Below are 55,893 nucleotides of genomic sequence, written 5' to 3'. Positions count from 1 at the left end.
ACAGCTCGGAAACCACGCCCGGCCGCGACTCATTGGCGCAGTCGTACTTACGATTGCAATAATTGCACTGCACATTACAAGCGGGCGCGACGGCTAGATGCATCCGGGCATAGCGATGGTGCGCGGTCGGAGAGTAACAAGGATGTTGAGCGACCTTATCGATGACCGAGCGGGAGAGGCCCCCGCGGGAGACGGAAGTGGTCTTGCTGCCACATCCACCGGCAGATGCATTACCACTGCCACAGCGCTGTTGAGAAGAAGATGATGTATTCATATCTGGCTATCCTTGCACGGTAAGAGCGAGTCCAGGCGACGGTATTCCTGTAGTGCAAAGAGCAAGCCGTTCTTGGCAGCCTGCATATCCAGTTGAATTTTAAAGAATTATATAAATTGAAGAGGGCGCGTCATGGCAAAGTTGTGACGCCAGAATCCGACATTGTGGCAAAACACACAGAAAAAACGGGTCGTGACATGACGACGAACCGTCTCCTCCGGCCGTGAACTGGATCAGAGCGCTTCTCGAGTATGCTCCGCCCCCCAGGATCAAGGAGCCTTCGCCGGAGAGAGGTAAACGTTTTTGCAAAGATCGAGTCTGAAGCCCCGAAAAAGTGATGTCGCTTAAATTTCTGTTGAAAAAACACCCAGCAGCGTGGCGCAGGTCGCAGCAAAATCGTTCAGATAATGAACTTTTCCGTCTTAACCCTGAGCTAGCGCAAGAAAAATGAAGAAATTACATAATGAAACGCTTTTCCTGCCTCACCACTTTTCAGCAATCCCTGTAGAATGCGCCCAAGAAAATTTTGAAATCATAAAATCACTATTAATCGGAGACCCTGTCGATGAAAAAGACCAAAATCGTCTGCACCATCGGTCCTAAGACCGAATCCAAGGAAATGCTGGCCAAGATGCTGGATGCCGGCATGAACGTCATGCGCCTGAACTTCTCCCACGGTGACTATGCCGAACACGGCAACCGCATCAAGAACGTGCGTGAAGTGTGTGCAGAAACTGGCAAGCAATGTGCCATCCTGCTGGACACCAAGGGTCCGGAAATCCGTACCATCAAGCTGGAAGGCGGCAATGATGTGGATCTGGTTGCAGGTCAAACCTTCACCTTCACCACTGACAAGAGTGTTGTCGGTAACAAGGATCGCGTAGCCGTGACCTACCCAGGTTTTGCGACCGACCTGAAAGCTGGCAACATCGTTCTGGTTGACGATGGCCTGATCGGTCTGGAAGTGACCTCTGTTACTGCTACCGAAGTCATCTGTAAGGTTCTGAACAACGGCGCCCTGGGCGAGAACAAGGGTGTGAACCTGCCGAACGTCAAGACCTCCCTGCCAGCCCTGGCTGAAAAGGACAAGGCTGACCTGATCTTCGGTTGCGAGCAAGGCGTTGATTTCGTTGCTGCTTCTTTCATCCGTAAGAAGGAAGACGTGATCTCCATGCGTGAGCATCTGAACGCTCACGGCGGTCAGAACATCCAGATCATCTCCAAGATTGAAAACCAGGAAGGCCTGGACAACTTCGACGAAATCCTCGAAGTGTCTGACGGTATCATGGTTGCCCGTGGTGACCTGGGCGTGGAAATCCCGGTTGAAGAAGTTATCTTCGCCCAGAAGATGATGATCGAGAAGTGTAACAAGGCTCGCAAGGTAGTTATCACTGCTACCCAGATGCTGGACTCCATGATCAAGAACCCGCGTCCGACCCGCGCCGAAGCCGGTGACGTTGCCAACGCCGTTCTGGATGGTACCGATGCAGTCATGCTGTCTGGCGAATCCGCCAAGGGTAAGTATCCGCTGGAAGCTGTGACCATCATGGCTACCATCTGTAACCGTACCGATGGCGTTATGTCTTCCCGTCTGGACATTGTCGAAGGCACCAAGCGCAGCATCACCGAAGCCGTATGTAAGGGTGCTGTTGAAACCACCGAGAAGCTGGACGCCCCGCTGATCGTGGTGGCTACCGAAGGCGGCAAGTCTGCCAAGGCCATTCGCAAGTACTTCCCGAAGGCTTTCATCCTGGCTCTGACCACCAACGCCAAGACTGCCCAACAGCTGATGCTGTCCAAGGGTGTGGTTCCGGTTGTGGTTGACAAGATCGCCTCTACCGATGACTTCTACCACCTGGGTAAGGAACTGGCTCTGAAGTCAGGTCTGGCTGCCAAGGGTGATACCGTGGTCATGGTTTCTGGCGCTCTGGTTCCGAGCGGCACTACCAACACCGCTTCCGTACACGTACTGTAAGCCTGCCCGCGAGCCTGGTGCTCGCCCGGGTAATCAAGAAGACGGCTCTTTTGAGTCGTCTTTTTTTATGCGCATCGTCAAATTCTGGTGCTAGAATTCCGCCAAATTGTGAGATGGCTTACATTCGTGGCCACTCTAGGTGCTAATCCACGGGATGATCCATGCTGAACCGAAACAGACCCCATAGTTCTGCAACGACAGGTTTCCGCGCTTGTCTGTTGCTACTGGCTACACTGCTGCTGCCAAGTCTGGCCGCGGCATCGATCAACAATCTGCCAGACTTGCCCAGTCGCTCGACAGTGGAGGCGCAACTCGCCACCTTGAGTAAGCGGGACACGCTGACCGTCAACGAGAAAAAACAGCAGGAAGATCTGGAAAAGACCCTGACATTGCTCGACGCCATCGATAAAGAAAACGAAAAGAGCAAAGCTCAGCAGAAGCGCCTGGCCGCAGCACCGCAAAAACTCCAGCAATACAGCAGCCAGCTGGAAAATATGAAGGCGGTGCCTGAAGATGCGAAGCTCTCCAAACAGCTGGATGCACTGAGCCTGACCCAGCTGGAAAAGCGCATGACCGAGACCATGGGCGAGCTGCAGCAGGCTCAGGAAGAGCTGGCCACCGCCAGCAGTCAGCTGACCAACCTGCAAACCCTGCCGGAGCGGGCCCAGCTGGCCATGAGCCAAGCTTATCAGCGTAGCCAGGACATCCGTAACCAGCTCAATCAGTCGGGCAGCAAGGACGAGGTCAGCAGCAGCCAGCGCCTGGCGCTGAATGCTGAGTTAAATCTATTAGCCCTGCAACTGGATCAACAGCAAAAGGATCTGGACAACAACACCAAGCTGCAAGATTTGGCGCTCAAACGCCAAACCCTGGCTGGTTCCCAGATCGCGCGTCTAGAACATCTGGTCCAACTGCTGCAAAACAGTATCAATGCCAAGCGGATGGACAACACAGAGCAGACTGCAGGCGATATCAATGCTGAATCACAGGATGTCAGTAAATTAAACCCCTTGTTGCAAAAAGAGCTCAAAACCAACCAGCAACTGAGTCAGCGTCTGGTCAGCACCACGGAACAGATCAACCAGATGGTGCAGGAAAACATCAAGATCAAGACTTGGCTGGACCGGGTCACCCAGACCGAACGCAACCTGAACGAACAGATCTCGGTGCTCAAGGGCAGTTTGCTGTTGTCACGCATCCTCTATCAACAACGCCAGATGCTGCCCGATCCCAAAATCACCATGAATCTGGACGAACAGATTGCCGATCTGCGTCTGGCACAGTTTGATCTCAACCAGCAACGTGACCAGTTGTTTCAGCGCAATCAGTATCTCGACAAGCTATTGGCTGAGGCCACCAATCCAGTGACACCGGAAGAGCGCGATCAGCTCGCCGAATTGCTCGACAGCCGTAAGAATTTACTGGATCAACTCAACACCCAGCTGGGTAGCCAGCTCAATCTGGCCATCAACATCAAGCTCAACCAGCAGCAACTAGAACGCGTCAATAAATCCCTGCAATTAACCCTGCAACAGCAGATCTTCTGGGTCAGCAGTAACAAGCCGCTGGATTGGGCCTGGTTAGTCGGTCTTCCCAGCGCCATGCTGTCGCAGCTACAAGCAGCCAGTATCAGTGTCAACATCAAAGAATGGAGTCAAAAGACCCTGCCACTGCTGCTTTTGGTGATCCCGATGATCATCCTGGGCATCGCCCTGCGCTGGAAGCGGCAACTGCTGCGGGACAAGGTCAAACAACTGAGCAAGGATATTGGCCGTCTGAATCGGGACAGTCACCTGCATACTCCCAAGGCCCTGCTGTTTACCGGACTGGAAGTACTACCCGGGGCCTTGCTCATCATGGCGCTGGGCTTTTTGTTCCTGTTCAGTGGTCTGAGCGAACCCAAGATTATCTGGTTCCTGTCGTTGCGCCTGACCGCCGCCTACATGGCGTTTGCCATGTTGCTGAAGATCCTGCGTCCGGGCGGCATGGCCGAAACGCACTTTGGCCAGAGCCCGACCGAGGTCGCCCACAAGTATCGATCCTTGAAATACGTGTGGCGTTCCCTGATCCCGCTGATCGTCATCGCCACCCTGGGTGAGCTGGACCCTTCCCGTCTGGCGGATGATGCCATCGGCCAAGTCATCGCGCTGACCATGCTGCTGGTGACGCTGTTTCTGGTCTACCCGCTGTTCCGCAACCGTGCCCACCACGGTGAGCAGGGCGACTGGTTGCACTGGTTCAATGTGGCGGCACTGACCCTGGCTCCCATCGCCCTGATCGTGCTGATGGTGCTGGGCTACTACTACACGGCGCTGAAACTGACCAACCGCTTCATCGACACCTTCTACCTGTTTATGGCCTGGAGCATAGTGCAGCAGACGGCGATCCGCGGCCTGGCCGTTGCTGCCCGCCGTCTGGCCCATCGCCGTGCCGTGGCACGACGCGAGCAGCTTAAGCAGCAGGAGGATGTCGATACCACGGAGCTCATCGAAGATAAGGTGATGGCTCTGGAGGAGATCAACCATCAGTCGCTGCGTCTGACCAAGATAGTGCTGTTCATGGTCTTTGCCGGCTGCTTCTACTGGCTGTGGTCCGATCTGGTCGCCGTGCTCTCCTATCTGGACAGTATTGCCCTCTGGCACCAGAGCGTAGGCACGGCTGGCAATGAGGTATTGCAACCGATCAGCCTGCGGGATGTGCTGATGGCCGGCACCTTCGCCGTGGTCGCCTGGGTATTGACCAAGAACTTGCCCGGCTTGCTGGAAGTGCTGGTGCTGTCGCGACTGCAACTGGGTCAGGGTACCAACTACACCATCACCACCATGCTCTCCTACGCCATCACCAGCATCGGGGTGCTGGCCACCCTGTCGACCCTGGGCATGTCCTGGGACAAGCTGCAGTGGCTGGTCGCCGCCTTGTCCTTGGGGATCGGTTTTGGCCTGCAGGAAATCTTCGCCAACTTTGTCTCCGGCCTTATCATATTGTTCGAACGTCCGGTACGGATTGGCGATGTCATCACCCTGGGCACCTTCTCGGGCTCGGTGAGCAAGATCCGCATCCGCGCCACCACGGTCACCGACTTTGACCGCAAGGAGATCATTGTTCCGAACAAGATGTTCATCACCACCCAGCTCACCAACTGGTCACTGTCCGACACCACGACCCGGGTGATCCTGCGCATCGGTGTGGCCTATGGCTCGGATCTGGACAAGACCAGAGCCCTGCTGTTGCAAGCTGCCCGCGAAAACAGCCGGGTGATGAAAGATCCGGAGCCCGTGGTCTACTTCCTCAATTTCGGCGCCAGCACCCTGGATCACGAGATGCGGATGTTTGTCAAAGAGCTCGGCGATCGCAATCCGGCCATTGACGAAATCAACCGTCGTATCGACCAGCTGTTCCGCGAGAATGGCATCGAGATCGCCTTCAACCAGGTGGATGTCTATGTCAAGAACGTGGCCACGGATCAGGAGCTCAAACTCGAGTCCAATCCGACGGTGATTGCTGCCGCCGCGGCTGCTGGTAAGCCGGCTGCACCGCTGCCGCCTGCGGTCTGATACCGCAGCGAGTGATCGAGCGACCGGCATGACCGGTTCACCATAAACCAAAGAGGACGCCAGGCGTCCTCTTTGTTTTTCTATTGCCGTGAATGAATGGCGCTCAATAACCATTCCTCATAGCCGAGACTCACCATAAGCGACCGGGTAGCGCTAAGCTGACCCTCCGCGCCAGGGACGGCGCGGTGGAGCCCCCATGGAAGGGTTTACGGCGTGTCAGCGTGCGCTTCCCTGTCGATACAGCATGATTCGGATCGACTCATTAGATACGGCGCATATTGATATTCATGATCTGGATGCGATAGGCAATTTGCCGTGGCGTCATGCCCAACATGCGGGCCGCTTTGGCCTGCACCCAGCCACATTTCTCCAACGCAGCGATCAGCCGCTGACGCTCATCCAGATCCGACTCTTCCCCTTCCGGCAGGATAGGCAGGGCCGAGGGCAATAGCCCGGGCTTCTGGTGTTCCTGATTATTGAACAGCACCACATCCCGATCGATGAGTCCGGTCTCTGACATGATGGCGGCCCGCTCCAGACAGTTTTCCAGCTCGCGGACGTTACCCGGCCAGCTATGGCCCACCAGCATGCGAATGGCACCATCGCTGATCTTCAACTCGCGCCCCTGTTTTTGCGACAGCTTCTGCAACAAGAAGCGCGCCAGATCCGGAATATCTTCCAAGCGCTCACGCAAGGCTGGCAACTGGATGGGCATCACATTCAAGCGGTAGTAGAGATCCTCGCGGAAGCTGCCTTTACGCACCTCCTCTTCCAGATTGCGGTTAGTGGCCGCCACGATCCGCACATCCACCGAGATGGTCTCACTGCCGCCGACCCGCTCCATCTCCCCCTCTTGCAGGATCCGCAGCAATTTGGCCTGGAACGAAGCGCTGACCTCGCCGATTTCATCCAGAAACAGGGTGCCACCATCGGCCAGTTCGAAACGCCCCTTGCGTAGTTTCACCGCTCCGGTGAAAGCGCCCTTCTCATGACCGAACAGTTCGCTTTCCAGCAGGGTATCCGGCAGCGCCGCACAGTTGAGTTTGACGAAGGGGCCACTGGCCCGTGGCGAGTTGTAGTGAATGGCATTGGCGATGAGCTCCTTACCGGTACCACTCTCGCCACGGACCAGTACGGTAGTATCCCACTTGGCCACCTGGCGGATCGAATCGAAGATCTGCCGCATCGAAGGAGTCTGCCCCACCATGTTGTCGAAGCCATACTGATGGCGCACCTTGCGGCGCAAACTATCCCGCTCACTGCGCAGTGCCTCGCTCTCCCGATGGGCTTGGCCGACCAGGCGTACCGTCTGGGCGATGAGGTTGGCCAGCATCTCCATGAAACGGGTGCGTGCCGGCAGACTCTCTTCATCCGGGCTCAGTGGTTGGGCCGCCAGTACACCGATCGGGCTGCTATCCACCCCGGGGATCGGCACACAGATAAAAGGCAGGCCGTATTCGAATACATTGAGCCGATCCAGAAATCGCGGGTCATCCGCCACCTTCGGGATCACGAGCGAGTGCCCCTGATGCATCACGGTACCGAGAATGCCCTCACCCATCCGGTAGCGCACGCTTTTCACATCCTTGATCACCTCCGGGTCGACGCCATGCATCGCCTGGATGAACAGGGCGCTCCGGTTGTGATCGAACAAGGAGACCAACCCATGTTGCATCTGCGCCTGCTCATGCAGGCTTTGCAACATAGCCGCCAGCGTCTGTTCCAGATCCAGCGAGCGGCTCAACACCACGCTGATCTGGTGCAGGGCATTGAGTTGCTGCTGCATGCTCAGGCCGCGTACCGGTGTCGAGGTGGAAGGATGGGTGCTCATGATGACCTCCTGTCGTCGAGCGTTAAGGGGAATTCCAACAACACCAGGCAGCCACCCAGTTCACTCGCCGTTACCGACAGCACGCCACTGTGATCATTGACGATGCCCTGCACCAGGGACAGGGCGATACCGGTGCCACTTTCTTCCTGGACCAGGCAGTTAAAAGGCAACACCCGGCCCGGGAGCAGCTCCTCCGGCAGGGAGCCGTTATCTTCCAGTTGCAGTTGTACGCTCTGCTCCGCCTGGCGAACACTCAGCCGGATGATGCCATCGCTATCCGGTAACCGCTGGCGAGCCAGGGTGATGAGTTGCTGCAACGCCATCATCAGGCGCAGCCGCTGCCCTTCCACCTGCATGGGCTGAGCCGGGACATTGATCTGACACTCGGCCTCTTCATGCTGGGAATTCAGTGCCTGCAGATCACTGAGCAACTGGCCTAATTCGAAACGGCTGGGGGTTTCCTTGAACTGACTGGGCCGAGCATCCTGCAGCCACATCAAGGCACGATCCCCTTCGGTCAAGGCCGCCGTGATGGCGCGATGACCACTCCCCTCCGGCTCCAGGCGCTGGGCGGCCTGCAGCAGATTCAGCGGCCCTTGCAGTTGCAAGGACGCAGCATCCAGCGCCTCGTGGATCGCGGCAATCAACCGCTGTTCTTCCAGCTGCAAGCGCAACTGCTCGAGCCGATCCAGCTCCTGCTGCTGATGGCGCTCGGTCTGATCCTGGATCACCAGCAAGGTATAGGAGCGCTTGCCCTGGCCAAAGTAGTTGGCAGCCTCTTCGTTCAAACTCTCCATCGGCTGACGGCTGCGGCTGAACCAGCGCGTCTGGCCGCGGATTGTCAACGCCACCAGCGGCGGCGCCATAGACTCCTGGGCCTCGGCCTGCTCCAGCACGCTCAGCGGCTCGGCACCTTGCAAATCGCTGCGCAAGGTCTTGTACGCCAGGTTATCCAGCAAGATATGGTGCTGATCATCCAGCACCGCCACCGCCATGGGCGCGGCATTGAGCACCGCTTCCAGCAGTGCCTTCTGGTTCTTCAGGCGCTGCTCGAGGGCATAGTGATCACTGATATCCCGGTGCATCCCCAGGTAATAGACCACCTGGTGCTGCTCGTTCAGCACCGGGGTCACCGTCACCTCGGCCAGATACAAGGAGCCGTCCTTGCGGCGATTGATCAACCGGCCATTCCAGTTGCGCTTGCTGCTCAATGCGCCCCACATCGCCTGATAACGGCTCTTCGGCGTTTGCTGGCTGGCCAGCAGATTGTGATTGCTGCCCTTGAGCTCGCCACGGCCATAGCCGGTCAATGCCGAGAAGGCCGGGTTGCTATAGATAATATGGGCATCCAGATCGGTGACCGAGATGGCCACCGGAGCCTGTTCGACCACTTGCAAGAACAAGGCTGGAGGCAACTGAGCCAAGACCCCCTCCAGCATCTGGCTTTCCAGTGGCAGCTCGCGTCGGGTGACGACTCCCACCTCCACCCCGATGATCGAGGGGAACGACATCCAATTCATAGGGCTCCTCCCTGTTACAGCTGTGTACGCAATGCCACAAATTGTCGGACTAGGTCGCGGCAATGGCATATCTCTGCGCGCTATGCCACGGAGAATGCAATTCCCAAGCCGAAAACGATACGTTTCGAGTCTCATGCCGCAGACTGTCATTTTTGCAACAAAACCATAGCCTTGATGGGGCTATTTTGTGGCACCTCCGCCAGCCCAGGGGGGAAAGCCGACAGTTTTCGGCCTGCGATGGTGCAGCATCATCCCTGATTTGGTGCGCATCGCGCTCATGGGTGCGAGCTGGCACAGCTTTCGCAGAACAGCCTGCAAGCAACAATTCACCACGCATGAGGCGACCAGGTATGAAGGAGCTGTTTTTGATGGTGCTGGCCAACGGGCTGGTCAATAACGTAGTGCTCTCGCGCTTTTTGGGACTCTGCTCCTTTATGGGGGTATCCAACAAGATTGAGTCGGCGATGGGGATGGCCATGGCCACCACCTTTGTACTGACCATGTCCACCTGCGTGGGCTGGTTGATTGAACATCTGATCCTGCAGCCCCTGGGGCTGGAATATCTGCGACTGCTGGCGTTCATCATGGTGATCGCCTCGCTGGTGCAGTTAACCGAACTGTTTATCGCCAAACAGAGCCCCGAGTTACATCGCACCCTGGGGATCTTCCTGCCGCTCATCACCACCAACTGTGCGGTGCTGGGGATCGCCCTGTTGACCGTGCAGGAGAAACTCACCTTTCTGGAAACCCTGGTCTACGGCCTGAGTTCGGCCCTGGGCTACTCGCTGGTGATCGTGCTGTTTGCCGGTATGCGAGTGCGCATGGAGCAAACCAGCCAACCGGCCCTGTTTCGCGGTGCACCTATCAGTTTTATCACGGCCGGTATCCTGGCCATGGCCTTTGCCGGTTTTGCCGGTCTGGCGGGTTAAGACAAGGAGTCCATGATGCTGACACTCATCTCACTGCTGGCTATTCCACTGCTAGCCGCCGCTACCGGTTACGCCCTTGGACTTGCGGCAATACGCCTGCAGGTTGAGGGCAATCCTCTGGTCGAACAGATCAGTGAATTGCTGCCTAATGGCCAATGTGGCCAATGTGGCTTTCCCGGTTGCGGACAGGCGGCGCAAGCCATCGCCGAAGGTAAGGCGGGTCCCGACTGCTGCCCGCCGGGTGGCAATAGTCTGGCGCAAAAGATCGCCGCCCTCTTGGGCGTGTCCCTGGAAGCCTCGGTGGGCAAGGGGCCACTGCTGGCCGCCATCGATATGAGCGAATGCGACGGGTGTGGCCGTTGCTTCAAGAAATGTCCGTTTGACGCCATTGTCGGTGCGCCGCGCCAGCTGCATGGCGTGATCGCCGATGCCTGTACCGGCTGTGGTCTGTGCAGCAATGTCTGTCCCCATGGCGGTATCAATCTTTATCCGGATCCGCTGTTTGCGGCGCCACTCATCAAACCCGTAAGCGGAGGGGCTCACCATGCTTAAGGCTCGCCTCAAACCCCATGGTGGCATCCATCCGGACAGCCACAAGCAGCTGACCAGCGACAAACCGATCAAGACCCTGGACACCCCTTGGCGTCTGCTTTTACCCCTCAAGCAACATGCCGGAGCCCCGGCATTGCCGGTGGTCGCCGTCGGTGAGCAGGTGCTGGCCAACCAGTTACTGGCCAAGGGCAACGGCCGCTTCTCGATGCCGATCCATAGCCCGCTGGCGGCAACCGTCACCGCCATTGATGGCCAGCAGATCACCTTGCGGGTTGCCAGCGAAGCACAACGCAGCGTACCGCCGCTGGCCCGGGATGGCGAACTATCCGAGCGGGAGCAGATGATTGCTCTGGTCGAGCAGGCCGGAATTGTCGGCATGGGCGGAGCCATGTTCCCGACCGCCGATAAACTACGCCTCTCCCTACGCCATTCCATCGATACCCTGATCATCAATGGCAGTGAATGTGAGCCCTATTTGACCTGCGATGATCGCCTGATGCAGGAGCAAGGGGTACAGATCCTGGGCGGGATCCGCTATCTGATGCAGATGACCCAAGCCAGTCGCTGCTTTATCGGCATCGAATCCAACAAGCCGGATGCCATTGAAGCCATGGAGAGTGTCTGTCGGGATGAGGCCGGGATCGATATCGTCGCCCTGCCCGCCCTCTACCCCATGGGCTCGGAAAAACAGTTGATCGAAGCGGTAACCGGCATCCAGGTCCCCAGCGGCAAACTCTCCGCCGATGTGGGAGTCCTGGTGCAGAACGTTGCCACCTGCATCGCCGTGTTCCATGCCTTGCGCTTTGGTCGGCCGCTGACCCACCGCGTCATCACCCTGAGCGGCGATGCACTGGAAGAGCCAACTAATGTCTACGCCCCCATCGGCATGCCGATCAGCGAGATCATCAGCCAGTGTGGCGGCCTGAAAAGCACCCCGGAACGCATCGTGCTCGGTGGCCCCATGATGGGCAAGGCGATCCACAATATCCATGCCCCGGTCACCAAGGGCACCAGCGGCATCCTGCTGCTGACCCGCCAGGAAGTACCCCATCCCAAGGCCAGTGCCTGCGTCCGCTGTGGCCGTTGTGTGGCCGCTTGCCCGATGAGCCTGACCCCGCTGGACTTGGTCGGTGCCCTCAAGCAGGACAAGCTGGATGAAGCCAGTTCGCTAGGACTCTCCGACTGCCTGCTGTGTGGCTCCTGTGCCTATGTCTGCCCGGCCGCGATCCCGCTGACCGAGTTCTTTGACTGGGGCAAACAGACCCTGCAACGGCAACGACTGAGTGAACAAAAATCGGAGCGCACCCGCGCCAACGGCGATGCACGCCGGGAACGACTCAGCCGCGAAGCCGCCGAGAAAGAGGCTGCCAAAGCTGCCAAGGCAGCGGCCTCGCCACGCCGACCACGCCGCCAGACTACGGAGGAAGCATCATGAATCTGCGCGCACCCCATGCCCACGAAGGGATCACGATCCCGACATTGATGTTCAAGGTCAATCTGGCGCTGCTGCCGGCGGCCCTGCTTGGCATCCTGCAGTTTGGTGTCCCGGCGCTGTTTTTAACCTTGACCTGCTTGATCACGGCCCTGTTATGCGAGTCAGCTTGCCAGCGCCTGAATCCCCAGGCTGCGGGCCGCCTGAATGATGGTTCGGCTCTGCTTACCGCGCTGCTGCTGGCCATGAGCCTGCCCCCCCATGCCCCAATGTGGCTGGGAGCCCTGGGTACCGGCTTTGCCATTCTGTTTGGCAAGCAGATCTATGGTGGACTGGGACAGAATCTGTTCAACCCGGCCATGCTGGCCCGGGTCGTACTGCTGATCGCCTTTCCGGTGGAGATGACTCACTGGATCAGCCCCAGCGATCTGTTTGCCGGTCACTGGTACGGTTTGAACATCGATGGTATTTCCGGCGCCACCACCCTGGGCCTGCACAAGGAGGGCAAGGAGCAGTTTGACCTGATGGCCCACCTGACCGGGCTTTCCAGCGGCAGTCTGGGCGAGACGGCCTCGATCCTGCTGGTTCTGGGAGGATTGTGGCTGATGCAACAACAGGTCTTCACTTGGCATGTGCCGGTCGCCACCCTGGTGTGCTGCCTGCTGCCTGGTAGCCTGTTGTGGTGGTTTGATGCCAGCGCCATTCCCAATCCCCTGGCGCAATTAACCAGTGGCGGTCTGTTACTGGGCGCCTTCTTTATCGCCACGGATCCCGTGACCAGCCCCACCAGCGCCAAGGGCAAACTCTGGTTCGGCGCAGGGCTGGGACTGCTGGTCTTCGTGATCCGCGCCTTTGGCAACTTCCCCGAAGGAGTGGCATTCGCCGTGCTCATCATGAACGCCGCCACCCCGCTCATCGACAACTTTACTCGTCAAACCATCTACGGCAGCACGGTAGCGGAGGACAAAGCATGACCACCATCCAACTCCCGTTTCGTCAGCAACCACGGTTTATGGCGCTATTGCTGGGCGGTTTTGCCTTGCTGGTGTGCGGCTCGGTGGCCATCAGCAGCCGACTGACGGCACCACAAATCCTGCTCCGGCAACAGGAGGATACCCAACGTCTGCTGACCCAGGTTCTTCCCAGCTCCCTGTACGACAACATGCCAAGCCAGGATGAAGTGACCCTCACTCTGGATGGCCAACCGGTTCATTTCTTCCGCGCCCGGCAAGGGGGCAAGGTCACCGCTATCGCCCTGTTTGCCAGCTCCCGGGGTTACGGCGGAGATATCCAGATGCTGCTGGGGATCGATGCCCAGGGCACGCTCACCGGCGTGCGGGTCATCAGCCATACCGAAACCCCGGGCCTGGGCGACAAGATTGAAACCGCCAAGGGGGACTGGATCCTCGGCTTCGATGGCCTCTCCTTGCACAAGCCCGATGACCAAGGCTGGCATGTGAAAAAGGATGGCGGCCAGTTCGACAGCTTTACCGGCGCGACCATTACCCCCCGCGCCGTGGTCAAGGGGGTGCATGAGAGCCTGCAGCTATTTGCCCGTCACAGCGCCCAAATACTCGACCTGAGCCCCGCCGGTTCCACCAGCACAGACAAGGAGTAAGTCATGAACAAGAATCCCTATTGGGAGCTGATGGCCGATGGCCTGTGGCGTAACAATGTCATCTTTACCCAGTTGCTGGCGCTGTGTCCGCTGATGGCGGTAACCACCACCGCCACCAATGGCCTAGGCATGGGACTGGTCACCTTGCTGGTGCTGGTGGCCTCGAATGTATTGGTATCGCTGATCCGCAACCAGGTGCCCAGCCAGATCCGCATCCCGATCTTTACCCTGCTGATTGCAGCTCTAGTCACCCTAGTGGATCAGGCGATGAATGCCTGGCTGCATGACTTGCACCGGGTATTGGGGCTGTTTATCGCCCTCATCGTAGTGAACTGCGCCATTCTCGGTCGCGCCGAAGCCTTCGCGGTGAAGAATCGTCCGCTGGCCTCGGCGGTCGATGGTCTGGCAACTGGACTGGGCTTTACCCTGGGTCTGGTCATCGTCGGCGGTTGTCGAGAAATTCTCGGCAGCGGCACCCTGTTTGCCGGTGCCAGCTTGCTGCTGGGTCCCCAGTTCCACTTTATGGAGTTAACCATTCTTCCCGGCTATCGCGGCTTCTTGCTGATGATGCTGCCACCGGGGGGCTTTATCATGATGGGTCTGCTGCTGGGCGGCATCCGCCTGGGGAAACGGCTGACCAGTAAGGAACATGCCATCGATTCCGTCGCACCTGCGGCCGAAGCTCAGGGAGGGTGTCATCCATGAAAATCAGTGTTGCTCATGCCCGAGGCGCCCAGGGACATTGGTATCCGCTGGAGTTACCGGAGCCCGTCACCGCCCTGCAGGCGCTGCAGGCCTCCCCGCTGTTGGGCCAGTATCCGGATCTGGATCCGGCAGTGCACAAGATCGGGATCTTCGGTAAACCCTGCAGCCCCAATACCCAGCTACAAGCCGGAGACCGCGTCGAAATCTACCTGCCCCTGCAGCGCATTGCCGGGGATGAGGATGAGGATGAAGAAGAGTAAGCCTTGGCTGTATAATGGCTTTTTGGCCGCCCTGCGGCCTTTTTTATCGCCACAACACCCGGCATAACACCCGACACCGGTGCGGGGTGCAACATTCACAGGCGTCATATCTCAGCCCATTTGGGCCCGACGGCTGATGGACGATTTGACTATCAAGGAAGAGGAAGGAGTTATCTATGATCACCACACAGAGTCACCCCTGGCACCGCGGCCTGCTGCTGCTGGTTGGTCTGCTCGCCCCGGGCTTTGCTCTGGCCGCCGAGAGTCATATGCCGGCGCTGGGCGGCATCCGCCTGGAATTTATTCTGTTCGCGGCCACCTTGCTGGGGGTCGCTCTGTTCCATCACTACACCATGTGGATCTCCCTGGGCGGCCTGGCGGCTGTGCTGATCAGCAAATACTTGTTCGTCGATGATTTTTCCATGCTGCACCATCTACTGGGAGGAAGTGGAGAGGAAGGCGAATGGCGGGTATTGCTGAACCTCATCGGCTTGCTGTTCGGATTTGCCATCCTGGCCAAACATTTCGAAGAGTCCGAACTGCCAAAAATCCTGCCCAAGTACCTGCCGGATGACTGGAAGGGCGGCTTTGTGCTGCTGGTGATGATCTTCGTCATCAGCTCCTTTCTCGACAACATTGCTGCGGCCATGATCGGCGGCGCGATTGCCTTTGTGGTGTTCAACAAGCGGGTGCATATCGGCTATCTGGCCGCCATAGTCGCGGCCAGCAATGCCGGTGGCTCCGGCTCTGTGGTCGGCGACACCACCACCACCCTGATGTGGATCGATGGCGTCAACCCCTTGCATGTGCTGCATGCCTATGTGGCCGCCGGAATCGCACTGGTATTGTTCGGATTTGTCGCCTCACGCCAGCAGGATCAATACCAACGCATCGTCAAGGATGCCCCCACCGGAGTCGTGGTGGACTGGAAAAAGCTGGGCGTCGTCGGATTGATCCTGGCGCTGACCATAGTCACCAACTACTTGTTCGACTTTCCGGCCATCGGCGTCTGGGTGGCGATTCTGCTCGGTGCCCTGGTGGTGAAAACGCCTTGGCAGGAGCTGAAAAATGCCACCGGCGGCACCATCTTCCTGATGGGGCTGGTCACCTGTGCCTCCCTGATGCCGGTGGATGAGCTGCCACCGGCCAGCTGGCTGACCACCTTCTTCCTCGGCTTTGTCTCGGCGGTGTTCGACAATATTCCGCTCACCAAGCTCTGTCTGGAGCAAGGCGGTTACGACTGGGGCGTGCTGGCCTACGCGGTGGGCTTTGGCGGCTCCATGTTGTGGTTCGGCTCCTCGGCGGGCGTCGCCCTCTCCAACATGTATCCGGAGTCCCGCTCCGCGGTGCAGTGGGTCCGTCACGGCTGGCATGTCCCCGTCGCTTATGTGGTGAGCTTCTTTGTGATGCTGGCACTGGTCGGTTGGGAGCCTCATGCGCCGCACAAGGAAACCTTCGTGGAAGCGCCCGCGCCTGTGGTCGCAGCGCCCAGCGCGTCCTGAACCATCCCGATCCTTACTTCCCGGCCCTCCATCACTGGAGGGCTTTTTTGTTGTCGCCAGCCATGCGTCTGCAGCCATCGCACAGCTTGCAACAGGGGGGAGCCGACACTCCCGCCGCATTTGTCGGCTTTCTCACAGTCCACTGCCTGGCATAAACCATTAATATCGTTATAAATCATAGTGTTAAAAAAATGGCGTGCCGGCACCGTTGTTGCAACAGTGGATACAGCCCATCGAATAGCAAGGAGAACGCTCATGGCCAAAGTCGGCATTTTTTTTGGAAGTGACACCGGCAAGACCCGCAAGGTTGCCAAGATGATTCATGAAGCACTGGCCAGCGACGCCGTCGCCGCTCCGGTGAATATCAACAAGGCCAGCATCGACGATCTGCTGGCATTTGATGCCCTGATCCTGGGGACTCCGACCCTCGGCACCGGCCAACTGCCGGGGCTGGATGCCGACTGTCAGGGCGAAAGCTGGGGCGAGTTTGTCCCCGAGCTGGAGAGTGCCGATCTGGCTGGCAAGACAGTGGCGCTGTTTGGCCTCGGCGATCAGCAAAGCTACCCGGATGATTTCGTCAGCGCCATGGGCGAGCTGTATGACCTGGTGACCGGAGCCGGTGCCGAAGTGGTCGGCTTCTGGCCGAACAGTGGCTACGAGTTCAATGACTCCGCCGCCCTGGATGGCGATGACTTTGTTGGTCTGGCCCTGGATCAGGACAACCAATCCGACCTGACCGCCGATCGGGTGGCCACCTGGGTTGCCAGCATCAAACCCGCGTTGGGGCTCTAAATCCCTGTAGCGTCCCCACGCTCCCCTGCAACAACCTCGTTTGCCCGGCAGATTGACCCTCCGCCGGGCTTTTTTGTGAGCGCGGCTCACAGTCGGCGGTTCGCGGAACCGGCGGACCGATAGTCTCCCGCAGCATTCCTAATCGGCCAAGCCGATGATGTAGCTGCAGTCGCTTGATCCGGTTCCGCCTGGTAGACGCTAGCGTTCTGCCCACCTGCGGTGAGCGGCGGCGGTAAGGGGGCATAAGGCCCTGCCCCCTTAACCCCTGGCCTTGGTTTATACCGACTGCCGGGAAAGCCCCGCGCTACGGACGGATCTCCATCGGCCGGGAGCCACACGCCATCCATGGCGTGACGCTCCCTTTTGCGGTCATCCTGACCGCGCACCGATTCCGTTCCCCCTTTCACGCGGCCCGGCAGACGGCTTGAAGTTTAGGTTAACAGGGCAGAGGCAGAGCCTATCGGGTCGACGATCAGAGTCGAATGTATTGCCCCTATCCGTTAGACCATTCGCGATCCAGCATCCAGATAGACTTGTTCGCGCTCCCGTTTTCCTACCGCGACCACAAATACCACGACTCGTTCATCCTGCACCTGGTACACCAAACGATATCCCGATGCCCGCAGCTTGATCTTGTAGCAGTCCGGTAACCCATGCAGGCGATTGGCTTCAATTCTGGGTTGTTCCAACACCTTTGCCAGCTTCTTTTTGAACTGTTGGCGCGGCGTATCCCCCAGCTTCTTCCACTCCTTCAGCGCTCGCGGATCAAACTCCAGCTCAAAGGTCATCGAGCGAAACTCTTATGCCCTTTTGCGGATTCGCCAGACGCTCGCGGACAAGGGCCAACAATGCTTCCTCATCCTCCGTCACCACGGCGGTACGAAATGGCAATCGCTCTTGGGTGGCAACATATTCCAGCGTTTGCCGCAGTAAATCGGAGGGCGTTACCCCCAACTTTTCCAACACAGCATAGGAGCGAGTTTTCAGATCATCATCGATGCGAAGATTGATAGTACCCATTGCCACACCTCTTGCCATTACATTTGTAATTACAAAATAGCACCGGGGATACCATACTGCAAATCCAGTCCGATGGTGGTGATCGGCCCGGCAGACGGCTGCATGTATGGGCGAACAAGGGCAAAGACAAAAGCAGAGGCAACTACAGGATGTATGTACGGTGCGAAACCGATGACGATGAGTCGGGATATGAACCTTCCCCTGGGCAGGGGAAGGTCAGGAGTTAGTGGCCGGAGAGTTGACGGTCCAGGGTGCGCTGCAGGGATTTGAGCCAGCGGCGCTGGTGGTGTTGTCGGGCTTGCAACAGGTGCTGCTCGATGATTTTCGGCAATGCCTCGTCCATCGGGATGGGCGCGGCCTCCTGGATATCCAGACACTGGATCAGATGCAAACCCATAGGGCTGCGCAGCACCGGGCTCAAGGCCCCCAGCGGCAGGGCAAACAGGCAGCGATCCAGCTCGGGGTAAAGCTGGCCCGGGGTGACCACGCCGATGCGGCCACGCTCCATGGCGGTCGGACACTCGGAGTGGCGCAGTGCCAGCTCGCCAAACTGGTGGGGCTCGGCCAGCAGGATCTCGCGCAGCCCCAGCATGCGGGCCTGAACTTCCGGCTCGCTATCCGGATTGTCATCCTCGGTGGTGATCAGGATATGGCGCACCTCGCGGCGCTCCGGGCGCAGGAAGCGGCGCGGATGATCCAGATAGTAGCGGCGTGCCTCGCTGTCACTCATCGCCGGGACATCGGCACTGCACAGCGTCAGCACCTCGTTGACCCTGAGCTCATGGCTCAGGGCCTGCAGCAATTCGGCATCGCTGATGGCCGCTTGCTGCTGGATCTGCAACAGAGTGGCTTCCGAGCCGTACTGGCTCACCAGCTGGCTGCGCGCCTGATTCACCATCTGCGGCGTCACCTGTACCTGGCTGGCCAACTCGCTGGCCAACACCAGATCTTCCAGCGCCAGTTTGCGGGCCAGTTGCCGCTCCAACTCCGGAAGCTGCTCGGCGGACAGATCCCAGGGCAAGGCGGAAAAATTTGCCAGCGCCAGTTGCCAGCGCGGATAGGCGTGCCAGCTCATAGGGTCACCTCCTCGCCACTGCTCGAACGCAGGGTGTTGCGGCCCAGCGGGCGTTGGCCTTCAAGCGGCATCTCACCCAGGGGTTTGAGCGGCCAGCGGATGGCCGAACGCGGCACCTGTAGCAGACGCGCGCCAAACAGCACCTCGTAGACCAGCGGTTGCTGATCCCGGCGCACCGACATCACCTGGCCCCGATCCCCGGCCAGCGCCAGCAGCTTGCCCTCCATCGCCAGCGCGCTGGCCGCCTCCACCCAGTCGCCGAACTCGAAGTCGCTGTCAATCCAGGGCGCATCCCCCGGGATCAGCTCCTGCTCGCGGCAGCCGACTGTGTAGCCGAGCTCGACGAAGTGGACCTGATAAATCACCTGATCCTGCAAGATGGTGCCGACATCGCGCACATAGCCCAGCGTGCCCTTGCGCACCAGCAGATCGCCGCGCTGCTTGCCCGGAAAGCTGCCATCGTCCCGCACCGCCCGCACCAGACGTACCGGCGCGCCGTAGTCAAATTGCGCATCCCTCATAACAGCACCTCCTGCAATTGACTCAGCGGAATAAAAAACGGCTCCAGACGCTGGTAGACCTTGAGGCTGGAATTGCCACGCACCGGCTGATGGTGGAAGGTCTGATAGGCCTCGGCCAATAACTGTTGCGCCAGGGCGAAGCGACCCGCCTCGTCCAACGTCGAGCCGTCGGCGGCACTGAGCGCCTGATGGAAGCGGTGCATGATATGCAGGCGGCTGATGCGTACCTGCTCTGTCTCAAAGGGGAGCTGGAAATGGCTCAGAAACTCTTCGGCAGTCTCCAGCTCATCCACACCCGGCAGGGTTAAAAACCACTCCATAACACCTCCTCGTTCATCCGATTGACTGCATGTGACCGGCAGAGCAAGGTGCGGTACAAGGCCCGCAGCTCGCCCTCGTCAGGATTTCGTTTGCGGTTTTCCGCAAATTGGCGGATCGCCTGTAACACCGGCTCGGCATCTCCGTCGGCCAGTGGCAAGCCGAGCGCGGAAAAGATGGCCATCACCCCGTGACGGCCCGAATGCTTACCCAACACCAGACGATGCTCGCGGCCCAGCAGATGGGGATCGACCCCCTGATAGTTGCGACAGTCCTTGAGCAGACCATCCACATGCAGGCCGGACTCATGGGTAAAGGCCAGATCGCCGACCAGCGGTTTTTGCGCGGCAATCTGCCGCCCGGCCGCGGCCGCGACCTGCTGGCACAGACCGGGCAGCTGCAGTGGATCGATCCCGGTCTGGCGGCCATAACAGTGGCTGGCGGCCAGCACCACCTCCTCCAGCGGCGCATTCCCGGCTCGCTCGCCCAGTCCAATGACAGTCGTGTTGGCGTGGGTCGCACCGGCGCGTAGCGCGGCCAGGGTATTGGCGGTGGCCAGCCCCAGATCGTCATGGGCGTGGATCTCCAGTTGGCCGTGCCAGTGCTGCCGCAGCAGGCTGATGCGCTCGAAGGTGGCAAAGGGATCGAGAATGCCTAGTGTGTCGGCAAAGCGCAGTCGCTCGGCCCCCAGCTCATGAGCCAGGCGGGCAATCGCCGTCAGCTCGTCGGCCGTGGCCCGGGAGGCATCTTCACAGCCGATACAGACCCGCAACCCGAGCGCACGGGCCCGCTCCACGGCCAGCATCAGGCGTTCGTCGGCCTGCTGGCGGCTGATGCCCAGCTTGTGGGCCAGCATCTGCGCCGACAGCGGCATGGAGATATCCACCCACTCCACCGCCAAGCGTGCAGCCTGCTCGACTTCCGGCAGCGTAGCGCGGCACCAGACCATCAACTGACTGTGACGGATTTGCGCCCGGACCGCGGCGATGCGCGCACACTCCTCCGGGCCCATGGCTGGAATACCGACTTCCAGCTCGGGTACACCCGCCGCCTCCAGCGCCAGGGCAATGGCGATCTTCTCATCCCGGGTAAAAGCCACCCCGGCTGACTGTTCGCCATCCCGCAGGGTGGTGTCATTGATGATGATGGGTGCAGTCTGTTGCATACGCGCTCCCTTGGCCAATCCATAGCGAGATACAGCAAGAGCCGTTCCATGAAATAATCGTTGTTATTCAATGGATTGTGTTTCTATATCCGCCACAACACCACGCCAACGCCTCACATTGTGGGAATTACGACAACCCCATCCCGACTGACTAACAGTTAAGAGGTTCGGGAGAGACACCCTCTCTCGCCAACACGCCGTAAACCCTTCCATGGGGGCTCGATGGCGGCATCCCTGCCGCCAACGGTTGGCTCAACAGGCTATCTCTCCTTCGCTAGCTGACTGGCATTCCCTACTCCTCCCCCCTTTCTTTTCCAAGGAGGAGGCAGGGAGGGGGTTCTCTTTGAGCGCAAAAAAAGAGCCGCAGGGATGCGGCTCAAGGGTTGAACAGAGGAGGTTATTGTTAGCCGTAAGCCGGTGCAAACTCGCCATGGCTGGCCAGTTGCGGCTTGTTCTGTTGCCAGTAGGGCGACAAGGAGCGCAGGCGCTCGATGATCATCGGCAGTTGCAGGATCACCTGATCGATCTCCCGCTCGCGGCTAAAGCGCGACAAGGAGAAGCGGATACTGCCATGCGCCGCCGTGTAAGGAATGCCCATGGCGCGCATCACATGAGAAGGCTCCAGGGAGCCGGAGGTACAGGCGCTCCCGCTGGAGGCGGCAATTCCCAGCTGATTGAGCATCAGCAAGATGGCCTCCCCTTCGACAAACTCGAAGGCGATATTCAGGGTGTTCGGGGTACGGTTCTGCGGATCGCCGGTGACCATGGCGCAGGGTACCGCCGCCAGCAGCGCCTGCTCCAGCTTGTCACGCAAGGCGCGGATCGGCCCCTCGAGCATGGACATATGCAGCTCGGCCAGCTCGCACGCCATGCCTAACCCTATGATACCGGCGCTATTTTCGGTACCGGCGCGGCGTCCGCGCTCCTGATGGCCGCCACGCAACAGCGGCCGGAAGCGGGTGCCACGGCGCACATACAGGGCCCCGACCCCCTTGGGGCCATGCAATTTATGGCCGGAAAACGACAACAGATCGATGGCACTGCTGGCCAGATTGATGGGCATCTTGCCGACCACCTGCACCGCATCGGTATGAAACAGAATGCCTTTCTCCTTGGCCATCTGCGCCATCTCCAGCACCGGGAACAGGGTGCCGGTTTCATTGTTGGCCCACATCACCGACACCAGCGCCACCTGGTCACTCAGCAGGGCGGCGTAGGCGTCCAGATCCAGACGGCCCTGGCCATCCACCGCCAGACGATGGATCTGGTACCCCTGGCGCTCCAGGTGTTCGCACACTTCCAGAATGGCCGGATGCTCGACCGCGGTGGTGATGATCTGCTTGCGCTCCGGCAACGCCTCTACCGCCGAGAGCAGCGCCGTGCTATTGGCCTCGGTGGCGCAGGAGGTAAAGACGATTTCGCTGTCATGCTCGGCACCCAGCAGGGTCGCGACCTGATGGCGCGCGGCCTCCAGCGCCTTGCGCACCGGCTCGCCAAAGCCGTGGATGGACGAAGGATTGCCATAGTGCTCGGTCATAAACGGCATCATGGCTTCGAGCACCATGGGATCGAGCCGGGTCGTGGCGTTGTTATCCAGATAAATGGCTTTCATGGCATTACTCCTTGCTGGGACCTTAGGCAACGGCTTCGGTGACGCTGACGACCTGCACATAGCGGCCGAGGGCTTCCATCAGTTTTTGCTGGATCCAGGCCAGCGTCATGTCGGTCATCATGCAGCCCATGCAGGCACCGGAGAGGGCGACCTCGACCTTGTTCTCGCTGACGCCGATCAGCGCCACATCGCCACCATCGGCCTGCAGATGGGGACGCATGGATTCCAATACCGCCTCGACCTGTACCCAGACCGAGCTGCGTTCGGCCACCGGTTGGGGCGTTACCGGGATGGCCACACTGCCGGATTTGGCATAGGCACTACTCTTGACCTCGCCACAGGCACCGCTGGCCAGCACCTTGTCCAGCACCTGCTCAATCTTCTCGTGGCAGGTGCTGCAACCGCCGCCAGCCTTGGTGTAGTGGATGACTTCCATCAGGGTGGTCAGGCCGTTCTCTTTCACCGCCTTGACGATCTTGCCCTCATCGACGGCGAAGCATTTGCAGATCAGTGCACCCTCTTCATGGTCATCGCTCCACACCTCGCCCCGGTAGTTGGCAATCGCCGCTTCCAGCGCTTCGCTGCCCATCACCGAACAGTGCATTTTTTCCGGGGGCAGGCCGTCGAGGTACTCGGCGATATCCTGATTGGTCAACTCGGCGGCCTGGCTCAGCGTCTTGCCGATCACCAGCTCGGTCAATGCCGAGGAAGAAGCAATGGCGCTGCCGCAGCCGAAGGTCTGGAACCCGGCGTCGGTGATGATTTCAGTCACCGGATCCACTTTGAGCATCAGGCGCAGGGCATCCCCGCAACTGATGGAGCCGACATCGCCCACCGCATTGGCATCGGCCAGGATCTTGGCATTACGGGGGTTGAAGAAGTGATCCTTAACTTTCTCTGAATAATTCCACATATGCTGTTCTCCCGCCCTGAATTAACAACTGGAGCCGACCGCGGTTGGCTCGCAGCGACCCGTATCACACTGGCAACCGGCTGGTTGCAACTTGATTTCCAGACCCGTCTCACCCTGGCGCTCGGCCAGCGTGATGACGGCTCCCTTGAGTTGAGGCCATTGCCGACGATCCGCCACCAGGCTCAAACCCGGCAGATCCAGCCGCAGGTCGTCACCCAGCATCTGCGAACTCCAGCCCACCGCCAGCTTCCAGCCCTGACAGGCATCGCCGCTGACGACGAGGCGCAAGCCAAAGTGCGGCTGGGTCAGGGATTGTTGCAGCGCCTGCAGGGTCGCCAGGGCTTCGGGCTGAATGTCGATCATGATGGGAACTCCTCAAACAATGACCTCAGAACAGGAGCAAGGGCTGCGCCAAAAAAATAATTGTTATAAATCAGATAATTGGATAATTAAGAAGTAAAAAAGAGGCCACAAATGCCCGTCGATTGTCGACTTTGTCACACTAGCGACAGAAATAACGGCAGTGGCAATAGTGTCAGGTAGCACGAAGAGTGACGGCGCTCGAAGCTCCGATGAAAAACGGCATTAACGCTTGGAAATCAACTGCCTCCCGTGCGGTTTGCTCGCTATGATTAGGGAAGTATCCACTCACCCCCTGTCACTATGAGCAGTACGCCAACCCGTGGAACCGATGCCTGGGTCGAACGCATCAGCAATAAAGAGATGCCCGCCTTGTGTTCAACCGTGCGCATGCTGGAGCAGATGGCCAAGGACGACACCGCCTCCCTGGCCCACCTTGGCCAGTCGGTGCTGCATGATCATGGCCTCACCACCCGCATCCTGCGGGTCGCCAACAGCGTCACCTACAGTCGCAGCGGCAATCAGGTCACCACCATGAGTCGCGCCGCCGTGCTGCTCGGCTTCAATGCCCTCAAACACATCTGCATCACCGCCACCCTGGTCGATAGCCTGCTCAAGAACCGGGATATCAGCCAATCGGTGTATGACCGCCTGTTGCGGCTGATGGCGCAATCCTTCCATGCCGGCATGCTGAGCAAGATGTTGCTGGAGACCCATGATGAGGAAACCCGGGAAGAGGCGTTTATCGCCGCCTTGCTGCACAACCTGGGCGAGAGCGCCTTCTGGAGCATGGGTGGGCCGCTGGCCGAAGAGTTGGATGACAAGCTCAGGCTCAACCCCGATGCCGAGGAGGAGGTGGTGCGCGATATGCTCGGCACCAGTTTCAACAAGATGAGCATTGGTCTGGCCAGCTCGTGGAATATGGGCAAGCTGCTCATCGCCTCGCTCACGGATCCGGACCGCCGGACCCCCGAAGTGCAGGCCATCAATCTGGCAAACCGCTTTAGCGCCCTGATGATGAACCCGCACACCACCCAGGCCCAACTCCAGCAGGGGCTGAATGAATTGGGCAAGGTCATGGAGCTCGATGCAGCCCAGGTCAAGCAGAAGGTCAAACGCTGCAACTTCGATGCGGTGCGCCTGAGTACCACCTATGGTGCCCGCATGCTGACCCCCTATCTGGACAAGGGCGCCAATGCCCTGTTATTGCCGGAGCAGGAGCCAGAGCCAGCCCCGCAACCGGTTGAATCCAGCGAGGCGCTGCAACTGCGCATGCTGCGGGAGCTCACCTTCCTGACCCTGGAAAAGGCGGATATCAACCTCATCATCCACACCGCGCTGGAAGGCATCTATCGTGGCATCGGCATGGATCGGGTGCTGGTATTGATGCTCAACCGGGAGAAAAACCGGCTCACTCCGCGCTTTGTCACCGGCCAGCAGGGGGACTTGCTTAAACAGCGTTTCACTCTGGATGTCAGCGCCCGCAATAACCTGTTCAGTCAACTGCTGAGCAAGCAGGAGCCGCAATGGATCACCAGCCTCACGGATCCGAAGTGGAGCCCGCTGGTAAGCCCGGAGCTGCGTACCGCTGTCTATAGCAAGGGATTTTTCATCGCCCCCATCATAGTCGAGCAGCAATCCATCGGCCTGTTCTACGCCGATCGCGCCGATAGCAAACGCGTCCTCAGTCGCGACGACTTCTTCAGCTTTACCCACTTCGTGCAGCAGACCAATCTCTGTCTCGCCGCCGTGATCAAGCAAAAGGAGTAACCCGCCCGGCCGCCGGGAAATCGCGGCCTCACGCACATTTTTTAGATTAATGACTCCAAGTAATTCCCATATGGCCCCAAAGGCCGTAGCATGGATTTCCGAAAAAGATAGGGATATCAGAAAGAAATCCAACTTTATCCGCTTTGCCGCATGGACGCACAGGGCCCTTCCTGGCTGTTGAACGCCAGACCCGCCATCCATACGCCGCCGATCAAGTTCTATCCTCTGAGCCCATCCGCGCCACCGATCAGCAACTGGGAGCTGTAACCTAGTGGCGGTAGCTTGGCCCACGCGCAGCGGCTTGCACTGATCCTTGGCCTAAATAACCGCCCCATCGACCGGGAAGCACACGCTGGCACGCCGTGAACCCATCCATGGGGGCTCCGCCGCGCCATCCCTGGCGCGGAGGGTCAGCTTAGTGCTACCTAAGCCGCTGAGCTGAATGACCTACTATTCGGAACAGTTAGTTAGAGATCGATTAGTTAGAGATCGGAAAGCGGGCTACGCACCCCGTTCGCTCCTTGCTGCAATACATGGGTGTAGATTTGTGTGGTCCGGACATCGGAATGGCCCAATTGCTCCTGCACGGTGCGAATATCCGCGCCCCGGGCCAGCAAATGGGTGGCGAATGAGTGACGCAGGGTGTGGCAACTGACCGGCTTACCAAAGTTGAGTTGCCGCGCCGTGGCGCGCACTGCTTTTTGCAGGGTGGACGGGTCCAGATGATGGCGACGCAACGCCCCGTCCCGCGGATCCCGACTCAGCACCGCCGAGGGGAACAGATAGTGCCAGCCCAGCTCCTTGCAGGCCGACGGGTATTTTCGCGCCAGCGCGGTGGGCAAAGCCACACCGGCATATTGGTCGTTCAGACAATCGCTCAAGAAAAAGCGTTGGGCATAGGCAATCTGCTCACGCAGAGCCGGGATCAGCTCGGAGGCCAGGGTAACCCGCCTATGCTTGCCGCCTTTGCCGTTCCAGACCATGACACAGAGATAGTTGAAATCCAGATCCTGAATGCGCAGCCGCATCACCTCCATCAGCCGCAGGCCGCTGCCATACATGAGTTGCGCCAGCAGTCGCAGCTGCACCGGCATCGCCAGCAGCAAGGCGCGCACCTCGCTCTGGGTCAGCACCGTGGGCAACTTGGGGGCTCGCTGGCTACGGGTAAACTCCATCTGCAACTGCAGCGGCCGTAGAAGGATGGTCTTGTAAAGAAACACCAGCGCATTGAGCGCCTGAGCCTGGGTCTTGCTGGCAACCCGACGCTCGGTCGCCAAGTGGGTGAGAAAGCTCTGTACCTCGGCCTCCCCCAGGTTCGATGGATGTTGCATCTTATGAAAACGGATAAACGCGGTGATCCAGTGCAGATAGGCTTCAATCGTTGCCATGGCATAGCGCAACAACAGCATCTGCTCATAGATACTGGCCAAAAACGGCGAATGGGGTTTACGCATAATAGCCACCTCGGACATATGTATATATAACCAGTATATATCCGAGTGAGACAAGCAACAGACTAAGTGGAACTTTTCCGCATTGTTACAAGAACTATGCAACGCCACGCCCATAACCCCATGGGCCATATAGGGCTTTTAAACCCCGGCGTTGTTTCCATCCACAGACTATGTCGAACCTTTCCCCGTACTATGGAGGAATGGTTCCGGACAATAAGTTGTTGTGCGGTTTTCCAAGCAATTGAGTTGTAGTGGCAAGAGCGGTTATCGAATCGGGCAATTTTTGAATCCTGCTGGTCTTCGAGCTCGGTTGTTGGGGTTGGGTGAATCAACCAAACCAATGCGCTGTCAGCGGCATCTTGGCGGCCAATTGAGGTTCAGTTTGAATATCAGCAATGGCGCTGTTTTCTACTGTGGTGTTAGCAGGTCCAGGTTAAACATCGACATCAGCGCCTTGTTCTTCTTTGTTCCAAATAAATCCGAGAACCATGCCTGCATCAGCGGCGGTTCTTTGCTTTATCAGGTTTGGCTGGTACGGATATTTGAGCGTTCTATTCTTCGTGACGCTGTTCAGGCCAATCTGTTTCATCGGCTTTATCTCGTTGTTGCCCAAGCGGCTGGCGGCGCTAGCTTCATCGCAACGGCACAACAAAAGTTTAAACACCGGACTGGCTATACGCAGCCGCTCCTTATTCAACACCGGTTGCAGCCAGCCGGTTAAACAGACGTTAGGCATATAAATGTACGGAATCCCAGAAAATTTTGATCTTTCCATTATTCTAGGTTCTGACCTGAACATGATCAGTCAGGGGCGCTATGACATTCAATTTATTTTTGACGCAGGCACCAAAATCTGCCTTCAAGGAATTGCATCTGTTCTACAAAGCGGAACTGAAATAGCTATATGGAGTGAAGAAAAAAATTGGTCTTCTCTGGGGTTTCAAAAGCTACTCAACCAATCCGTTGAAAGTGTATTGGTTTCAAATAGAAGACTAATAGAAATTCATTTTAAAAATGGACTCGTATTACAGTTACATGATAGTTCAGATCAATATGAGTCTATGCAAATTTACTTTCCGAATGATTCATTGCCTTCGGTTATTATTTAAAAAGCCTAACAAAGTGCTCCAGCTCGCGCACTGCGTGCGCTGGACAGTTTGTAAGTCGCAGTTTTGTGGTTTTGCTGCTCAAAAATAACCCACAAAACTGCGACTTACAAACTGCCGCTGAGCACAGCGTTGTGCGGTTTTCCAAGCACTTGAGTTGTAGTGGCAAGAGCTGTTTTGATAGCTGGCAATATTGAATCCTGCAGGCCTTCGAGCTCGGTCGTTGGGGTTGAGTGAATCAACCAAACCAATGCGCTATCAGAAGCATCTTGGTGGACAATTAAAGTACAGTTGGAATGGCAGCAATAGCGCTGTTTTCTTCTGTGGTGTTAGCAGTCTAGGTTGAACATCAGCACCAATGCCCTGTTCTTCTTTGTTCCAAGTAAATCCAAGAACCATGTCCACATCTGCGGCGGTTCTTTGCTTTATCAGGTTAGGTAGTTTCGGATATTAAGGCGCTCTATTCTTCGTGACGCTGTTCAGGCCAATCAGTTTTGGCAGCTATATTTCGTTGTTGCCCAAGCGGCTGGCGTTGCTGGTTTTATCGCAACGGCACAACAAAAGTTTAAACACCGGACTGGCTATACGCAGCCGCTCTTTGTTCAACACCGGTTGCAGCCAGCCGGTTAAACAGACGTTATAACGTCTATGAAGCTGTCTCATATTTATCAAGGAATGAAATGGAAGAATATTGGAATCCAATGGTTCCTGAGCTATCGGTCTCGGACTTTAATAAATCACTGAGTTTTTATCGTGATCTGCTCGGTTTCAAAGTTAGAAATCAGCGGCAAAATCCAGATTTTGCTTATCTTGAGCTTGAGCGAGTTCAGATCATGATCGAGCAGATACATCAGAGTGCTTGGATTACTGGTAGCTTAGACTCGCCATTCGGTCGAGGCGTAAATTTTCAAATGGAGTTATCAGATATTGGCTCTGTATACAGCCAACTTAAGGCAGCGCAAGTTGAGCTGTATAGAGAACTATCTGAAGCATGGTATGACATTGGCGATAAACTCTCTGGTCAGCGTGAGTTTTTAGTTCAAGATCCAGACGGCTATTTGTTGAGATTTTCGCAGTATTTAGGTGAAAAAAGTAAGTTGTAAATCGTGTTATAACAAATAGTTTAAGTCGTTCGCTTCGCTCACTGGGACGCGCATAAAGCCGCGCGCCCCATAACTAAAATGTTAGATTTTATACTGAAATTAGACATTAACAATATCGAGGGTATCGATGAAAAAAGAAAATAAAACTCCAAATAAATATCTATTGTATCTTTTTGCTTTTGTCATTGGTTCTGGCGTCGGATATTTGATAGCTTATATTTCTTCAGTAAAACCATCTATTATTCCAATTACATCTGCACTTATTGGTTTTTTTGTCGCTCTGATCGTCCCATTCTGGCAAGCAAAATTTGTTAATGCACCTAAATTATCTGTTGAGATAAATGCTATCCGAAGAACAGTAAGTGATACAGCTTTAATATCTATTGACGAAGAACCAGAACTTAGAAGTCTAAAAAATAGACATGGGCAAGCACCTTATATTCTTGGAATGGATTATAATGAAATCGTTTTTGAAAAACCTAATAAGCGAGGAGGATATACTCTATCACAGACCGAAGAGTTGTTAGCAGATGCTAAGCAACGTCTTAGAGATTTACCAACACAAATTGAAGAGCGAAAAAAAGAACTTGATCGGGTAGCTTCCCTAACGCCACAAACTTTAACAAAATATGAATGTGATAAACTAAATGGGCCAATTGCACCCGAAGTTGAATATGAGCAGGATGAAAAAGATAAAATGATTGACTCATTTCGGGATGCATATCAAAAAAGATTAGATGGACTTGAAAAGCGCTATGCTGAGCTTCAAAGCAACCTTCCAGCGATGGAGCGAAAAATTGAAATATTAAAAAAAGAACTCGTGGATAACAGATCTTTTTTTACAGTATCAGCATCTCTCATAAATTCAGGTCGAACTAATACAGCAATAAAAGTCCCAGCTTTATTGCGAGTTTCTATTGGTGAGGGGAATTATATAGATCTAAAGTTATCCCTGAAAGATTTTGAAAACAAATCAGAAATATCTGCCAATGGCACCAGAATAATCACTTTCGAATCATCAGAAGTATCGTCCTTACCAGAAGAAGATAGAAAATTAATCAATACATACTGGGGGCAATCTGTAAGTTCAAGGCTACTATTAGAAGATATACATTCTAGCATATACTCATCCAACACTATTGCATTTGCAGAAGGGTTATATCAGAAAATAATATATGACAGATTAGCTAGAGCTGCCAGCACAGATTTCCACAGTAAATGAATCTGCCCAATCTAACAAAAACTTAATGTGGGACGGTTTTCAACCGCCCCATAAGTTGAAGTTAGGTAACACCCAGGTTATAGGTGAACATTTTGAACAAAAAAACAATTCTCCTCGGATTGAGTTATGGCCTACTTTGGTATGCCGTTGTATCTTTTATTTATCATTTCGAACTCACATTCCCAACATCATCGTGGGCCGCCTCAATCATAAAAAACGAGGAGTTGTCCGATTTTTTAAAAATTCTATCTATTAGGGCATTATGGGCAACGGAGTTTGATTTACACATTTTGTTGGCGGCCGCTCCAGCAGGTTTTTTGATAGCTAAATTTTATCCAGATCATTCACTCAAAGTCATCATGCGAATTTCGCTAGTCGCTATAGCTTTGTTATCAGTAATACTGCTTGCAGTTTTACCGAGGTATGTCCCACTATATTTCTCCATACCGTACATAACTATCAGTTTTGTGATTTTATTATTTATCTCTGTCAAATGCGCCCAGTATGTATATGCTAAATTCAGTGCTGATAATACCTAACAAATAGTTTAAGTCGTTCGCTTCGCTCACTGGGACGCGCATAAAGCCGCGCGCCCCATAACTAAAATGTTGTATGTAATCCAAGTTCAAAAGTTATAGCGGTGAACAGCGGCGGCAATAGCTGGTTTCATCTGGCACGGCGTGTATTAGAGCTCTGCTGTAACAGGTTTAGGGTCCATACCCTCGACTCCCCGCTCCGGCCAACCTGTCTGGTGTTTTGAGTCCGAGGTGAACAGCTGCAACTGAGGTTGTTTCTTCGTGCCCAATCGGCATAGCAATATCATCAGGGCCGAAGGTTGTTTCTTCTTTAGGCTCTCGGCCATGCAACAACGGCCAAGTCCCTGGTGGCCACAGAAGCGGCGTTTCAATGCGGCACAGTGGTTCATACAACAAAAGTTTCAACACCGGACTGGCCAGTAAGCCGCGGTTCATTATTTCGACATCGGCTGCTGGCCAGCCGGTTAAACAAATCGTTGTGCGGTTTGCCAAACAATTGAGTTGTAGTGGCAAGAGCGGTTGCAATAGCAGGCAATATTGAATCCTGCTGGCCTTCGAGCTCGGTCGTTAGGGTTGGGGGAATCATTAAAACCAATGCGCTGTCAGCAGCATCTTGGCGACCAATTGAGGTTCAGTTTGAATGGCAGCAATCGCGCTATTTTCTTCTGTGGCGTTAGCTGCCCAGGTTAAACATCAGCACCCGCGCCCTGCTCTTCTTTGTTCCAAATAAATCCGATAACCATGCCCACATCAGCGGCGGTTCTTTGCTTTAGCAGGTTGGTCAGATTCGGATATTGAAGCGTTCTGTTCTTCGTGACGCTGTTCAAACCAATCTGTTCATCAGCTCTATTTCGTTGCTACCCAAGCGGTTGGTGTCGCTAGCTTCATCGCAACGGCACAACAAAAGTTTAAACACCGGACTGGCTATACGCAGCCGCTCCTTATTCAACTCCGGTTGCAGCCAGCCGGTTAAACAGACGTTAAATGCCATCATGATAAGTCAAATCATCAGACAGCTCACCTGCTACTCAATATTGAATGAAGAACTCATATTTGAAACCAAAGTCAGCGATTTTAACCTTGAAGCATTTCAAATTGAATTTGGTGTAGACACATGCAACCCAATGTTTGACTCTTACAAAATAAACGCTGACAACTTAAAATTTATTCTTCAACAAATAAAAATAGCTAACACCATCGATTGGGATTTTGATCGTTTCTCATACTACATTGAAACACTCGGTGAGTAGGCATTTAACAAATAGTTTAAGTCGTTCGCTTCGCTCACTGGGACGCGCATAAAAGCCGCGCGCCCCATAACTAAAATGTTAGGCAGACAAGCAAGGAGGCGCCCATTGGCAACAGAAGGAACCTGGAGGCCGCACTCATTTGTTACTGGCACCAAGTATAAAGTGGTTAAGAATTACACCTACCGAAATTCCAAATTTATTGCGGGAACAATTGTTGAGTTTGATTGTTCCGGATACGAACGGTATGACTGCACTTCGCTATTTAGATTTTACTTTAAGAAGTCATTATTTCATAAGCGAATCGAGCTTGTATGGAACCTACATGATAATGAACCTGACAGCAAAATTTCTGAGTATTTTTTAGCAATTGAACCCTAATGCTTAGTGTAGCAGTCTAGCCACCGGGACATGTTTAAGTATGCCAGTTGTAGAGTAAGACGAAAATTGTTCCTTCGATATATGCATTATACGGCCTAACCAATAGTTTAAGTCGTTCGCTTCGCTCACTGGGACGCGCATAAAGCCGCGCGCCCCATAACTAAAATGTTGTGCGGCTTTCCAAGCAATTGAGTGAATAGTTGCAAGAGCGGTTTAAATAGCTGGCAATATTGAATCCTGCAGGCCTTCGAGCTCGGTCGTTGGAGTTGGGTGAATCATCCAAACCAATGCGTTGTCAGCGGCATCGTGGTGGTCGATTTAAGTTCAGTTTGAATACCAGCAATGGCGCTGTTTTCTTCTTTGATGTTAGCGGTCTTGGTTAAACATCGGCATCAGCGCTCTGCTCTTCTTTGTTCCAAATAAATCCGAGAACCATGCCTGTATCAGCGGCGGTTTTTTGTGTTATCAGGTTCGCTTGGCTCGGGTAAATCAGCGTTCTATTCTTCGTGACGCTGTTCAGGCCAATCCGTTTCGGCTGCTTTGTTTCGTTGTTGCCCAAGCGGCTGGCGTTGCTAGCTTCATCGCAACGGCACAACAAAAGTTTAAACACCGGACTGGCTATACGCAGCCGCTCTTTATTCAACACCGGTTGCAGCCAGCCGGTTAAACAGACGTTGTGCGGCTTTCCAAGCAATTGAGTTGTAGTGGCAAGAGCGGTTTTGATAGCGGGCAATATTGAATACTGCTGGTCTTCGAGCTCGGTCGTTGGGGTTGGGTGAATCAACCAAACCAATGTGTTGTCAGCAGCATCTTGGTGGGCAATAAAGTTCAGTTTGAATGGCAACAATGGCGCTGTTTTCTTCTGTGGTGTTAGCAGTCCAGGTTAAACATCGGCATCAGTGCCCTGTTCTTCTTTGTTCCAAATAAATCCGAGAACCATGCCCACATCAGCGACGGTTCTTTGCTTTATCAGGTTGAGCTGGTTCAGTTAATACAGCGTTTTATTCTTCGTGACGCTGTTCAGGCCAATCTGTTCATCGGCGATATTTCGTTGTTGCCCAAGCGGCTGGTGTTGTCAGCTTTATCGCAACGGCACAACAAAAGTTTAAACACCGGACTGGCTATACGCAGCCGCTCTTTATTCAACACCGGTTGCAGCCAGCCGGTTAAACAGACGTTGTGCGGTGTTCAAAGTAATACGGTTGTAGTGGCAAGAGCGGTTTAGATAGCTGGCAATTTTGAATCCTGCAGGTCTTCGAGCTCGGTCGTTGAGGTTGGGTTAATCATCCAAACCAATGAGCTGTCAGCAGCATCTTGGTGGCTGATTAAAGTTCAGTTTGAATGGCAGCAATGGCGCTGTTTTCTTCTTTGGTGTTAGCAATCCAGGTTGAACATCGGCATCAGCGCCCTGCTCTTCTTTGTTCCAAATAAATCCGTGAACCATGCCAATATTGGCGGCGGTTCTTTGCTTTATCAGGTTGGGCTGGCTCGGATATTGAAGCGTTCTTTTCTTCGTGACGCTGTTCATGCCAATCGTTTTATCGGCTCTATTTCGTTGTTGCCCAAGCGGCTGGCGTCGCCAGCTTCATCGCAACGGCACAACAAAAGTTTAAACACCGGACTGGCTATACGCAGCCGCTCCTTATTCAACACCGGTTGCAGCCAGCCGGTTAAACAGACGTTAGCTGATCACAATGAATACTGAACATCTGAGAGACATCTACCTTAAGCAGGTTAATGAAGCATTAAATAGATTAAATGCTTCTGAGGTTTACTATGAACGGTATAAGAACACTGAAGAGATTTATGAAATTGAATCATGCATTTTACAGCTTAGAAAAACATTAGAATGCATTGCATTTGCTGCCATCGCACCAAACAAGACAGCATATGAAAAATTTAGAGACAAAGACTTCACCAAAGACTTTAACGCCAAAAAAAATAACAACACAACTGAGTGCCATCAATAAGGATTTCTACCCAAAACCGTTGTTACCTGCTGTTCGCACCAAGGATCATGTTTGGAACTTCGCAAAAAAGGAAAGCGGATTTCTCACTCAAAGTCGATTTGAAAAATTATATGATCGATTAGGGAAATATCTTCACGCTGATAACCCCTGGGGTAACGACAAAGGATTGTTGAATTTTGCCAATGATTTTCCTTCGTTCGTCAAAGAAATTCAAAACCTCCTGGCCTTGCATGTAACATCAATTGTTACACCATATTTTAACGGTGTATGGGTTGTTGAATCGGACTCAAATTTATCAAGAGCAAGAATCATCACAGCTGAAGCAGCCAATGAATTTAAGCTCACCAGCTAACAAATAGTTTAAGTCGTTCGCTTCGCTCACTGGGACGCGCATAAAAGCCGCGCGCCCCATAACTAAAATGTTGTGCGGTTTTCCAAGCAATTGAGTTGTAGTGGCAAGAGCGGTTTAAAAATCAGGCAATTTTGAATCCAGCTGATCCTCGAGCTCGGCCGTTGGAGTTGGGTGAATCAACCAAACCAATACGCTATTAGCAACATCTTGGCGGCCGATTTAAGTTCAGTTTGAATGGCAGCAATGGCGCTGTTCTCTTCTGTGGTGTTAGCAGCCCAAGTTAAAAATCAGCATCGGCGCCCCGCTCTTCTTTGTTCCAAATAAATCCTAGAACCATGCCCACATCAGCGGCGGTTCTTTGCTTTATCAGGTTGGTCAGGTTCGGATATTGAAGCGTTCTATTCTTCGTGACGCTGCTCAGACCAATCTGTTTCATCAGCGATATTTCGTTGTTGCCCAAGCGGCTGGCGTCGCCAGCTTCATCGCAACGGCACAACAAAAGTTTAAACACCGGACTGGCTATACGCAGCCGCTCCTTATTCAACATCGGTTGCAGCCAGCCGGTTAAACAGACGTTGTGCGGTATTCAAGCAATAATGGTTGCAGTGGCAAGAGCGGTTGCGATAGCTGGCAATATTGAATCCTGTTGGCCTTCGAGCTCTGTAGTTGGAGTTGGGTGAGTCAGTCGAACCAATGCGCTGTCAGCAGCATCTTGGTGGTCAATTGAAGTTCACTTTGAATACCAGCAATGGCGCTGTTTTCTTCTCTGGTGTTAGCAGGCCCAGGTTAAATATCAGCATCAGCGCCTTGTTCTTCTTTGTTCCAAATAAATCCGATAACCATGCCTGCATCAGCGGCGGTTCTTTGCGTTATTAGGTTCGGCAGGCTCTGGTAAATCAGCGTTCTATTCTTCGTGACGTTGTTCAGGCCAATCGTTTCATCAGCTTTATTTCGTTGTGGCCCAAGCGGCTGGCATCGTTAGCTTCATCGCAACGGCACAACAAAAGTTTAAACACCGGACTGGCTATACGCAGCCGCTCCTTATTCAACACCGGTAGCAGCCAGCCGGTTAAACAGACGTTAGCGGTAAACCATGCGCATATTCACCACAACACTAGCGATTTTACTTGCATCACAATTACATGCCTCGCAGGGGGAAGAGATGAACTCATATCAACAAGGAATATATCAACGCAGAGTGGCTGAGGCGCATGAACTATGGGCAACAATGAAGGTGAATGGCTTCACTGAAAACACAAAGGCAGCGCTGGACTTTGTGTTCTTTTCAAATTCAGAAAATGAAGCACTTGAATTAATGAAATCACTTTCTGAAAACTATACCCTTGAGCTATCAACAGCGCATGAACCAGGCTACTTTTTAATTAAAGGTACAACACGTCCATACGGTTATGAGTTCACCCAAGAACAATGGTTGGGTTGGGTTGAGTACATGGTTTCAACCGGCTTCTCACATAACGCAGTTTTTTCAACATGGTCAATCTATGATCCAGCGTCGAAAAGCACTTGGTCATCCGAATCGATTGAAGTTGAGTAACACGTCCTACTCCACCGCTAACAAATAGTTTAAGTCGTTCGCTTCGCTCACTGGGACGCGCATAAAAGCCGCGCGCCCCATAACTAAAATGTTGTGCGGTTTGCCAAGCAATTGAGTTGTAGTGGCAAGAGCGGCTGCGATAGCAGGCAATATTGAATCCTGCTGGCCTTAGAGCTCGGTCGTTGGGTTGGGTGAATCAACCAAACCAATTTTGTTGTCATCAGCATCTTGGTGACCGTTTGAAGTTCAGTTTGAATAGCAGCAATAGCGCTGTTTTCTTCTTTGTTCCAAACAGGCCGGTGAACCATGCCAGCATCGGCGGCGGTTCTTTGCTCTATCAGGTTGGGCTGGTTCGGATATTAAGGCGTTCTATTCTTCGTGGCGCTGTTCAGGCCAATTGTTTCATCGGCTTGATTTCGTTGTTGCCCAAGAGGCTGGCGTTGCTGGTTCATCGCAACGGCACAACAAAAGTTTAAACACCGGACTGGCTATACGCAGCCGCTCTTTATTCAACACCGGTTGCAGCCAGCCGGTTAAACAGACGTTGTGCGGTTTTCCGAGCAAATGAGTTGTAGTGGCAAGAGCGGTTTCAATAGCAGGCAACATTGAATCCTACTGGCCTTCGAGCTCGGTCGTTGGGGTTGGGTGAACCAGTCAAACCAAGGCGTTGTCAGCGGCATCTTGGTTGGCAATTAGAGTTCAGTTTGAATGGCAGCAATGGCGCTGTTTTCTTCTATGGTGTTAGCAGCCCAGCTTAAACATCAGCATCAGCGCCCTGCTCTTCTTTGTTCCCATTTGGGCCGTGAACCATGCCCACATCGGCGGCGGTTCTTTGCTTTATCAGGTTGGTCTGGTTCTGGTAAATCAGCGTTCTATTCTTCGTGACGCTGTTCAGGCCAGTCTGTTTCAGCGGCTTAATTTCGTTGTTGCCCAAGCGGCTGGCGTTGCCAGCTTCATCGCAACGGCACAACAAAAGTTTAAACACCGGACTGGCTATACGCAGCCGCTCTTTATTCAACATCGGTTGCAGCCAGCCGGTTAAACAGACGTTGTGCGGTTTTCCAAGCAATTGAGTTGTAGTGGCAAGAGCGGTTGCGATAGCAGGCAATATTGAATCCTGTTGGCCTTCGAGCTCGGTCGTTGGGGTTGGGCGAATCAGCCAAACCAATTTTGTTGTCATCAGCATCTTGGTGGGCAATTAGGGTTCAGTTTGAATACCAGCATTGGCGCTGTTTTCTTCTGTGGTGTTAGCTGCCCAGGTTAAATATCAGCATCAGCGCCCTGCTCTTCTTTGTTCCAAGTAAATCCGAGAACCATGCCCACATCAGCGGCGGTTCTTTGCTTTATCAGGTTGGTCTGGTTCGGATATTAAGGTGTTCTATTCTTCGTGACGCTGTTCAGGCCAATCTGTTTCATCAGCTTTATTTCGTTATTGCCCAAGAGGCTGGCATAGCTGGTTTCATCGAGGCGCACAACAAAAGTTTAAACACCGGACTGGCTATACGCAGCCGCTCTTTATTCAACACCGGTTACAGCCAGCCGGTTAAACAGACGTTAAGTGATAAACCATCATGAGCAACAATGTAACTGATCGTGTAATTCTTAAAGAAATTTATGATGCGTACTACCGTGATTTTTCATCATTCGATATAGAAAATCCACCAAGAGAAAGTAAAATATATGTCCCAATTGACTGTCATTTAATTGCAAAAAAACTAAACATTGATGCTGACATAGTGTTTGGTCGTCTTTATTATCACCTGGACAAGAAGCATGGATATATACAAGCTGATGGCAAACATGTTCACTTATTCGCGCATTCAATAGGCAAAGATAAACATGCGGTTCACTTCCCTTTACTATCAGCCGTACTAGCCGAACATGACCAATCATTTTACAGATTCATTATCCCTCTATTAATATCTACTCTGGCGCTTGTTGTTTCCATTTTTGCAATATATCAAACAGCACTTAACAAATAGTTTAAGTCGTTCGCTTCGCTCACTGGGACGCGCATAAAGCCGCGCGCCCCATAACTAAAATGTTGTGCGGTTTTCCAAGCAGCGGTGGTAATAGGTACAAGAGCGGTTGCGATAGCAGGCAATATTGAATCCTGCGGGTCTTCGAGCTCGGTCGTTGAGGTTGAGTAAATCATCCAAACCAATGCGTTATTAGCAGCATCTTGATGGCCGATTGAAGTTCAGTTTGAATGGCGGTAATCGCGCTATTTTCTTCTTGGGTGTTAGCCGTTCAAGTTAAACATCGGCATCAACGCCCTGCTCTTCTTTGTTCCAAATAAATCCGAGAATCATGCCTGCATCAGCGGCGGTTCTTTGCTTTATCGGGTTGGTTAGGTTTGGATATTACAGCGTTCTATTCTTCGTGACGCTGTTCAGGCCAATCTGTTTCGGCGGCTTTATTTCGTTGTTGCCCAAGCGGCTGGTGTTGCTGGTTCATCGCAACGGCACAACAAAAGTTTAAACACCGGACTGGCTATACGCAGCCGCTCTTTATTCAACACCGGTTGCAGCCAGCCGGTTAAACAGACGTTGTGCGTGTTGCCAGTGATGAGTGGCTCCAGGGCAAGAGCAGCTTGTAGTTGGCCGCAGAGAAATGGCCAAGTGTTAGAGGACCGTCTTCCGCTCTGGCGTAAACTCCGGCCCGGCACGTTGTCAGCAAGCATCTTGGTTGCTTCGTTCTGGCCAACCTTAGGCATCGGCCTCGGCGCCCTCGCCTTCTCTGTTCCAACAGGTTGGCCAGCAACATCGGCTCCGGTGCCTGTTCTTAGTCCCAACTCGTGAGTTTGAACGCCAGCCTTAGCGTCTCTTTCTGCTTGGCGCTGTTCTGGTTCAACAAGTCATCAGACTGGTTTCGTTGTTGCCCAAGCGGCTGGCGTAGTTAGCAGCAGTTCTGGCACAACAAAAATTTCAATCGGACTGGCCGTAAGCAGCCGGTTTATCATTCACAGGTTGGCATCGGCCAGCCGGTTAAATAGACGTTAGGCATTTGAATCATGGAATCGAATTCAGCAGTCATCACTTTGTTGATTTTTTCTTCACTATTAGTGATCGCTTTCAGCTATTGGTTATGGCGCAAGGGGCGCATCGGTCGCTTTGCGGTTATCGGATTATTGACCTATATATCTATCAGCTCATACCTTGCCTTTTATCCATCCGATTCTTTTTACAAATCCGAGTTCGAAAGAATAACAGATATTAAATTCCCTAGTTCGGGAGTTTTCATTGAGAAACAATCTTCATACCCAGATATTCATGGTGACTATTCTTCTTGTGCCTTATTCACAGTATCACCAGAAGACTTTGAATATATAAAGTCAAAGATTGTGGCAACCCTTGAAGCCGAAATGAGCAGAGAGCCGAATCCATGTGTCGCCCACAACAAATGGCAGAATAGACTACCAAGTTATTTATACTCCTTAACGAAAGAATCAGAAGGTGAAAATCGTGAATGGGGGTTATTAAAAGGCAATAAAGTATATTTTTCTTTTGGTAGCCAATAGCTGCCTAACCAATAGTTTAAGTCGTTCGCTTCGCTCACTGGGACGCGCATAAAGCCGCGCGCCCCATAACTAAATTGTTAGGTGGCTCACATGAACCGCGAGAAAATATTCAAAGCTAGTCGTTTCAAAGCGCTGTTGCTTTTTGGTGTCGCAGGTCTTTTCGCATGGACTGGTCTCCATATGACTGCCAGCCAGCCTTTATTTGGGGGGGCCACTGCGTTGTTATTCGGGGCGATTGCACTCATAGGGGCACTAGTTTTGGTGAAAGGTGGCGTCACCCTTCGGCTAGACGAAGAGGGGGTCGAAATGGTTGGATTGTTCAAGACCAGCCACTTCCGTTGGAGCGACATTGAATCAATTCGCATGGCCAAAATCCGAGGAGCGACTGTGATCGCGCTGAACTACAAGAGTGGTGGCGCTCGGCGCAGCCAAGTCTCGCGCTCGCTTACCGGAATGGATGCGGCTGTTGGCAATATGTACAACATCTCACTTAAGGATCTTGCTGAAACGTTGATCGAGTGGCATGAGCGCTACGGAAACGCCACATAACCATTCCCTCTCGTCAAACGTTAGGCAAATCATGAACCAGCGCACGTTATATAATGGTATTCGTGGGAATAAAAACCCTAACAAATAGTTTAAATCGTTCGCTTCGCTCACTGGGACGCGCATAAAGCCGCGCGCCCCATAACTAAAATGTTAAATTACTCGAAGGTTCTTATGGATGATAAAATAAAAGCATCATGGGCAAGAGCACTTCACCCAGAAACACTAAAAACTAATATCATCACAGCATCAATTTTCTCAATGGCATTCGAAATGCTAAAAAATAGCATTATTGACAAAATTAAAGGCTTCTATGCGGATGGACTTAATGATGCTGGATTAACCATCAGTCAAGAATATAAAGACAATGTACTCTCTCTTAATAAAAACGTTTTATACGCATCATTGAAATGGCTACAAGAAATGGATGCCATAGATGAAAATGACATATCAAGATTCGAACACATAAAAAAGTGCCGAAACACTCTGACACATGAAATGTTAACTTTTGCTTCATCTGGTGTTGATTTTGATATTCCTACAGCATTTCAAGAAATGATTAATTTACTACGAAAAGTAGAACTATGGTGGTTTGCTAATTTTGAAATGGCTATAGATCCAGAAGCATACCCTGATGACCTAAATTTAGATGATGTTATTCCAGGTCCGGTCTGGAGTCTTCAGATGTTAATCGATGTTGCTTTAGGCCCAGAAGATGTAGCTAGGAAATACTATGATCACTTCATGAACAATGCGTAAGTAATTTAACAAATAGTTTAAGTCGTTCGCTTCGCTCACTGGGACGCGCATAAAGCCGCGCGCCCCATAACTAAAATGTTATGCATTCCTAACTCATGGCCGCGCTGGCAAACAAAGATATGATTTATGAAAATTAGTAACTATGGATTCATCGTTATGGGTCCAGAATACAATCCGGAAATACACACTGCCACAATAGAATCGCCATGCTTCCGAACTTGTGTTATCGCGGTTGAATCATTACAACAAGCATGCTTGGCCGCAGATAAAATGATATCTAACGGGGTTCAGGTAATTGAGCTATGTGGAGGATTCAACACGTTCGACTCAAAAGAAATCATAAAACACATCAATGGCATTGTTCCAGTTGGGCATGTCTGCTTCACTGATGAAGAAGAAATTAAAATTGCAGCGTTGCTTGATAGATAAACTTTGCATAACAAATAGTTTAAGTCGTTCGCTTCGCTCACTGGGACGCGCATAAAAGCCGCGCGCCCCATAACTAAAATGTTATGCATAGGGGTTATCGATGACAAATTTACTAGGTTTATTTATTCAAATTCTCCAACAGTTAAACGAAGCAAAGTTGGGATGGCTCGCAAATGCAATTTTGGTTTCAATAACACTGTTAAGTATTATTTGGTTTATCGCTCTTGTACTTTACAGCCCAAGAGTAGTAAAACTAAAACAGGGAATAATCAACACAGCGGTGGCGGTCAAACCAAAACTATCCGAGCTTTTTTCATCCCCGTACGACAAGACTTCCTCTAACAATAAGATTATTTGTGGTGTCACAATTGTTTTTAATTACATATACGCGATACTTTCTTTCTCCTATGCACTTATATTTCTATCAATCGCATTAGGTTTTGCTATTGACGGTGAACTACCATTACCAAAGACAGCGATTGCATATGGCTGCACAATTGCATTTTTTGTATTCACACGTTTTTTTAAATGTCAAGGCGACAAGTGGTTATATACTCTTCGCCAGAAGGCGGTGCATAACAAATAGTTTAAGCCGTTCGCTTCGCTCACTGGGACGCGCATAAAGCCGCGCGCCCCATAACTAAAATGTTGTGCGGTTTTCCAGGCAATTGAGTTGTAGTGGCAAGAGCGGTTGCGATAGCTGGCAATATTGAATCCTGATGGCCTTAGATCTCGGTCATTGTGGTTAGGTGAATCATCCAAACCAATACGTTGTCAGCAGCATCTTGGTGGCCGATTAAGGTTCAGTTTGAATACCAGCAATGGCGCTGTTTTCTTCTGTGGTGTTAGCAGTCCAGGTTAAACATCAGCATCAGCGCCCTGCTCTTCTTTGTTCCAAATAAATCCGAGAACCATGCTTGCATCAGCGGCGGTTCTTTGCGTTATCAGGTTGGTCTGGTTCGGATATTAAGGCGTTCTATTCTTCGTGACGCTGTTCAGGCCAATCCGTTTGATCGGCTTTATCTCGTTGTTGCCCAAGCGGCTGACGTTGCCTGCTTCATCGCAACGGCACAACAAAAGTTTAAACACCGGACTGGCTATACGCAGCCGCTCCTTATTCAGCACCGGTTGCAGCCAGCCGGTTAAACAGACGTTAGGCCATTTACTGTCACCACCATATTCAATAATCATTAAATCTCTTTACAACAACAAACGGGAGTCAAAAATGGAAATGTACGCTGATATCACTTTTGCACACAATAACAAAAGTGAGGAACTTGTTGATGCGATTACAAAGTGTATTAATGAAATCGACGAAGATGTTGACGTGACAGTAGAGGCCACCACAGACACTCAAACTTTAATATATTTCATGTCGGGCTCAGAAGGTCGTGACATTGTCAAATCAGTGATGGAATTACTGAAGAAATTAAAGTGTCAATTTGCCAGAGGATTCATAACTGGCGATGAAGATCCATATTGTTTATTGTCTGCACTTGATGGAAATAAAATCACAACTACCGAGTGCGACTTCGGAGACTATGAATACATCAATGAACTGGATGAAGATGAGATCCCCAAGAAACATATGAAACAATTCGAACTAGGCCCGGAAGCATATTATAACGAAGTATTTAGCACATGGTTGCAAGGCTTAGATAAAATTGACGGCCAGCAAGATTATAAAGAAGTAATTGACGGCGTTATCTCCATGTGTTGAAAAAAAGCCTAACAAAAAAATTAACATTGCTTCAGCCCTTCGGGCTTTCGCCGGACCCGCTACGCGGGCCGGTTATTTAAAATGTTGTGCGGTTTTCCAAGTAATAGAGTTGTAGTGGCAAGAGCGGTTTAAATATCAGGCAATATTGAATACTGCGGATCTTCGAGCTTGGTCGTTCGGTTTGGCTGAATCATCCAAACCGATGCGCTGTCAGCAGCATCTTGGTGGTCAATTAGAGTTCACCTTGAATACCAGCAATGGCGCTGTTTTCTTCTGTGGTGTTAGCGGGCCAGGTTAAACATCAGCATCAGCGCCCTGCTCTACTTTGTTCCAAATAAATCCGTGAACCATGTCCATATCAGCGGCGGTTCTTTGCGTCATCCAGTTCGGCTGGCTCAGGTAAATCAGCGCTCTATTCTTCGTGCCGCTGTTCAGGCCAATCCGTTTCATCGGCTTTATCTCGTTGTTGCCCAAGCGGCTGGCGTAGCTGGTTCCATCGCCACGGCACAACAAAAGTTTAAACACCGGACTGGCTATACGCAGCCGCTCCTTATTCAACACCGGTTGCAGCCTGCCGGTTAAACAGACGTTGTGCGGTTTTCCAAGCAATTGAGTTGTAGTGGCAAGAGCGGTTTAGATAGCAGGCAACATTGAATCCTGTTGGTCTTCGAGCTCGGTCGTTGGGGTTGGGCGAATCAGTCGAACCAATGCGCTGTCAGCAGCATCTTGGTGGCTAATTGAGGTTCAGATTGAATATCAGCAATGGCGCTGTTTTCTTCTGTGGTGTTAACAATCCAGGTTAAACATCAGCATCAGCGCTCTGCTCTTCTTTGTTCCAAGTAAATCCGTGAACCACTCCTGGTGCTGCGGCGGTTCTTTGCTTTATCAGGTTGGGCTGGTTCAGTTAATACAGCGTTCTATTCTTCGTGACGCTGTTCAGGCTAATCCGTTTCATCGGCTTGATTTCGTTGTTGCCCAAGCGGCTGGCATAGCCAGCTTCATCGCAACGGCACAACAAAAGTTTAAACACCGGACTGGCTATACGCGGCCGCTCCTTATTCAACACCGGTTGCAGCCAGCCGGTTAAACAGACGTTAGAACTAAAGTCAGCTCAGAGGTTCAATTCATGAAGAAAATCGTACTAATTCTTGCCTTCTTAGCTGCATGGCAATTTTTTCACACAAATACTTCTAGCACTCCTGCAACTGCTGATACATCACAACAGAATATCTCAACTGAAGTTCACGACGGGTTCAGCGATGAAGTTAATATGCAAGACGAACTCATATCTCCCCAACCAACGCCATCGAGCAATTTCAAATGCGATGGCCGAGTGTACTGCACACAAATGACGTCGCTAGAAGAAGCTGAATTTTTCATCAGAAATTGTCCTGGTACTAAAATGGATGGCAATAATGATGGTGAGCCTTGTGAAAGAGACAGCCGATTTCATTGACAAGTTGGTTCTAACAAATAGTTTAAGTCGTTCGCTTCGCTCACTGGGACGCGCAAAAAGCACGCGCGCCCCATAACTAAAATGTTAAGAGGCAAGAAGTAGGTGCAACAATCGTGGATTATGAAAGATAAAGTTATATCAGCAGTAAGGGAATTTGCTAACTCGATACATTCGAGAAGTAAAGTTGTAGCTGATATGTCTGCACTTATTGATGTGACGTCTCAGTTATCTCTCACTAGTTTTGATTATTGGGAGCGCTTAATTCGGTCAGAATTTTCCCTGGCACTAAGGGAGTCAACTCCCCCATGGTGGAAAGTTTGGTCTAAACCTAGCGAATTGCTGACTTGGCTAGATCTAATAAGCTGGGATGGTTACAAGCGCGAAAAAACCTTGAGTGCACTATCCGGTGCAGCGCCAAATACTTTCTTCTTTTCACTTATTGTCCGTAGGCTCAATGATTGGGTACCTCAAGTTCGAGAAGCCGCAAGGCAAAAGCTACCAGAGATTGCAAAAGCAACAAACCCTGAATTTGTTGTTGAAGCTCTTTGTATCGCACTTTCCAATTGGAATTCTTGGGGTAGGATTGAGGAAGCAGATAAAAAGGTTTTTTTGCAGATCATAGGCGAAGAGCAGATAGCAGATTTACTTAGGTCCAAGTTAATTTATTCATCATCTGGGCCGATGCCGTCTCTCTTTTCTCAGCTTGGACGTACACCGATTCTTGATGGAAAGATTGAAGAGATTGCTGGCCTCGCTATCCAACCTTCCGTTCGAGCCAAGGCTTTTCGAAGCCTATTCGAAGGCCGAATAGCATGGATAGAGGGTCGGAAGTGGGAATGGACTGACATCCGTTATTGTGAGGGAAGGTTAAAGCCGATCATTTCCGAACGAAAAGTAAATGTTCAAACTCCATTGCTCGACTTGTTAAAAATATCTTCTGAAGATCGTTCGTCTATTGTTCGGCGAGTTTCAGCAGAGTTTCTAATTCGGGAGCTAGAAAACCTAGGTACTGTCGCAAGGGAATTCGCTGAGAAGTTTGCATCGGATACGTCTGAAGCAGTATCCGAACGGGGTCGTTTTGCTGTGAAGCAACTGTATGAAGCGGAGCGCGCCAATGCCTCTTAACAAGCAACTACAACGGATCAAATTTCGCTGCGCTCAATTTGCCCGCTGAGTTGGGCGTTAAGGCTACTTTGATATCCATGAGGTTTTTTAATTGAATAAAAAGATAAATATTATCATTGGCATCATTGGAACTTTACTGCCTGTCTTTTTTGCTTGGATTCTTGGTGTAATAAAACTACCAGATGACGTTTACTACATTGATTATGTTGTTAATAGCGGTCTAGTATTAGATACTCAGCAAGAATTGACGTCCAACATAAAAGTCAATGTTGCAAATGAGCAGATTAGAAAATTAAGCACTTACAATATATTATTCGTCAACGACTCAGGAAGACATTTTGATAAAGTAAAAATAGAGTTCAAAGTCAATAAAAACCAGGATACAACTTTATTATCATCATCTATCAAAGGTCCGACTGATTATTCAGAGTCTTCTATGCGTTTAGTTGAAAAAAGAGACAATATTATTGTTTATGAATTTGATTATATCGATAGAGCCGATGATTCAGAACAGAACTATTATACATTAAGCCTATTATTTGCTGGTGACCCACCACAAAGCGTCAAACCTATAAGTACAGTAAAAGGGCTAAAGTTACGACCGAAATCCGACAACCCCAAAAATAGCATCTATGCAGGCCTCATAATTGTGTCATCGATTTTTTTATACATTCTACTAATTTATGTATCAGTTAAACTTGGTGATAGAAAGACGAAGAAGAAAGAAGAACTGTATAAATTAAAGCTTAAAGATAAACTTTTAACAATAAACTCTCTCAATGAAACACAAGCTGAAAGTTTAGTGAATGAAATTTTAGAGGTTCGCCGGGATGCATATCGAAATAGAGGCTTCATTGAGAATTATATAAAAAGGGTTTCTAAAGAGCCTTAACAAATAATTCAAACACGTTCACTTCGTTCACTGGACGGCACTACGTGCCGCCGTTTAATTAGAAGTTAAAAGCCTAAGAGACTCGCGGAGTACACATTGGAAAACGATATTATTGAACTGATGTCTAGAGGAGAAAGTCACAACGTTGAACTTCTTCATTCCGACGTATCACCACTCGTTCTCGCAAAAGTAATATCTGCATTTGCAAACGCAGATGGTGGAACAATTCTACTTGGTGTTAGCGATTCTTCTACCATAGATGGTGTAGACCCTAACTCTGCTAGAGCCAAGATCGAAAAAGCTCTTGGAATGCTCAGTTCATCTGACGTTGTAAGTTATGAAATACAGAAAACTCGTGTTGTTCTTAATGTCGCGGTTGTAAAAATCGAAAAATCAGATCATGTAGTCTTTTGTGACTCTGGGGCCTACATGAGAAGTGGCGGAAAGATCAGAGTGATGCACCAACAGGAAATCGCCTCATTAGTCGGGTCACCAAATGGTTCTATCGACGCTCTTTCCGGTGTGCTGGAAAAGCAAACCCTAATGATCGAATCACTTGAGAAGACCATTAGTGGCCTAAAGAGCGAGATTGCTGAGGGGAATAGTCTGATATCAAAAATTAAAGACCATTTGATAGGTGGTCTGGTTGGTATCTTGGTCGGTGTAGTTCTTGGGGGAATCGGCTTTTAACAAAAAGTTTAAGTCGTTCGCTTCGCTCACTGGGACGCGCATAAAGCCGCGCGCCCCATAACTAAAATGTTGTGCGGTTTGCCAAGCAATTGAGTGAATAGGTACAAGAGCGGTTTAGATAGCTGGCAACATTGAATCCTGCTGGTCTTCGAGCTCGGTTGTTGGGGTTGGGTGAATAATTAAAACCAATGCGTTGTCAGCAGCATCTTGGTGGCCAATTAGAGAGCGGCTTGAATACAAGCAATGGCGCTATTTTCTTCTGTGGTGTTAGCAGTCCAGATTGAACATCAGCATCGGCGCCCAGCTCTTCTTTGTTCCAAGTAAATCTGTGAACCACTCCAGCAGCGGCGGTTCTTTGCTTTATCAGGTTGGGCTGGTTCGGGTAAATCAACGTTCTATTCTTCGTGACGCTGTTCAGGCCAATCTGTTTGGCGGCTTTATTTCGTTGTTGCCCAAGCGGCTGGCGTTGCTAGCTTCATCGCAACGGCACAACAAAAGTTTAAACACCGGACTGGCTATACGCAGCCGTTCCTTATTCAGCACCGGTTGCAGCCAGCCGGTTAAACAGACGTTGTGCGGTTTTCCAAGCAATTGAGTTGTAGTGGCAAGAGCGGCTGCAATAGCTGGCAATATTGAATCCTGATGACCTTAGAGCTCGGTCATTGTGGTTGGGTGAATCATCCAAACCAATACGCTGTCAGCAGCATCTTGGCGGCCAATTGAGGTCCAGTTTGAATACCAGCATTGACGCTGTTTTCTTCTGTGGTGTTAGCGGTCCAGGTTAAACATCAGCATCAGCGCCCTGCTCTTCTTTGTTCCAAATAAATCCACGAACCATGCCCACATTAGCGGCGGTTCTTTGTTTTATCAGGTTTGGTTGGTTCGGATATTAAAGCGTTCTATTCTTCGTGACGCTGTTCAGGCCAATCTGTTTCGGCGGCTTAATTTCGTTGTTGCCCAAGCGGCTGGCGTAGCTGGTTCCATCGTCACAGCACAACAAAAGTTTAAACACCGGACTGGCTATACGCAGCCGCTCCTTATTCAACACCGGTTGCAGCCAGCCGGTTAAACAGACGTTGTGCGGTTTTCCAAGCAATTGAGTTGTACTGGCAAGAGCGGTTGCCAAATCAGGCAATATTGAATCCTGCTGGCCTTAGAGCTCGGTCGTTGGGGTTGGGTGAATCATCCAAACCAATACTCTATCAGCAGCATCTTGGCGACCGATTGAGGTTCAGTTTGAATACCAGCAATGGTGCTGTTTTCTTCTTTGGTGTTAGCAGTCCAGGTTAAATATCAGCATCAGCGCGTTGTTCTTCTTTGTTCCAAATAAATCCGAGAACCATGCCCACATCAGCGCCAGTTCTTTGCTTTATCCGGTTGGTCTGGTTCTGGTAAATCAGCGTTCTATTCTTCGTGACGCTGTTCAGGCTAATCTGTCTCATCGGCTTTATTTCGCTGTTGCCGAAGCGGCTGGCGTCGCCAGCTTCATCGCAACGGCACAACAAAAGTTTAAACACCGGACTGGCTATACGCAGCCGCTCCTTATTCAACACCGGTTGCAGCCAGCCGGTTAAACAGACGTTAAACAGATTTTGCCGTTTGATTCTTCTTATAACTAATTTTTCTAGAAATTCTATGACTGATGAAAGTTCAAATTGGGGGTCTTCATATATCCCCCCTCAAGAGTTAATGCGAAGATATAGCAGCGCAGTTGCATATGTCGCAGTTAAGAACCATGAAGGTGATCAAAATATAGGTTCTGCATTTCATATTGGTAACGGTGTTTTAGTAACAGCTCGCCACGTCATTTTCGAAAAAGAAATTTTAGAAATTGGCCATTCCGATAGCTGTGCAAATTTACAAGAGGTTTGGTACTCACCTGAGTTAAACAAGGGTTCAATACACGGACCTTATTATCATCCAGATGCAAATATTGATGTCGCATTAATACAAGTTGATGGGTTAGATAAAACAAGCATTCCTTTAGGTTTTCATCTGGATGATTGGCTAGATAACAGTTTAATTTTATCTGATGCAATAGTTATGGGTTATCCTCCTATTCCATTTGCTAAGGGGCCTTTATTAGTCACGACTAAAGCTGAAATTAATACTATCGTAGACCTTAGAGGTAATAATCCTCATCCTAGGTTTGTATTATCTAGTTTAGCTAGAGGTGGTTTTAGCGGTGGTCCAGCTATTTCTTGTTATGATTTTAGTTTAGGAGTAATTACTGATTCACTTTCATATGGTGAAACAGCTACAGAATTAGGCTATCTGACCGCATTAACTGTTGAACCAATATTAGACACGATAGGATTCCATAATCTATCAGTGCCTGACACATATGCTTCATGGGTCTTATATGGTTCAGAAAATCCATGGACTGATGAAGCATCTGATTGATATAGCATCTGTTTAACAAAAACTTAAAGCTGGACGGCACTACGTGCCGCCACTTAAGTCGAAGTTATGTCTTGCAAATTGCAGCACCAAGGTTACGACAAAAATGGTTAAGTTAAATTTTATTGTTTACTTCGTAGGTGTTGTAGCATTCGCGATAGTTTATGAGCCAGTAAAAGAATCCTTAGGTGGCGGGTTATTGTTTTTTATTTCAGCCATCGCATACCTGATCTCCCTAAGAGCTCTTGGATGCCTATTGACAAATATATTTCATCAACCGGAAGGCATGAACAAGAAATGAAATATGCGATTGCTATTATTTCATGCTCCATTTGGTTATTGATTTTTAAAATCTCAGGGTGTGAACTACTTGATTCGCCGTTTGGTTTTGTTTCTGGGTGCAAGAATCATGGAGTGAATTGGAACTCATTTTTAGCACCAAGTGGTTTCATTCTTTTGATTATTATGCCAATGGCTCTTATCCATTTTGTGGTGACAGTAATTGGTGTATTAATTGGTTACATCAAATTCATCATCAAAAAACAGAAAACATAACAAATAGTTTAAGTCGTTCGCTTCGCTCACTGGGACGCGCATAAAGCCGCGCGCCCCATAACTAAAATGTTGTGCGGTTTGCCAAGCAACTGAGTTGTAGTGGCAAGAGCGGTTGTCGAATCAGACAATATTGAATCCTGATGGCCTTAGAGCTCGGTCATTGAGGTTAGGTGAATCATCCAAACCAATGCGATGTCAGCAGCATCTTGGCGACCAATTGAGGTTCAGTTTGAATGGCAGCAATCGCGCTATTTTCTTCTCTGGTGTTAGCTGCCCAGGTTAAACATCAGCATCAGCGCCCTGCTCTTCTTTGTTCCAAGTAAACCAAAGAATCATGCCCACATCAGCGGCGGTTCTTTGCTTTATCAGGTTGGGCTGGCTCGGATATTGAAGCGCTCTATTCTTCATGACGCTGTCTAGGCCAATCGTTTCATCGGCTGTATTTCGTTGTTGCCCAAGCGGCTGGCGTTGCCAATTTTATCGCAACGGCACAACAAAAGTTTAAACACCGGACTGGCTATACGCAGCCGCTCCTTATTCAACACCGGTTGCAGCCAGCCGGTTAAACAGACGTTAGGCCACAAACATATGACCCCACAGGCATCCAACAAAACAGCAGCAATAGCGGGAGCATGGTGCGTCTTCGGGCTGATTCCTTTTGAATATCTAATGAATCACCACAAGCCCAGCTCTGTGCTTCTAAGCAACTTGGCGTGGCTAACTGGCATGGCGATATTTTTCATTGTTCCGGCCTACTTCTTCGTAATCGGAAAAGGGAATGCACCATTCCGCCGAACTTGGTTTCTCGATGCCGAAGAGCGGGCGAGATATGCCGTTGTTGAGCAACGTATGCTTGTCTGGTTCCTATCTGCAGGCGTGGTCGGCACCTTCTGGTCGCTGATATTCGGCGCCTTTTTTTGATCAAGGCATGAAAGCAAACATTTCTCGATTTAGTCGGTCGAGCAATCGCGTTCTATCGCCGGTGTTTACGAGGCATGGCCTAACAAATAGTTTAAGTCGTTCGCTTCGCTCACTGGGACGCGCAAAGAGCACGCGCGCCCCATAACTAAAATGTTGTGCGGTTTGCCAAGCAACTGAGTTGTAGTGGCAAGAGCGGTTTAGATAGCTGGCAATTTTGAATCCTGCAGGTCTTCGAGCTCGGTCGTTGTGGTTGGGTGAATCATCCAAACCAATGCGCTGTCAGCAGCATCTTGGCGGCCGATTGAAGTTCAGTTTGAATACCAGCAATTGCGCTGTTTTCTTCTGTGATGTTAGCAGGTCCAGGTTAAACATCGGCATCAGCGCCCTACTCTTCTTTGTTCCAAATAAATCCGAGAACCATGCCCGTATCGGCTGCGCTTCTTTGCTCAATCAGGTTGGGTTGGTTTCGATGAATCAGCGTTCTATTCTTCGTGACGCTGTTCAGGCCAGTCCGTTTCAACGGCTATATTTCGTTGTTGCCCAAGCGGCTGGCATAGCCGGCTTCATCGCAACGGCACAACAAAAGTTTAAACACCGGACTGGCTATAAGCAGCCGCTCCTTATTCAACACCGGTTGCAGCCAGCCGGTTAAACAGACGTTATACGCAAACAGGCCCGATATTATGAAGAGATTGGCGTTATTAGATTATGGGCGATTCTTTGCTTCATTTATTGTCGTTTTGTTTCACTACACATTCAATGGCATTAATAACGGCAAAATCACATCCATCAGTTATATCCCATGTGTGATTAATTTAAGTAAATACGGTTATTTAGGTGTTGAACTTTTTTTCATGATTAGTGGTTACGTAATATTTTTTTCAGCCAACACGGGGACCGCTTCAAAGTTCGCAGTAAGCAGAGCTGTTAGACTATACCCCGCATATTGGTTTGCTGTACTTTTTACCTCATCCTTCGCCCTGCTGTGGGGCGGAAACTTGATGGCAGTTCACCCTTATCAAATAGTTGCAAACTTATCTATGCTACAATCTTTTTTTGGAGTTCCTCACGTAGACGGCGTTTATTGGACATTAGTGTATGAAATTACTTTTTACTGTGCAATTCTTGTATTGCTATTACTAGGATTTCAAAAGCACTTACAAAATATATTCACATATTGGCCAATTGTGTTATTGGCATCCATTGCTCTTGGGGCCCAGTCACTGCCTTATATGGGCGGGTATTACTACTATTTTTCTGCAGGGGCACTTTTTGCCGTTCTTAAGCAACAATTTCGATGGAGAGCGGCATTCTTTCTTTTTGTCGTATATTTACTTTGCATAAATTTTTCTGCTAGTAGCGCTGTGCAGTTAACAAAAGCCAAAGGTGTTCTCTTTTCCCCTTTGGTCATAATTTCAATTATTACGATTTTTTTTGCTCTTTTCTTTTATCAAAACACAGGAAATGGACAATCTATAAAACTACCTATATCCCAAAAACTTGGATCACTTACATACCCTGTATATCTAATACACGCCCATTTCGGATATATGTTTATCAACAAATACGCAACAGAAGAAAATAAAATTGTAATTTATGTGGTAACTATTTTAATGGTCATAACGATTTCATTTTTTATCCATGAGATTATCGAGCGACGTCTTTCACGCCACTGGAATAAATTATTCTCTCAATTCATTGGCGGGTTTATAGACACCTTTGGAGGTGCCATGAAGAGAATGAGGTCAGCGAACAATTCAACGTCACGCAGGTAATCTATGGGAGTCAGCTATTTATTGACAACTCAAGTAATATTGGTTATTCCCCATGACTATTTAGCAGACGGCTCTCACAATGAACGTGCCCAAAGATAAAAACTTTAAAAGATTAAACTATTTAAAAAACATTGTTAACACTCCTATCAATTGAGCTGCATTCCGTTGAATTCCATCATTCATGGTTATTGTATTTACTGGGCGCCATCGAGGAAGTTTGCACGATTAACCGCCTCATCCCGCGCCATTGCTTTAGCTATTAATTGGCGCGCAACTTTATTCATTTTGAAATGCATAACAAATAGTTTAAGTCGTTCGCTTCGCTCACTGGGACGCGCAAAAAGCACACGCGCCCCATAACTAAAATGTTGTGCGGTTTTCCAAGCAATTGAGTGAATAGGTACAAGAGCGGTTTAAATATCAGGCAACATTGAATCCTGCTGGCCTTCGAGCTCGGTCGTTGGGGTTGGGTGAATCATCCAAACCAATGACTGTCAGCAGCATCTTGGTGGCCGATTGAGGTTCAATTTGAATACCAGCAATAGCGCTGTTTTCTTCTGTGGTGTTAGCAGTCCTGGTTAAACATCGGCATCAGCGGCGGTTCTTTGCTTTATCAGTTTGGGCTGGTTCGGATATTGAAGCGTTCTATTCTTCGTGGCGTTGTTCAGGCTAATCCGTTTCATCGACAGTATTTCGTTGTTGCCCAAGCGGCTGGCGTCGCTAGCTTTATCGCAACGGCACAACAAAAGTTTAAACACCGGACTGGCTATACGCATCCACTCCTTATTCAACACCGGTTGCAGCCAGCCGGTTAAACAGACGTTATGCCGTATATTAACCGGAGGCTTATGTGACACCTGAACAGCAAATGACAATTCTATATCTTCAAGCCGTGGCGGCAGCATTGATGGGGATTGACTATTTTACTGCTGAATCATTACGAAAGAGAATGAATGATTATATTCGCTCATATTTTGGCAGGGTTAATGAAAGAATTAATGTCGACATCAAGAAATCCGTTTCTGACATTTTAAGCATGAAAACAAGGCTTTTAATAGCACTAATATGTACGCTTGCGGGCTGCGCCATGTTTTCTGTCGCTAACAACCTCAGCTATGAGCACATCATTCTTGCTTGTTCGATAATATTAACAGGTGTAGCATTGATAGTTTATGGCTCTATTTTCATTTTCACAAAAATGTTCGACTTTTTGACGTTAATTGGAATGGCCGCTCCATTTAAAATAATCATACTATTTACAACAAAATCGCCAAAAGGACCACTTGCTGCAATTGGATTTATATTTTTGATAATTTCATTTTCAATAAGATATTCATACCTAAAGGCATAACAAATAGTTTAAGTCGTTCGCTTCGCTCACTGGGACGCGCATAAAGCCGCGCGCCCCATAACTAAAATGTTGTGCGGCTTTCCAAGCAGGTGAGTTGTAGTGGCAGGAGCGGTTTAGATAGCAGGCAATATTGAACCCTGCTGGTCTTCGAGCTCGGTCGTTTGAGTTTGGTGAATCATCCTAACCAATATGCTGTCAGCGGCATCTTGGTGGCCGATTGAGGTTCAGTTTGGATACCAGCAATGGCGCTGTTTTCTTCTTTGATGTTAGCGGCCCAGGTTAAACATCGACATCAGCGCCCTGCTCTTCTTTGTTCCAAGTAAATCCGTGAACCATGCCCACATCAGCGGCGGTTCTTTGCTTTATCAGGTTGGTCAGGTTCGGATATTTGAGCGTTCTACTCTTCGTGACGCTGTTCAGGCCAGTCTGTTTCATCGGCTTAATTTCGTTGTTGCTCAAGCGGCTGGCGTTGCCAGTCTCATCGCAACGGCACAACAAAAGTTTAAACACCGGACTGGCTATACGCAGCCGCTCCTTTTTCAACACCGGTTGCAGCCAGCCGGTTAAACAGACGTTGGGCCTCTCAAATCATGAGTCTACCGTTGTTCGCTTTTCATCGACTTCTTTGCATCACAGCTCCTGCTCTAGCTGTTTGTTGGTTGCCGTCTAACCAGCGCCGACCTCATGCGCTTAAGGGTAGCCGCACATGAAGACACTCATTTGGTTGCTCGCTCTGATCATCAATCTCATGGGAGCAATGGCATTCGTTCCTTCAGTGTTTGAGGGCGACGTTTCGGCACTATCGCGTGCGATTGGCGCTGTAATTGGTTTGCTGTTTTTCACAATCTGCGGCTTTCTCGTTGCAGGGCGTATTCATCGTTTGCCGGTATGGGGGCGCTCAGGAATGAAGCTCCTTTGCTTGGCCATTCCGATTTCTTGGCTGTTGGGGTCACTAGACCACGGCATGATTTCCGGGCTTGAGTTTCTTTCGCTTATTATTGTGGCCTTTCTTGGCTGGGGCTCATGGCGTGCGTTCTTGCTGTTTGAACCGAGGCCCAACAAATCCATCAACACGGACGCTGCGCGATGAAGCTGCGCTGCGCCGGTTATATCAAACGTTAGGTAACACC

At 51.3% G+C, this 55,893-nt stretch carries 63 protein-coding genes (1 of these 63 only partly in view); 40 read left to right on the top strand and 23 right to left on the bottom strand.

The features are described 5' to 3' along the window. Window positions 1-274: the beginning of a nitrogenase cofactor biosynthesis protein NifB gene (gene nifB, locus ACZYUB_RS07565; RefSeq protein ID WP_463946839.1), read on the bottom strand. 1,184 nt of this gene lie to the left of the window's left edge; the window shows 274 of its 1,458 coding nt (coding positions 1-274); its start codon is at window positions 272-274; its stop codon lies beyond the left edge, outside the window. A 565-nt stretch (window positions 275-839) separates the two neighbouring features. On the opposite strand from nifB, the gene pykF reads away from it, so the two are divergent. Further along, window positions 840-2,249, top strand: coding sequence for a pyruvate kinase PykF (gene pykF, locus ACZYUB_RS07560; RefSeq protein ID WP_463946838.1), 1,410 nt, complete (start codon window positions 840-842; stop codon window positions 2,247-2,249). Window positions 2,250-2,410: 161 nt separating this feature from the next. Further along, complete coding sequence (gene mscK / locus ACZYUB_RS07555; RefSeq protein WP_463946836.1) at window positions 2,411-5,803, top strand: mechanosensitive channel MscK; 3,393 nt, start codon at window positions 2,411-2,413, stop codon at window positions 5,801-5,803. A 262-nt stretch (window positions 5,804-6,065) separates the two neighbouring features. On the opposite strand, the gene nifA is transcribed toward mscK, so the two are convergent. Further along, window positions 6,066-7,634: a nif-specific transcriptional activator NifA gene (nifA, locus tag ACZYUB_RS07550; RefSeq protein ID WP_463946835.1), complete on the bottom strand. Its 1,569-nt coding sequence runs from the start codon at window positions 7,632-7,634 to the stop codon at window positions 6,066-6,068. Beyond that, window positions 7,631-9,154: a nitrogen fixation negative regulator NifL gene (gene nifL, locus ACZYUB_RS07545; RefSeq protein ID WP_463946833.1), complete on the bottom strand. Its 1,524-nt coding sequence runs from the start codon at window positions 9,152-9,154 to the stop codon at window positions 7,631-7,633. Before nifL ends, nifA begins: the two co-directional genes overlap by 4 nt. A 350-nt stretch (window positions 9,155-9,504) precedes the next feature. Between nifL and rsxA the strand changes: the two genes are divergently transcribed. The 9 genes from rsxA (at window position 9,505) to ACZYUB_RS07500 (ending at window position 16,944) form a co-directional block, all read left to right on the top strand. Then, the gene (gene rsxA, locus ACZYUB_RS07540) at window positions 9,505-10,083 is read left to right on the top strand and encodes an electron transport complex subunit RsxA (protein ID WP_463946831.1); all 579 of its coding nucleotides are present in this window, start codon (window positions 9,505-9,507) and stop codon (window positions 10,081-10,083) included. A gap of 15 nt (window positions 10,084-10,098) precedes the next feature. After that, window positions 10,099-10,635, top strand: coding sequence for an RnfABCDGE type electron transport complex subunit B (locus ACZYUB_RS07535; protein ID WP_463946829.1), 537 nt, complete (start codon window positions 10,099-10,101; stop codon window positions 10,633-10,635). Continuing rightward, window positions 10,628-12,070 (top strand): electron transport complex subunit RsxC, encoded by a 1,443-nt coding sequence (rsxC, locus tag ACZYUB_RS07530; protein ID WP_463946827.1) that lies wholly within the window; start codon window positions 10,628-10,630, stop codon window positions 12,068-12,070. Before ACZYUB_RS07535 ends, rsxC begins: the two co-directional genes overlap by 8 nt. Further along, window positions 12,067-13,041: an RnfABCDGE type electron transport complex subunit D gene (locus ACZYUB_RS07525; RefSeq protein WP_463946826.1), complete on the top strand. Its 975-nt coding sequence runs from the start codon at window positions 12,067-12,069 to the stop codon at window positions 13,039-13,041. The genes rsxC and ACZYUB_RS07525 overlap by 4 nt, the downstream gene beginning before the upstream one ends. Continuing rightward, entirely contained in the window at window positions 13,038-13,685 is a 648-nt protein-coding gene (gene rsxG / locus ACZYUB_RS07520; protein WP_463946824.1) for an electron transport complex subunit RsxG, read from the top strand. Before ACZYUB_RS07525 ends, rsxG begins: the two co-directional genes overlap by 4 nt. A 3-nt stretch (window positions 13,686-13,688) precedes the next feature. Then, window positions 13,689-14,390 carry an electron transport complex subunit E gene (locus ACZYUB_RS07515; RefSeq protein ID WP_463946823.1) on the top strand — a complete coding sequence of 234 codons (702 nt, stop codon included), beginning with the start codon at window positions 13,689-13,691 and terminating at the stop codon, window positions 14,388-14,390. Beyond that, the gene (locus tag ACZYUB_RS07510; RefSeq protein ID WP_463946821.1) at window positions 14,387-14,650 is read left to right on the top strand and encodes an RnfH family protein; all 264 of its coding nucleotides are present in this window, start codon (window positions 14,387-14,389) and stop codon (window positions 14,648-14,650) included. Before ACZYUB_RS07515 ends, ACZYUB_RS07510 begins: the two co-directional genes overlap by 4 nt. 176 nt (window positions 14,651-14,826) lie before the next feature. Further along, a complete protein-coding gene (locus tag ACZYUB_RS07505; RefSeq protein WP_463946820.1) occupies window positions 14,827-16,152 on the top strand; it encodes a citrate transporter in 1,326 nt (441 codons plus the stop codon). A 255-nt stretch (window positions 16,153-16,407) separates the two neighbouring features. Next, window positions 16,408-16,944 (top strand): flavodoxin, encoded by a 537-nt coding sequence (locus tag ACZYUB_RS07500; protein ID WP_463946818.1) that lies wholly within the window; start codon window positions 16,408-16,410, stop codon window positions 16,942-16,944. A gap of 500 nt (window positions 16,945-17,444) precedes the next feature. Here ACZYUB_RS07500 and ACZYUB_RS07495 read toward each other — a convergent pair whose 3' ends face one another. From ACZYUB_RS07495 to ACZYUB_RS07455, 9 genes are all read right to left on the bottom strand, one after another. Next, a complete protein-coding gene (locus ACZYUB_RS07495; protein WP_463946817.1) occupies window positions 17,445-17,732 on the bottom strand; it encodes a type II toxin-antitoxin system RelE family toxin in 288 nt (95 codons plus the stop codon). Beyond that, window positions 17,722-17,964 carry a type II toxin-antitoxin system RelB/DinJ family antitoxin gene (locus ACZYUB_RS07490; protein ID WP_463946815.1) on the bottom strand — a complete coding sequence of 81 codons (243 nt, stop codon included), beginning with the start codon at window positions 17,962-17,964 and terminating at the stop codon, window positions 17,722-17,724. The genes ACZYUB_RS07495 and ACZYUB_RS07490 overlap by 11 nt, the downstream gene beginning before the upstream one ends. Window positions 17,965-18,187: 223 nt before the next feature. Then, window positions 18,188-19,039, bottom strand: a complete 852-nt coding sequence (gene nifM, locus ACZYUB_RS07485; protein ID WP_463946813.1) for a nitrogen fixation protein NifM — start codon at window positions 19,037-19,039, stop codon at window positions 18,188-18,190. Continuing rightward, complete coding sequence (locus ACZYUB_RS07480) at window positions 19,036-19,560, bottom strand: nitrogen fixation protein NifZ (protein WP_463946811.1); 525 nt, start codon at window positions 19,558-19,560, stop codon at window positions 19,036-19,038. Before ACZYUB_RS07480 ends, nifM begins: the two co-directional genes overlap by 4 nt. After that, window positions 19,557-19,880, bottom strand: coding sequence for a nitrogenase-stabilizing/protective protein NifW (locus ACZYUB_RS07475; protein ID WP_463946810.1), 324 nt, complete (start codon window positions 19,878-19,880; stop codon window positions 19,557-19,559). Before ACZYUB_RS07475 ends, ACZYUB_RS07480 begins: the two co-directional genes overlap by 4 nt. Continuing rightward, a complete protein-coding gene (gene nifV / locus ACZYUB_RS07470; RefSeq protein ID WP_463946809.1) occupies window positions 19,865-21,043 on the bottom strand; it encodes a homocitrate synthase in 1,179 nt (392 codons plus the stop codon). The genes ACZYUB_RS07475 and nifV overlap by 16 nt, the downstream gene beginning before the upstream one ends. Before the next feature lie 403 nt (window positions 21,044-21,446). Next, a complete protein-coding gene (gene nifS, locus ACZYUB_RS07465) occupies window positions 21,447-22,655 on the bottom strand; it encodes a cysteine desulfurase NifS (RefSeq protein ID WP_463946807.1) in 1,209 nt (402 codons plus the stop codon). A gap of 22 nt (window positions 22,656-22,677) precedes the next feature. Further along, on the bottom strand, window positions 22,678-23,568 hold the full coding sequence (nifU, locus tag ACZYUB_RS07460) for a Fe-S cluster assembly protein NifU (protein ID WP_463946806.1): 891 nt from the start codon (window positions 23,566-23,568) through the stop codon (window positions 22,678-22,680). Between the two features lie 21 nt (window positions 23,569-23,589). Then, on the bottom strand, window positions 23,590-23,931 hold the full coding sequence (locus ACZYUB_RS07455) for a hypothetical protein (RefSeq protein ID WP_463946804.1): 342 nt from the start codon (window positions 23,929-23,931) through the stop codon (window positions 23,590-23,592). 300 nt (window positions 23,932-24,231) lie between these two features. On the opposite strand from ACZYUB_RS07455, the gene ACZYUB_RS07450 reads away from it, so the two are divergent. Continuing rightward, a complete protein-coding gene (locus ACZYUB_RS07450) occupies window positions 24,232-25,698 on the top strand; it encodes an HDOD domain-containing protein (protein ID WP_463946802.1) in 1,467 nt (488 codons plus the stop codon). A gap of 482 nt (window positions 25,699-26,180) precedes the next feature. Here ACZYUB_RS07450 and ACZYUB_RS07445 read toward each other — a convergent pair whose 3' ends face one another. Further along, complete coding sequence (locus ACZYUB_RS07445) at window positions 26,181-27,152, bottom strand: integron integrase (protein WP_463946801.1); 972 nt, start codon at window positions 27,150-27,152, stop codon at window positions 26,181-26,183. A gap of 382 nt (window positions 27,153-27,534) precedes the next feature. Here ACZYUB_RS07445 and ACZYUB_RS07440 point away from each other — a divergent pair, with 382 nt between their 5' ends. The 5 genes from ACZYUB_RS07440 (at window position 27,535) to ACZYUB_RS07420 (ending at window position 32,369) form a co-directional block, all read left to right on the top strand. Further along, complete coding sequence (locus ACZYUB_RS07440; protein ID WP_463946800.1) at window positions 27,535-27,873, top strand: hypothetical protein; 339 nt, start codon at window positions 27,535-27,537, stop codon at window positions 27,871-27,873. Window positions 27,874-27,892: 19 nt separating this feature from the next. Next, entirely contained in the window at window positions 27,893-28,261 is a 369-nt protein-coding gene (locus ACZYUB_RS07435) for a hypothetical protein (RefSeq protein ID WP_463946799.1), read from the top strand. Between the two features lie 677 nt (window positions 28,262-28,938). Continuing rightward, entirely contained in the window at window positions 28,939-29,361 is a 423-nt protein-coding gene (locus tag ACZYUB_RS07430; RefSeq protein WP_463946797.1) for a bleomycin resistance protein, read from the top strand. Between the two features lie 127 nt (window positions 29,362-29,488). Further along, window positions 29,489-30,583: a hypothetical protein gene (locus tag ACZYUB_RS07425; protein WP_463946796.1), complete on the top strand. Its 1,095-nt coding sequence runs from the start codon at window positions 29,489-29,491 to the stop codon at window positions 30,581-30,583. 1,330 nt (window positions 30,584-31,913) lie between these two features. Then, a complete protein-coding gene (locus tag ACZYUB_RS07420) occupies window positions 31,914-32,369 on the top strand; it encodes a DUF7683 domain-containing protein (protein WP_463946795.1) in 456 nt (151 codons plus the stop codon). Between the two features lie 757 nt (window positions 32,370-33,126). Here ACZYUB_RS07420 and ACZYUB_RS07415 read toward each other — a convergent pair. Continuing rightward, window positions 33,127-33,591, bottom strand: coding sequence for a hypothetical protein (locus ACZYUB_RS07415; protein ID WP_463946794.1), 465 nt, complete (start codon window positions 33,589-33,591; stop codon window positions 33,127-33,129). Between the two features lie 543 nt (window positions 33,592-34,134). Here ACZYUB_RS07415 and ACZYUB_RS07410 point away from each other — a divergent pair. Both ACZYUB_RS07410 and ACZYUB_RS07405 read left to right on the top strand, forming a co-directional pair. Then, window positions 34,135-34,452 (top strand): hypothetical protein, encoded by a 318-nt coding sequence (locus ACZYUB_RS07410; RefSeq protein ID WP_463946792.1) that lies wholly within the window; start codon window positions 34,135-34,137, stop codon window positions 34,450-34,452. A gap of 185 nt (window positions 34,453-34,637) precedes the next feature. Continuing rightward, the gene (locus tag ACZYUB_RS07405) at window positions 34,638-35,069 is read left to right on the top strand and encodes a hypothetical protein (RefSeq protein ID WP_463946791.1); all 432 of its coding nucleotides are present in this window, start codon (window positions 34,638-34,640) and stop codon (window positions 35,067-35,069) included. Window positions 35,070-35,349: 280 nt separating this feature from the next. Here ACZYUB_RS07405 and ACZYUB_RS07400 read toward each other — a convergent pair whose 3' ends face one another. Then, on the bottom strand, window positions 35,350-35,616 hold the full coding sequence (locus ACZYUB_RS07400) for a hypothetical protein (protein WP_463946789.1): 267 nt from the start codon (window positions 35,614-35,616) through the stop codon (window positions 35,350-35,352). 172 nt (window positions 35,617-35,788) lie between these two features. After that, entirely contained in the window at window positions 35,789-35,920 is a 132-nt protein-coding gene (locus ACZYUB_RS07395; RefSeq protein ID WP_463946788.1) for a hypothetical protein, read from the bottom strand. 242 nt (window positions 35,921-36,162) lie between these two features. Between ACZYUB_RS07395 and ACZYUB_RS07390 the strand changes: the two genes are divergently transcribed. Next, complete coding sequence (locus ACZYUB_RS07390) at window positions 36,163-36,624, top strand: hypothetical protein (protein ID WP_463946786.1); 462 nt, start codon at window positions 36,163-36,165, stop codon at window positions 36,622-36,624. A 239-nt stretch (window positions 36,625-36,863) separates the two neighbouring features. After that, entirely contained in the window at window positions 36,864-37,100 is a 237-nt protein-coding gene (locus ACZYUB_RS07385) for a hypothetical protein (RefSeq protein ID WP_463946784.1), read from the top strand. A 278-nt stretch (window positions 37,101-37,378) separates the two neighbouring features. Here the strand turns inward: ACZYUB_RS07385 and ACZYUB_RS07380 are convergent, their stop codons facing one another. Continuing rightward, window positions 37,379-37,804, bottom strand: coding sequence for a hypothetical protein (locus ACZYUB_RS07380; protein ID WP_463946783.1), 426 nt, complete (start codon window positions 37,802-37,804; stop codon window positions 37,379-37,381). A gap of 391 nt (window positions 37,805-38,195) precedes the next feature. Here ACZYUB_RS07380 and ACZYUB_RS07375 point away from each other — a divergent pair, with 391 nt between their 5' ends. From ACZYUB_RS07375 to ACZYUB_RS07350, 6 genes are all read left to right on the top strand, one after another. Beyond that, a complete protein-coding gene (locus tag ACZYUB_RS07375; RefSeq protein ID WP_463946781.1) occupies window positions 38,196-38,606 on the top strand; it encodes a hypothetical protein in 411 nt (136 codons plus the stop codon). A gap of 1,031 nt (window positions 38,607-39,637) precedes the next feature. Then, the gene (locus ACZYUB_RS07370) at window positions 39,638-40,144 is read left to right on the top strand and encodes a hypothetical protein (RefSeq protein WP_463946780.1); all 507 of its coding nucleotides are present in this window, start codon (window positions 39,638-39,640) and stop codon (window positions 40,142-40,144) included. Window positions 40,145-40,234: 90 nt separating this feature from the next. After that, window positions 40,235-40,693: an STM3941 family protein gene (locus ACZYUB_RS07365; protein ID WP_463946778.1), complete on the top strand. Its 459-nt coding sequence runs from the start codon at window positions 40,235-40,237 to the stop codon at window positions 40,691-40,693. Between the two features lie 171 nt (window positions 40,694-40,864). Beyond that, entirely contained in the window at window positions 40,865-41,449 is a 585-nt protein-coding gene (locus ACZYUB_RS07360; protein WP_463946776.1) for a hypothetical protein, read from the top strand. 126 nt (window positions 41,450-41,575) lie between these two features. Further along, window positions 41,576-41,878, top strand: a complete 303-nt coding sequence (locus ACZYUB_RS07355; protein WP_463946775.1) for a DUF6506 family protein — start codon at window positions 41,576-41,578, stop codon at window positions 41,876-41,878. Between the two features lie 100 nt (window positions 41,879-41,978). Continuing rightward, window positions 41,979-42,464, top strand: coding sequence for a hypothetical protein (locus ACZYUB_RS07350; protein WP_463946774.1), 486 nt, complete (start codon window positions 41,979-41,981; stop codon window positions 42,462-42,464). Between the two features lie 380 nt (window positions 42,465-42,844). Here ACZYUB_RS07350 and ACZYUB_RS07345 read toward each other — a convergent pair whose 3' ends face one another. Continuing rightward, a complete protein-coding gene (locus tag ACZYUB_RS07345) occupies window positions 42,845-43,069 on the bottom strand; it encodes a hypothetical protein (protein WP_463946773.1) in 225 nt (74 codons plus the stop codon). A gap of 34 nt (window positions 43,070-43,103) precedes the next feature. On the opposite strand from ACZYUB_RS07345, the gene ACZYUB_RS07340 reads away from it, so the two are divergent. After that, window positions 43,104-43,598: a hypothetical protein gene (locus ACZYUB_RS07340; RefSeq protein ID WP_463946772.1), complete on the top strand. Its 495-nt coding sequence runs from the start codon at window positions 43,104-43,106 to the stop codon at window positions 43,596-43,598. Window positions 43,599-43,892: 294 nt separating this feature from the next. On the opposite strand, the gene ACZYUB_RS07335 is transcribed toward ACZYUB_RS07340, so the two are convergent. Further along, on the bottom strand, window positions 43,893-44,159 hold the full coding sequence (locus ACZYUB_RS07335) for a hypothetical protein (RefSeq protein ID WP_463946770.1): 267 nt from the start codon (window positions 44,157-44,159) through the stop codon (window positions 43,893-43,895). A 565-nt stretch (window positions 44,160-44,724) separates the two neighbouring features. Here ACZYUB_RS07335 and ACZYUB_RS07330 point away from each other — a divergent pair. From ACZYUB_RS07330 to ACZYUB_RS07310, 5 genes are all read left to right on the top strand, one after another. Next, window positions 44,725-45,054 carry an excalibur calcium-binding domain-containing protein gene (locus ACZYUB_RS07330; protein WP_463946769.1) on the top strand — a complete coding sequence of 110 codons (330 nt, stop codon included), beginning with the start codon at window positions 44,725-44,727 and terminating at the stop codon, window positions 45,052-45,054. A 120-nt stretch (window positions 45,055-45,174) separates the two neighbouring features. Beyond that, window positions 45,175-46,179 (top strand): hypothetical protein, encoded by a 1,005-nt coding sequence (locus ACZYUB_RS07325; RefSeq protein WP_463946768.1) that lies wholly within the window; start codon window positions 45,175-45,177, stop codon window positions 46,177-46,179. Window positions 46,180-46,270: 91 nt separating this feature from the next. Further along, window positions 46,271-47,071 (top strand): hypothetical protein, encoded by an 801-nt coding sequence (locus tag ACZYUB_RS07320; protein WP_463946766.1) that lies wholly within the window; start codon window positions 46,271-46,273, stop codon window positions 47,069-47,071. A gap of 96 nt (window positions 47,072-47,167) precedes the next feature. Beyond that, a complete protein-coding gene (locus tag ACZYUB_RS07315; protein WP_463946764.1) occupies window positions 47,168-47,761 on the top strand; it encodes an AlbA family DNA-binding domain-containing protein in 594 nt (197 codons plus the stop codon). Between the two features lie 280 nt (window positions 47,762-48,041). Beyond that, a complete protein-coding gene (locus tag ACZYUB_RS07310) occupies window positions 48,042-48,356 on the top strand; it encodes a hypothetical protein (RefSeq protein WP_463946763.1) in 315 nt (104 codons plus the stop codon). Window positions 48,357-48,650: 294 nt separating this feature from the next. On the opposite strand, the gene ACZYUB_RS07305 is transcribed toward ACZYUB_RS07310, so the two are convergent. Next, window positions 48,651-48,896, bottom strand: coding sequence for a hypothetical protein (locus ACZYUB_RS07305; protein ID WP_463946761.1), 246 nt, complete (start codon window positions 48,894-48,896; stop codon window positions 48,651-48,653). 151 nt (window positions 48,897-49,047) lie between these two features. Continuing rightward, complete coding sequence (locus ACZYUB_RS07300) at window positions 49,048-49,314, bottom strand: hypothetical protein (protein ID WP_463946759.1); 267 nt, start codon at window positions 49,312-49,314, stop codon at window positions 49,048-49,050. 82 nt (window positions 49,315-49,396) lie between these two features. On the opposite strand from ACZYUB_RS07300, the gene ACZYUB_RS07295 reads away from it, so the two are divergent. The 5 genes from ACZYUB_RS07295 to ACZYUB_RS07275 all read left to right on the top strand — a co-directional run bounded on the left by ACZYUB_RS07295 (window position 49,397) and on the right by ACZYUB_RS07275 (window position 53,412). After that, complete coding sequence (locus ACZYUB_RS07295; protein ID WP_463946758.1) at window positions 49,397-50,164, top strand: S1 family peptidase; 768 nt, start codon at window positions 49,397-49,399, stop codon at window positions 50,162-50,164. A 246-nt stretch (window positions 50,165-50,410) separates the two neighbouring features. Next, window positions 50,411-50,716 carry a hypothetical protein gene (locus ACZYUB_RS07290; protein ID WP_463946756.1) on the top strand — a complete coding sequence of 102 codons (306 nt, stop codon included), beginning with the start codon at window positions 50,411-50,413 and terminating at the stop codon, window positions 50,714-50,716. 450 nt (window positions 50,717-51,166) lie between these two features. Next, complete coding sequence (locus ACZYUB_RS07285; protein WP_463946754.1) at window positions 51,167-51,637, top strand: hypothetical protein; 471 nt, start codon at window positions 51,167-51,169, stop codon at window positions 51,635-51,637. 313 nt (window positions 51,638-51,950) lie between these two features. Beyond that, the gene (locus tag ACZYUB_RS07280) at window positions 51,951-52,289 is read left to right on the top strand and encodes a hypothetical protein (protein WP_463946753.1); all 339 of its coding nucleotides are present in this window, start codon (window positions 51,951-51,953) and stop codon (window positions 52,287-52,289) included. 31 nt (window positions 52,290-52,320) lie between these two features. Then, window positions 52,321-53,412 (top strand): acyltransferase family protein, encoded by a 1,092-nt coding sequence (locus ACZYUB_RS07275; RefSeq protein ID WP_463946751.1) that lies wholly within the window; start codon window positions 52,321-52,323, stop codon window positions 53,410-53,412. 578 nt (window positions 53,413-53,990) lie between these two features. On the opposite strand, the gene ACZYUB_RS07270 is transcribed toward ACZYUB_RS07275, so the two are convergent. Beyond that, complete coding sequence (locus ACZYUB_RS07270) at window positions 53,991-54,188, bottom strand: hypothetical protein (protein ID WP_463946750.1); 198 nt, start codon at window positions 54,186-54,188, stop codon at window positions 53,991-53,993. Window positions 54,189-54,262: 74 nt separating this feature from the next. Between ACZYUB_RS07270 and ACZYUB_RS07265 the strand changes: the two genes are divergently transcribed. After that, the gene (locus tag ACZYUB_RS07265) at window positions 54,263-54,763 is read left to right on the top strand and encodes a hypothetical protein (RefSeq protein ID WP_463946749.1); all 501 of its coding nucleotides are present in this window, start codon (window positions 54,263-54,265) and stop codon (window positions 54,761-54,763) included. Between the two features lie 279 nt (window positions 54,764-55,042). Here the strand turns inward: ACZYUB_RS07265 and ACZYUB_RS07260 are convergent, their stop codons facing one another. Continuing rightward, window positions 55,043-55,309 (bottom strand): hypothetical protein, encoded by a 267-nt coding sequence (locus ACZYUB_RS07260; protein WP_463946747.1) that lies wholly within the window; start codon window positions 55,307-55,309, stop codon window positions 55,043-55,045. Between the two features lie 160 nt (window positions 55,310-55,469). Between ACZYUB_RS07260 and ACZYUB_RS07255 the strand changes: the two genes are divergently transcribed. Beyond that, complete coding sequence (locus tag ACZYUB_RS07255; protein WP_463946746.1) at window positions 55,470-55,853, top strand: hypothetical protein; 384 nt, start codon at window positions 55,470-55,472, stop codon at window positions 55,851-55,853. The last annotated feature ends 40 nt before the right edge of the window (window positions 55,854-55,893 follow it).

Source organism: Pseudaeromonas sp. HNCC25DJ182, assembly GCF_055413365.1.
Note: the sequence above shows the minus strand (reverse complement) of the source record. Positions and strands in the feature narration are given on the sequence as shown.

Bases quoted from the DNA above. Each gene is read 5' to 3' on its own strand.
- rsxG (WP_463946824.1), top strand. From the start codon at position 13,038: ATGACCACCATCCAACTCCCGTTTCGTCAGCAACCACGGTTTATGGCG.
- mscK (WP_463946836.1), top strand. From the start codon at position 2,411: ATGCTGAACCGAAACAGACCCCATAGTTCTGCAACGACAGGTTTCCGC.
- ACZYUB_RS07370 (WP_463946780.1), top strand. From the start codon at position 39,638: ATGGAATCGAATTCAGCAGTCATCACTTTGTTGATTTTTTCTTCACTA.
- nifA (WP_463946835.1), bottom strand. From the start codon at position 7,634: ATGAGCACCCATCCTTCCACCTCGACACCGGTACGCGGCCTGAGCATG.
- ACZYUB_RS07365 (WP_463946778.1), top strand. From the start codon at position 40,235: ATGAACCGCGAGAAAATATTCAAAGCTAGTCGTTTCAAAGCGCTGTTG.
- ACZYUB_RS07405 (WP_463946791.1), top strand. From the start codon at position 34,638: ATGAAAAATTTAGAGACAAAGACTTCACCAAAGACTTTAACGCCAAAA.
- ACZYUB_RS07425 (WP_463946796.1), top strand. From the start codon at position 29,489: ATGAAAAAAGAAAATAAAACTCCAAATAAATATCTATTGTATCTTTTT.
- nifM (WP_463946813.1), bottom strand. From the start codon at position 19,039: ATGAGCTGGCACGCCTATCCGCGCTGGCAACTGGCGCTGGCAAATTTT.
- ACZYUB_RS07475 (WP_463946810.1), bottom strand. From the start codon at position 19,880: ATGGAGTGGTTTTTAACCCTGCCGGGTGTGGATGAGCTGGAGACTGCC.
- ACZYUB_RS07295 (WP_463946758.1), top strand. From the start codon at position 49,397: ATGACTGATGAAAGTTCAAATTGGGGGTCTTCATATATCCCCCCTCAA.
- nifV (WP_463946809.1), bottom strand. From the start codon at position 21,043: ATGCAACAGACTGCACCCATCATCATCAATGACACCACCCTGCGGGAT.
- ACZYUB_RS07390 (WP_463946786.1), top strand. From the start codon at position 36,163: ATGCGCATATTCACCACAACACTAGCGATTTTACTTGCATCACAATTA.
- ACZYUB_RS07455 (WP_463946804.1), bottom strand. From the start codon at position 23,931: ATGATCGACATTCAGCCCGAAGCCCTGGCGACCCTGCAGGCGCTGCAA.
- nifL (WP_463946833.1), bottom strand. From the start codon at position 9,154: ATGAATTGGATGTCGTTCCCCTCGATCATCGGGGTGGAGGTGGGAGTC.
- nifU (WP_463946806.1), bottom strand. From the start codon at position 23,568: ATGTGGAATTATTCAGAGAAAGTTAAGGATCACTTCTTCAACCCCCGT.
- ACZYUB_RS07505 (WP_463946820.1), top strand. From the start codon at position 14,827: ATGATCACCACACAGAGTCACCCCTGGCACCGCGGCCTGCTGCTGCTG.
- ACZYUB_RS07360 (WP_463946776.1), top strand. From the start codon at position 40,865: ATGGATGATAAAATAAAAGCATCATGGGCAAGAGCACTTCACCCAGAA.
- ACZYUB_RS07430 (WP_463946797.1), top strand. From the start codon at position 28,939: ATGGAAGAATATTGGAATCCAATGGTTCCTGAGCTATCGGTCTCGGAC.
- ACZYUB_RS07445 (WP_463946801.1), bottom strand. From the start codon at position 27,152: ATGCGTAAACCCCATTCGCCGTTTTTGGCCAGTATCTATGAGCAGATG.
- ACZYUB_RS07515 (WP_463946823.1), top strand. From the start codon at position 13,689: ATGAACAAGAATCCCTATTGGGAGCTGATGGCCGATGGCCTGTGGCGT.
- ACZYUB_RS07325 (WP_463946768.1), top strand. From the start codon at position 45,175: ATGAAAGATAAAGTTATATCAGCAGTAAGGGAATTTGCTAACTCGATA.
- ACZYUB_RS07355 (WP_463946775.1), top strand. From the start codon at position 41,576: ATGAAAATTAGTAACTATGGATTCATCGTTATGGGTCCAGAATACAAT.
- ACZYUB_RS07395 (WP_463946788.1), bottom strand. From the start codon at position 35,920: ATGCAGGCATGGTTATCGGATTTATTTGGAACAAAGAAGAACAAGGCG.
- ACZYUB_RS07380 (WP_463946783.1), bottom strand. From the start codon at position 37,804: ATGACAACAAAATTGGTTTGGCTGATTCGCCCAACCCCAACGACCGAG.
- ACZYUB_RS07525 (WP_463946826.1), top strand. From the start codon at position 12,067: ATGAATCTGCGCGCACCCCATGCCCACGAAGGGATCACGATCCCGACA.
- ACZYUB_RS07490 (WP_463946815.1), bottom strand. From the start codon at position 17,964: ATGGGTACTATCAATCTTCGCATCGATGATGATCTGAAAACTCGCTCC.
- ACZYUB_RS07500 (WP_463946818.1), top strand. From the start codon at position 16,408: ATGGCCAAAGTCGGCATTTTTTTTGGAAGTGACACCGGCAAGACCCGC.
- rsxC (WP_463946827.1), top strand. From the start codon at position 10,628: ATGCTTAAGGCTCGCCTCAAACCCCATGGTGGCATCCATCCGGACAGC.
- ACZYUB_RS07275 (WP_463946751.1), top strand. From the start codon at position 52,321: ATGAAGAGATTGGCGTTATTAGATTATGGGCGATTCTTTGCTTCATTT.
- ACZYUB_RS07510 (WP_463946821.1), top strand. From the start codon at position 14,387: ATGAAAATCAGTGTTGCTCATGCCCGAGGCGCCCAGGGACATTGGTAT.
- ACZYUB_RS07270 (WP_463946750.1), bottom strand. From the start codon at position 54,188: ATGCGTATAGCCAGTCCGGTGTTTAAACTTTTGTTGTGCCGTTGCGAT.
- ACZYUB_RS07375 (WP_463946781.1), top strand. From the start codon at position 38,196: ATGAGCAACAATGTAACTGATCGTGTAATTCTTAAAGAAATTTATGAT.
- ACZYUB_RS07480 (WP_463946811.1), bottom strand. From the start codon at position 19,560: ATGAGGGATGCGCAATTTGACTACGGCGCGCCGGTACGTCTGGTGCGG.
- ACZYUB_RS07400 (WP_463946789.1), bottom strand. From the start codon at position 35,616: ATGTTGAATAAGGAGCGGCTGCGTATAGCCAGTCCGGTGTTTAAACTT.
- rsxA (WP_463946831.1), top strand. From the start codon at position 9,505: ATGAAGGAGCTGTTTTTGATGGTGCTGGCCAACGGGCTGGTCAATAAC.
- ACZYUB_RS07350 (WP_463946774.1), top strand. From the start codon at position 41,979: ATGACAAATTTACTAGGTTTATTTATTCAAATTCTCCAACAGTTAAAC.
- pykF (WP_463946838.1), top strand. From the start codon at position 840: ATGAAAAAGACCAAAATCGTCTGCACCATCGGTCCTAAGACCGAATCC.
- ACZYUB_RS07450 (WP_463946802.1), top strand. From the start codon at position 24,232: ATGAGCAGTACGCCAACCCGTGGAACCGATGCCTGGGTCGAACGCATC.
- ACZYUB_RS07535 (WP_463946829.1), top strand. From the start codon at position 10,099: ATGCTGACACTCATCTCACTGCTGGCTATTCCACTGCTAGCCGCCGCT.
- ACZYUB_RS07495 (WP_463946817.1), bottom strand. From the start codon at position 17,732: ATGACCTTTGAGCTGGAGTTTGATCCGCGAGCGCTGAAGGAGTGGAAG.
- ACZYUB_RS07290 (WP_463946756.1), top strand. From the start codon at position 50,411: ATGCCTATTGACAAATATATTTCATCAACCGGAAGGCATGAACAAGAA.
- ACZYUB_RS07435 (WP_463946799.1), top strand. From the start codon at position 27,893: ATGTACGGAATCCCAGAAAATTTTGATCTTTCCATTATTCTAGGTTCT.
- ACZYUB_RS07340 (WP_463946772.1), top strand. From the start codon at position 43,104: ATGGAAATGTACGCTGATATCACTTTTGCACACAATAACAAAAGTGAG.
- ACZYUB_RS07330 (WP_463946769.1), top strand. From the start codon at position 44,725: ATGAAGAAAATCGTACTAATTCTTGCCTTCTTAGCTGCATGGCAATTT.
- ACZYUB_RS07255 (WP_463946746.1), top strand. From the start codon at position 55,470: ATGAAGACACTCATTTGGTTGCTCGCTCTGATCATCAATCTCATGGGA.
- ACZYUB_RS07345 (WP_463946773.1), bottom strand. From the start codon at position 43,069: ATGATTATTGAATATGGTGGTGACAGTAAATGGCCTAACGTCTGTTTA.
- nifS (WP_463946807.1), bottom strand. From the start codon at position 22,655: ATGAAAGCCATTTATCTGGATAACAACGCCACGACCCGGCTCGATCCC.